Below are 50613 nucleotides of genomic sequence, written 5' to 3' on the forward strand. Positions count from 1 at the left end.
CAGGCGTGTTCATTGGCGTGGGAACTGTGTGTGAGAGCTTGGATTAAAAGCTTGACTTGCTTGAATTCATAATGGATTTCATTCTGCAGCGCTTGCAGTGCATCCGATGGAACTTCCAGTGACATTAAGGTTCTCCATGAGAGACGATTATCTTCACGCCCTATTTTCTCCCCAAGCTATCGCCGTTGTCGGATCATTCGACAGCGCAGGAGCCTCGGCCCGTGTCGTGCTTTCCAATCTTGAAGGCTGGGGGTATCAGGGGAGGATTGTTCCCGTCAATTGGACCTCCAGGCAGGCTCCCGGCAATCTTGAAGACCTCAAGGGGATCGACCTTGCGGTGGTCTGCCTTGTCCCTGAGCTTGTGCCCGACGCCCTGGAGCGGATCGCGGACATGGGCATCAAGGCGGTCATCATCACCTCCGCCGGATTTCGGGAGATCGGAGGGCAGGGCTACTACCTCGAAGAATCCATCATCCAGCTGGCTGAGCGCCGAAACCTGACCCTGCTTGGCCCCAACTGTCTGGGCGTGGCCTCCTGGGCCGACCATCTGAACGCATCGCTCATCTCCCGGCTGCCCAGCCAGGGCAACATCGCCTTTTTTTCGCCGTCCGGATCCATGTGCAACGCAATTCTGGATTGGGCCGCAAGCGAGGATATAGGCTTTTCCAAATTCGCAAGCCTCGGTAACCGCGCGGTCATCGATGAAGCGTCCATGCTCCAGTTTCTGGCCGAAGACCCCCAGACCAGCGTTATCATAGGTTACCTTGAGGGCATGAACAACGGCCGTCGTTTTGCGCGCATCAGCCAGACCATCACCCACGAAAAGCCGGTCATCATGCTGCAGGCCGGTATGACAGAACACGGGCAGAAGGCAATTTCTTCCCATGTGGGCGCTCTCACTGGATCGGAGCGGGCCTATCAGACGGCCCTGCGGCAGGCGGGCATCATCCAGGTGGACAATCTCTCCACTCTTTTCGACCTGGCGCGCATGTTCGGAACCCAGTCGCTGCCCAAGGGGCCGAATCTGGCCATCGTCACCAATTCCGGAGGAGCCGGGATTCTGGCCGCCGACGGAATGGCCGGGACCAGCCTCAACCTCCCGCGCCTTGGCCGCGATACGGCCGCCCGCCTGGCTGACGTTCTTCCCCGCCATGCGCAGACATCCAATCTTGTGGACATAGGCATGGAAGCCACTCCCGTGCAGTATGCCCAGGCCCTGGACACGGTGCTTCGCGACCGGCAGATTCAGATGGCCTTGCTGGTCATCGCTCCGGGACTTGGCGTGGACCTGCAGGCCATCGTGCGCGAACTGGTCGCCTTGCCCAGGCCGGATGGCAAGACCGTTGCGGTCTGCCTGATCGGCCAGGAAGGGGTGATGGAAGAGAAACGTTTTCTGCAGCGTCACGGCCTGCCCTGCTATTCCAACCCCAAGGCGGCGCTGGCCAGTTTCGAGGCCATGCTTCGCTATGCCGGGTGGAAGACCAAATCCTACCCTGTGGAGGTCTGTTACCGCCGGGACAAGGCCAAGGCCGAGCGTTTTCTGAAGGACTGTCTGGATGTCCGCAAGACCGAGCTGTTCGGCTTTGAAATGCAGCCCCTGCTCATGGCCTACGAGCTTGGCTTTCCTCGTACGGAGCTTGCCCGCACCAGCAAGAGCGCGGTCAAGATCGCCAAGCGTTTGGCCTGTTCCGTGGCACTGAAGATTGCATCCCCGCATATCGAGTACAAAAGCGATGTGGGCGGGGTCGAGGTCAACCTGCAGACTTCCGAAGAGGTTCGCCAGGCCTTTTTGCAAGTGACCTCGCGCGTGCAGCGCCTGCGCAGCGAAGCCTTTGTCTCGGGCTGTCTGGTCCAGGAGATGATTCTGGGCAAACCGGCGGAAGTCTGCATCCGGGTCCAGCGCGACCCGAAATTCGGTCCACTGATCCGTTTCGGGCTGTCGGGCAGTCAGGCGGACATTTTTCAGGAGTATTCGATGCGCCTTGCGCCGCTATCCCTGGAAGACGCCTCCGGAATGATGCGCGAGCTCAAGGTCTTCTCTCTGCTCAAGCGGGAGCGCGGGCGCGACGCGCTGGACTTGAGGGCTCTTGAGGATGTATTGCTTACAGTGTCGCAGATGACTCTGGATTTTCCTGAAATTTACACCCTGGAGTTCGATCCTGTTCTGGTCACGTCGAGGGGGGCCTGGGTGGCCGGAGCGCGAATGTCTCTTTTGCCTCAGTCTGAATAGTCGGGCCGTGATCGGAAAAATAATTTCGCAGTCCTGATCGGGAGGGAATATGGTAGGAATTTATGTAGGGGCGACATCCGGCTATTCCGGTAAAAACATGATTGCCATGGGGATCGGGCTCAAGCTGCAGAAAGAGGGCTACCGGGTCGGATACATGAAGCCGGTGGGGGCCTTGCCGCAGGAAAAGAACGGAGTGCTGGGCGATGCCGACGCGTTCTTCGTTCAGGACATTCTGGGTCTTTCCGACAACCCCACTCTGGTCACTCCCGTGGTCGTGGATCAGGATTTCAAGATGAAGGCCTTCACGGGCAAGTGCGAAGACCTGATGCCGCGCATCAAGGCCGCCTATGAAGAGCTCGGCAAGGACAAGGACGTCATGATCGTGGCCGGTTCCGGAAGCATGTACTCGGGCAAGTACTGCGGTGTGGACGGGATAAGCGTCGTCAAATCGTTGGGTATAAAATCCATCATCATTGACCGTTACGTCAAAGAGCTCAATTACGATTATCTCATCGCCATGAAAGAACTGCTCGGCGAGCAGCTGCTTGGCGTGCTCCTGAACGACATTCCTCCGGTCTTCAAGGAAGAGCTTGATTCGCTTCTGCATCCGTTCATGGAGAGCAAGGGCATAAAGGTTCTGGGCAAGATCCCGTCCGATCCGCTCATGGGCGCCATCAAGGTCGCGGATCTGGCCGACCGTCTGGGCGGCAAGGTCATCACCGCCCAGGACAAGTCCGAACGGGTGGTGGAGAATTTTCTGATCGGCACGATGCAGGTCGAAAATTTCATGACTCATTTCCGCAAGAGCAAGAAGTCCGCGATCATTGTCGGTGGAGACCGCTCCGACGTGCAGCTGGTGGCCCTTGAAGGGCAGTGTCAGTGTCTGGTGCTGACCGGCAATCTCTACCCCAACGACATCATCATGACCCGGGCCGAGGTCCTCGAAGTGCCCATTGTGGTTGTTCGTGACGATACCTTCACCGTGGCCAAGAAGATGGAAGCCATCCTGTCGCGGCACAAGTTGCGCGACGTGATCAAGATCCAGCACGGTTCACAGCTGGTCAGCTCCATCATCGATTTCCAGTACATGAAGGAAAGTCTTGGGATCTGAAACTTCGGACCTCAGGCCAAAAGGAAAAAGCCCCGTGAAATCGGGGCTTTTTTTTTTCGGGAGGCGCGATCCGGCGCGGGCCAGGCAAGGTCTGCCGGAACTCCCTCGCCGGCCTCGTAATGCTTCCCGGCCTTGAGCTTTGGGTTGAGGGCAGAGCACTGTCCGTCACGCGGCCGGGAAACAAACGATTCTTGGCTCCGTCAGACAGCCGACAGCCCTTGCCTGGCCCGCGCCGGATCGCTTGCGGTCGTGTGCAGAGTCTGGGAAAAAAAAGCAATGTGTGCAGGGGGTGAGCCCCCCTGCACGTCGGAGGCATTCTTTTCGGGTGGCTCGTTGCGCATCGGGTTGCTTTGCCGTCAAATCTCCCGGATGGCCTGGGTCAGTTTCTTCTGGTCGTCCTTGAAGAGCTTGTAATTGATGGAATCCTCCAGCGCCTGGCGGCTGGCCTCGATGATGTTGTAGGATACTCCCACCGTGGTCCATCGGCTCTTCTGGTCTCCTGATTCGATAAGCACCCGCACCACGGCTGCGGTTCCGCCATGCCCGTCTTCACGAACCGATCCGGTCAGGACGCGCACTTTGAAGTCCAGGAGGTGCATCTCGCCCAGGTTGGGGTAGAAGCGTTCAAGGCCTTTGCGCAGGGCGCAGTCCATGGCGTTGACCGGGCCCTTGCCAGTGGCCGCCGTGTGTTCGATCATTCCGCCCACGCGCAGCATGACCGTGGCCTCGGTGAAGGGCTCCATCCCTTCGGTGAAGACCGAGTCCATGATGCGGAAGCTGATCAGCCTGAAATAGTTGCGGGCTCGTCCCAGCACGCGGTTGACCAGCAGTTCGTAGGACGCTTCGGCAGCGGAATATTCGTAGCCCTGGTCCTCGCGGTTTTTGAGCTCGGTCAGAAGCTCAAGGACAAAGGGATCGCCCTTGTCCAGTTCGAATCCGTACTGCTTGGCCTTGAAGAGGATGTTGGACTGTCCGGCCAGGTCGGAGAGCAGGATGCGCTGCTTGTTTCCGACCAGTTCGGGTTCGATGTGTTCGTAGGTGCGGGGGTTGCGGCGCACCGCTGCGACATGCACCCCGCCCTTGTGCGTGAAGGCCGACTGACCTGTGTACGCCTGGCGTTTGAAGCAGCGCAGGTTGGCCACTTCGGCCACAAAGGCCGAGGTGTCGGTCAGGCGTTCAAGCTTCCCTTCGGGCAGGCAGGAATATCCCATCTTGAGTTCAAGGTTGCCGATGATGGAACAGAGGTTGGCGTTGCCGCAGCGTTCGCCATAGCCGTTCATGGTGCCCTGGACCTGAATGGCCCCGTGCCTTACGGCCGCCAGGGAATTGGCCACGGCTAGCTCGCAGTCGTTATGGACGTGGATGCCCAGGGGTGCTTCGGGCAGGCGTGTGCGTACCGCGTCCATGATGGCGGCGATTTCTTCCGGCAGGGTGCCGCCGTTGGTGTCGCAGAGCACCAGAAGATCCGAACCGGAGTCCAGCGCAGTGCGCAGGCAGGAGATGGCGTAGTCCGCGTTCTTTTTGTAGCCGTCGAAAAAATGCTCTGCATCGTAGAAGAGTTCTTTGGCGTGGGGGCGCAGGAAGGCGAGGGAGTCGCGGATGAGTTCGAGATTGCGTTCCAGGCTGATTTTCAGGGCATCGGTGACATGGATGTCCCAGGTCTTGCCGAAGATGGTCATTACCGGAGCGCCGGATTCGATGAGCGCGAGCAGATTGGCGTCGTTCTCCGCCGAGACCTTGGCGGCATGAGTAGATCCGAATGCCGCCAGCTTGGCCGTGCTGAGCTGGTACTGCTGCATCTCCGCGAAAAAGCGTTTGTCCTTGGGATTGGAGCCGGGCCATCCTCCTTCGATGTAGGCCACCCCGAGCTGGTCCAGTTTGGTGGCGATGCGTAGCTTGTCCTCTGTCGAGAGATTGAGCTCCTCGGACTGGGTGCCGTCGCGCAAGGTGGTGTCGTAGATTTGAATGGTATTCATGGAGCTCCTGGCGGTGTCCGCCGGCCGTGCGGCCTGATGTTCATGGTTGCATGCCCGACGGGCCTGATTTTGTCATTTTTCGCATGAAAAAAAGCCCCCGGACCTTGCGGTCGGGGGCTTTGTCATTTTGTGCAAATCCGCTTGTGCAGACGCGTCACTCCCCCGACCGTGATCCTGGAATCACGGAAATGAGAATAATAATGGAAATGGGGGTGACGATGTTTTTCATGTTTGTTTCCTGATCGGTTAGATGAACAATGGAGAATCGATTGTCAAGCCTGATCTTTGAATTCCCGGGACTGTGACGCATGCGTCGTCTCCAGGGGTGCATGATTTTAAGGCCGAAGCATGGTGTCCAGGACGATTTTCGCCGCGCGCTCCGTTGCCCCGCCGTTGCCGAGCAGTGATGGCAGGGTGCCAAGTTGATCGAGGACGCGAGCTCTGGAGGGCGTCTCCTCGATCCATTGCGCCACGGCGGCGGCCATGGCAGCAGGGTTGGCGTCGTGCTGCAGGAATTCGGGGAAGACAGGCTCGCCCAGGATGAGGTTCGGCAGGGAGATGAAAGGCACCTTCACAAGCATGCGCCCCACAAGATAGGTCAGGTTCGAAAATTTGTAGGCCACGGCGGTGGGCACTTCAAGCAGGGCCGTTTCCAGCGTAGCGGTGCCCGAAGCGGCCATGATGGCCCGGCAGGAGCGCATGAGTTCGTAACGGGCGGAGCTTTCGACCAAGGTGACCGGAGTGTTCGAGACCCAGCAACTGCGGATCAGCTTCCGGTCCATGCCCGGAGCCACGGGCAATACGAATTCAAGATCCGGATAACGGGCGGCCAGCAGGGCGGCTGCGCGGGAGAAGATGGGCAGCAGGGACGTGATTTCGCGTTTGCGGCTGCCTGGAAGGATGCCGATCCGGTTGTCGTGGCGGCGGACGTTCATGATCCGGGGCGTTCTGATGGAATCAAGCAGGGGATGACCGACATAATCGATGGACAAGCCGTGCCGGGCGTAGAATTCGACTTCAAAAGGAAGGATGGAGACGAGACGGTCGATGTGGCCGCGCAGGAACGCAACCCGGCCCTCCCGCCAGGCCCACAGCTTGGGACTGATGTAATACACGACGGGGATGCCCAGGCTCTGCGCTATTCGGGCTACACGGAAGTGAAAATCCGGAGCGTCGATGACTACTACAACGTCCGGGCGTGACGTTTCCAGCTGACTCTTCAGGGTGCGCAAAAGGCCCATGATTTTGGGCAGCTGGGCCAATACCTCGGTAAAACCCATGACCGAAAGGGCCTCTGTGCGGAGCCGGGGTTCAACCCCTTCTTCCCGCATGGCAGGACCGGCCATGCCCATGAACGATGCTTCGGGGCAGTGCTTACGCAGAGCCTGAACCAGAAGCTGACCGTGCAGGTCGCCGGAGGTTTCACCGGCGTTAATCCAGATGGTGGGCGCGTTTGTCATGGCGTGGCAGTAATTCTTTGGCGCCAAAATAACAAGAAGCCCGATCCCTTGCCCCGCACTAACCTTTGGCATAGGGGAGGCCATGCGTGAAAACACGGTCATCTTCCTGCACAAGTTTTTCTGGGCGGCCTACGTGCTCGTCCTCATCGTGGGTTCTCTGATTCCGGTGGATATGTCCGGCGCTCCGGAGCAGAGCGACAAGGCTGTTCATTTCCTTGCCTATGGCCTGATGGCGTTTTGCTGGCCTGCGACCTGGAGGCGAACCTTTCTGACTGCGTTCTGCCTTGCTGCCGGCCTTGGGCTGCTGCTTGAATTCGGACAGGGCGTCCTGCCTACGGGACGATTTTTTGATCTGTGGGACGCCCTGGCCAACGCCGTGGGTGCCGCGGTCGGCGTGTGTGTGGCCTATGTGTGCTCCCGATCAGGGAACCGGGTTTTGTTTGACGGAGTGAGGCGCAAGACATGAGCGTGGCTGAATTTTGGGCGCAGATTCTGTGGCCTTTGTGCAAACTGATCGGCCTTGTTTCCGTGGGGCTTTTTGTGGGGAACCTGATCGAGGCCATGCACTGGACGCGTTTCATGGCGCGTCTGGCGAATCCTTTGACCCGCATCGGAAGGATGTGCGAAATTTCCGCAGCCAGTTTTTCCGTGGCTTTTGTTTCAGGGGTCACGGCCAACACCATGCTGGCCGAGGCCTACGATCAGGGACGGTTGTCCCGCAGGGAACTGATTCTTACTAATCTTTTCAATAGCTTGCCGACCTATTTTTTGCATCTGCCGAGCATGATCTTCATCACCGTGCCCATCCTCAAATCCGCGGCAGTGGTCTATCTTGGCCTTACGGTGGGGGCGGCGCTGCTGCGCACAATTCTGATTCTTTTCGTGGGCCGGATTCTGTTGACCGGGCTGGACCGCTGTCATGCCATGGAAATGCCCGCCGAAGATAAGCTTGTGGCGCGGCAGGTGCTGCAGAAGACCTGGAATCGCTTCAGGCGACGCATCAAAAAAATCGTCATGATCACCGCACCCATTTATGTCGGGGTTCATTTCATGAACAAGTTCGGCATGTTTTCGGCTATCGAACATTTTCTGGCCGAACACATGAGCGCCATGTCATGGCTGCACCCCAAAGCCATGGGTATCATTGTCTTTCAGCTGGCCGCCGAGTTTTCGGCAGGCATGGCCGCTGCCGGAGCCCTGCTCGACTCCGGGTCCATGTCCGTGCGCGACGTGGTCATGGCGCTCATTGTCGGGAACGTCCTGTCCTCACCGATGCGGGCCTTCCGGCATCAATTTCCCTACTACGCAGGCATCTTCAAGCCGAAACTGGCGCTGGAACTCATCATTTGCAGTCAGGGATTCCGCGTGGCCAGTTTGATCTTTTGCGGAGCCGTTTATTATTGGATGAGTTGATTCGCATTGCGTGAAACGTAATGCGTGAGACGTAAAACGTAAAAGAAAATGCCTTTAAACGAAACTCGGCCCGCTGTCGGCATGGACTTGAGACCCGCCGGAACTCCCTCTCCGGCCTCGTAGAGTTGAATCGTTGCGTGCAGGGCGGAAAATGCAGGCAGCACATCCGGCAACGATTCAACAAACGATGCCTGGCTCGGTCAGACAGCCGACGAGCCTCAAGCCCATGCCGCCAGCGGGCCTTGAGGTTTGCGGGAGCTTTCTTGACGTCCACATGGAACGGGATTGTTGTGCGCCGGGTGGAAAATTCGAGAGATATATCCGGCAACGATCCCGCAGATGATGCAAAGTCGGCAAAAAAAGGACCAAAAAAAACCCGGAATTTCCGGGTTTTTTTGATTTGAATTAACGTCGACGCGGTCCGCCGCGATCGCCGCCTCTGTCTCCGCCTCGTGGCCTGTCGTTGCGTGGGCGGTCGGAGCGGGGCTGAACCGGCTCGGGTTCTTCACCCAGCTCTTCGAGGATGATGGCCTTGCGGCTGAGCTTGATGCGTCCGGAAGGCTCGATGTCGATGACCCTGACGCGGATGGCGTCGCCTTCCTGGACCACATCCGTCACCACGTTGACCCGGTCACGGGCCAGCTGGGAGATGTGGCACAGGCCTTCAAGGCCGGGCAGGATTTCGATGAACGCGCCAAAGTCCATGATTTTCTTGACGATGCCGTCGTAATCCTTGTTCAGTTCGGCCTTCTGGTCGTAGTAGAGGACCATTTCCCGGGCTTTGGCCAGGGAGACGGAATCCGGAGCGAAGATGGAGATCTTGCCCGAATCGTCGATGTCGATGTCGGCGCTCGTGGCTTCGCAGATGGCCTTGATGTTCTTTCCGCCGGGTCCGATGACTTCGCGGATCTTGTCCTGGGAGATGTGCACGATGTCCATCTGCGGAGCAAACTTGGACAGCTCGCCTCTGGGCGCAGCGATGAGTGCTTCCATCTGGTCGAGGATGTTCACGCGTGCGTCCTTGGCCTGATGCAGGGCTTTCTGCATGACTTCGGCCGGGATGCCCGCGATCTTGATGTCCATCTGGATGGAGGTCACGCCGTCGCGGGAACCCGCGACCTTGAAGTCCATGTCGCCGAGGTGGTCTTCGTCACCGAGGATGTCGGTCAGGACCAGGTATTCGTCGCCTTCCTTGATGAGTCCCATGGCGATGCCCGCGATGGGAGTCTTGATGGGCACGCCCGCGTCCATAAGTGCCAGGGTGCCGCCGCAGACGGAAGCCATGGAGGATGATCCGTTGGATTCCATGATGTCGGAGACGACGCGGATGGTGAACGGGAATGCGTCCGGAGCCGGCAGGACGGGATTGAGGGCCCGCTCGGACAGGGCGCCATGGCCGATTTCGCGGCGGCCGGGAGCACGCAGCATGCGCGCTTCACCCACGCTGTAGGGCGGGAAATTGTAGTGCATCAGGAAGCGTCTGGAGGTGTCGCCGGCCAGGGTCTCGATGCGCTGCTCGTCGCGGGTGCTGCCGAGGGTGCAGGTGCACAGGGCCTTGGTTTCGCCGCGAGTGAAGATGGCCGAGCCGTGGGTGCGGGGCAGGAAACCCACTTCCATGATCAGGGGACGGACCGTGGTCAGGTCGCGGCCGTCGATGCGGATCTTGTCGGTCATGATGCGCTGGCGAACGATCTTCTTTTCCAGTTTCTCCATGATCTCGCCCACACCCCTTACGCGTTCGGGGGTCTCGGCAAATCTGGCCATCAGGGCTTCCATCAGGTTCTGCTTGACCTTCTTCTTGGCATCGCGGCGATCCATCTTGCCGGGCACTGCCAGGGCTTCGGTCAGGGGCGCGGTGGCGAGTTCGGCCACGGCTTCAATCAGCCCGGTGTCTTCGGCCGGGGGAATGACAGTGAATTTCTCTCTGCCAAGCTCCTTGCGCAGTTCTTCCTGGACATCGAGCAGAGGCCCAAGCTGGGCATGTCCCCAGGCAACGGCTTCGGTCATGATGTCTTCGGACAGGAACTGGGCCCCGCCTTCGACCATGACCACCGCGTCGCGCGAACCGGCCAGGATCATGTTCAGCTGGCTCGTGGCAAGCTCGGAGGCCGTGGGGTTCAGGAGGAACTGCCCGTCGCGGTAGCCGACGCGGATGGCCGCGATGGGTCCGGCGAAGGGAATCTCGGAGATGTGCAGGGCCGTGGATGCGCCGAGCATGGCCAGGATGTCAGCGGAGCGCTCCTTGTCCGAGGAAATGACCGTGGCGATGACCTGGATCTCGTTGGTGCAGCCCTTGGGGAAGAGCGGACGGATGGGACGGTCCATGAGCCGGGAGGTCAGGGTCTCGTGTTCGCTGGGGCGGCCCACTTCGCGGCGGAAGTAGTTGCCCGGAACACGGCCTGCGGAGTAGAGCATTTCCTGATAGTTGCAGGTCAGGGGAAGAAAATCCACGACCCGGTCCAGGGCCTGATGAGTGGCCGTGACCAGAACGACGGTGTCGCCCCACTGCACGGTCACGGCGCCGCTGGCCTGTAGCGCGAGCTTGCCGTGTTCGATGATGATTTCACTGTCGCCCATGGGGATGGTGCGCCGGGTGGTCTGAAAAGCTGCCATGATTTGCCTCGTGATGGTTTGGGCACTCCCTGTCGAGGGCAGCGGGCGGCGGGTTTGGTGTTTAGTGCATGGCTCAACGCCGGGTTGAACCATGCACTAAACACAAAACCGCAGGCATATGATGCTGCCGGGAGCGCGGTTCAAATAAAGGGCAGGCGGGACCATAGGTCCCGCCTTGAAGATGTCTACTTGCGCAGACCGAGTCTCGCGATCAGATCGCGATAGCGCTGAATGTCTTTGTTCTTCAGGTACTTCAGAAGCTGTCTGCGTTTGCCGACGAGCTTCAGGAGACCTGTGCGGGAATGGAAGTCCTTCTTGTGACCTTTGAAATGGTCAGTGAGGTACGTAATCCGTTCGGTCAACAGGGCTACCTGTACTTCAGGAGACCCGGTATCGGTTTCGGTTTTGCCATATTCCTTTACAACTTCAGCCTTGCGTTCAGGGGTTAAGACCACAGCCATATCCTCCGGTTATCATGTTTCTTCCACCTGACCATATCCAATTGCGAACCAGAGCCTTCAGGCTTGCCAGAGCCCGCGCAGGATGACCCACGACAGTACTCCCGTGCGCATGCTTGCCTCCATCAGGGCCAAGGGGGCCCTGTCGGCGGAGAGCATGAGTGCCCGGTCCCCTTCCTGGGCCGGATAATCGGGAAAAAGGCTCGTCGGCAGCCATGCTCCGTTCTGCACCAGCGCGGCCTGTTCATGACTGAGCACGAGCTTGGGCCAGTGGGGCAGGGCTTGGGTCATGGGCAGGACCAGTTCGTTGAGCTGATCCTTGCTTTCCAGCACTTTTTCCAGATCATGAGCCTGGGCGAGGGTGAACGGGTGGCTTGCCTCCCGCTCCAGTTCGCTGAGCACCGCTCCGCACCCAAGTCGCATCCCCAGGCTGTGGGCCAGGGAGCGGATGTAGGTTCCCGCGGAACAGGTGACTCGAAAATCAAGACTCGGCAGCTCCATGGACATTAGCTGCGAATCGAAAATTGTTACATCCTTGACCTTGACCGGCACTTCCATGCCGGCCCTGTGCAGGGCGTACAGGGGCTTGCCCTGATGCTTGGCCGCCGAAACCGGAGGCACTTCCTGGCTTATGGTCCCCTTCCAGCCAAGTACTTCGGCCCGCACGGTCTCCTGGTCCAGGTGTTCCCAGGGCGCTTCGGCGAGAATCTTGCCCTCGGTGTCGTAGCTGTCCGTGGTCTGTCCCAGGATCAGACGGCCCCGGTAGGTCTTGCGGCCGTCGACCAGATAGCTGGCCAGTTTGGTGCCTTGCCCGAGCAGGACCACCAGTACGCCCGTAGCCATGGGGTCGAGGGTGCCGGCGTGGCCGATTTTTTTCTGCCCCAGGCGGCGCTTGATCTGGTTCAGGCAATCCGCGGACGTGGGACCTCCCGGTTTATGCAAAACCAGGACCCCGTCAAGTTGTTTCAGTGACGGTGCGCTCATGAGTTGGCCAACTCCTCGGTCACGGCCTGGAGCATCGTCGCCTTGGCTTGCTCCATGTCCATGAGCAGAGTCCCGCCGGCGGCGTTGCGATGGCCGCCCCCGCCGAAGCGGAAGGCTACGGCCTGCACGTTGACGCTGCTCTTGGAGCGCAGCGAAAATTTGATGCCATGCTCTTCCTCGCGCAGGCTGATGGCCACCAGCACCCCGTTCACATAAAGGACGGTGTTGACCAGCCCTTCGGTGTCCTCGGGGCCGGTGCCCGTCTGTTCGAAGAGTTCGCGAGTGAAGCAGATGAGGCTGATCTGTCCGTCCGCATGCAGACGGGCCCGTTGCAGAACGGTGCCGCGCATCTGCAGCTGGTTGAGCGTCCCGGTGGACTGCTTCTGTTCATGAAACGGGCCGGGCAAAAGCCCGAGGCGCAGGATTTCTGCCGCCATCTCCAGGGTTTCGGGGCGGGTGTTGTTGAAACAGAAGTCCCCGGTGTCGGAAATGAGCGCCAGATAGATATATTCTCCCAGCAGGCCCACCAGCGGGACACCGAGCTTTCGGGCCAGCATGCCGACCATCTCGCCCACCGATGACGCGCGCTGCTCGACCCAGTTCATGGTGCCGAACAGGGGGTTGCCCAGGTGGTGGTCGATGTTGAACACCTTCTTGGTCTTGAGCCACGGGGCGATGAGCTCTCCGGCCCGCTCGGCGCTGCCGCAGTCCAGGACGATGAGGTTGTCCGGCTCGTCCTCTGGCAACTGGGGCAGAATCTCGCGCTTGGGCGCGAGCCATTCGAAACGGCTGGGTATGCCGGATTCGTTGAACAGGACGACCTTCTTGCCAAGGGCATCAAGAAGTTCTCCCATGGCCAGCATGGAACCCAGGGCGTCGCCGTCTGGAGAAACGTGGGCGAGGACCAGAAAGTTGTCCGCGTCCCGCAGTTGTTCAGTTATCTGTTTCAGGAGGGGCATCGTACACCATGTCTTCGAGAAAGGTATCCCACTTGAAACGCAGGTCCGGGATTCCGCGCAGGTTGAGCTCCTTGCTCAGCCGGGAGCGCAGGAAACCCTTGGCGTGGTAGAGCGCCTTGGTGATCTCTGGCTCTGCCGTGCGTCCGCGTATGTGGGTGTAGAGGACCTCGGCGATGCTGAAATCCCGGTTCAAACGCACCCCGGTGATGGTGACAAGGGCCAGGTTCGGGTCCTCGGCTTCCTGAATCAGGAGAGAGGCCAGGACCTGCATGATCTGATCGCCCATCTGAATGGCGCGTCTCGAATTGCTTCTTTGCATAAAAAATCAGGCTCCAAATACGTCCATGTCGGCATGAACAAGCTCGTCGGCGGTGGAAGCTTCCACCATGGCCAGGACTTTGGACAGACGGCTGTGCACGTGCGCCGTGTCGTTGGAAACCGTGACCACACTGAGAACCAGGGCCTGATGTGAGTCCTGGGCTTCGGTTTCGGCCACAGCCACATTGAAGGTGTTGCGCAGCTTCTGCTTCAAGCTGTTGGCGCTTTTTCGTTTTTCCTTCAAGGAAAAAACGCCGTGCAGCCGGAATTCCAGGCGCAGGGTGCCGATGATCATGGTCGTGTACCGGTCGTGAATCCAACGTGCTGAAAAAATGAAAAGCATGGATTCCCGCCTGCGCGGGGATGACGCACAGGCCGTTCGCGTCACTTCCGTGTCATTCCCGCGCAGGCGGGAATCCATGCCTTTGTTCTCAGGTCGTGAGGATCACAGTTGATCCTCACGGCCGCCCGGGCCTAGATGGTCCGGGCTTCCTCGACCAGCTCAAAGGCTTCGATGATATCGCCGGATTTGATATCATTGAAGTTCTCAAGACCGGCGCCGCAATCGTAACCTTTGGTCACTTCCTTGGCGTCATCCTTGAATCTCTTCAGGGAGCTGAGCTTGCCGGTGTAAATGACCACGCCGTCGCGCAGCAGACGCACGTTGGCGTTGCGCTTGAGCTTGCCGTCACTGACCATGCAGCCGGCGATGTTGCCGATCTTGGGCACGCTGAACACCTGCTGCACATCGGCCTGGCCGAGGTACACTTCCTTGATGTCGGGGGAGAGCATGCCGGACATGGCCGCCTTGATGTCATCTACCAGCTTGTAGATGATGTCGTAGAAGCGGATGTCGACCTTTTCCTGCTCGGCAACTTCCTTGATCTTGGCTGTGGGCCGGATGTTGAACCCGATGATGATGGCATTGGAGGCCGATGCCAGCAGAATGTCGGATTCGGTGATGGCTCCGGCGCCGCCGTGGATGAGGGCAATCTTGATCTCGTCCGTGGACAGCTTGCGCAAGGCCTCGGAGATTGCTTCAAGGGAGCCCTGCACGTCGGCCTTCAAAAGCAGGTTCAGGTTCTGGGCTTCTTCGCCTGCCTTGGTCGCCAGGAAGCTTTCGAGGGTGACCTTGGATTCCTTGGCCAGTTCCTTGTCGCGATGCTTGACGCGGCGTTCCTCGGCGATCTTGCGGGCAACCTTCTCGTCCTTGACGATGACGAACTCGTCGCCAGCCTCGGGGATACCTTCAAAACCCTGGATCTCCGTCGGGATGGCCGGTCCGGCGGTCTTGATCTGCCGGCCCTGGTCATCGAACATGGCGCGGACCTTGCCGCTGATCAGGCCGCACACGAAGGCGTCGCCCTGAGTGATCTGGCCTTCCTGGATGAGAACCGTGCCCACGGGGCCGCGGCCCTTGTCCAGCTTGGCTTCGACCACGTGACCGCGGCCGGGCTTGTCCGGATTGGCCTTGAGGTCGAGCACTTCGGCCTGCAGCAGGATAAGCTCGAGCAATTCGTCCAGGCCTTCACGCTTCTTGGCGGATACGTGGGCGAAGATGGTGTCTCCACCCCAATCCTCGGGCATGAGTCCCAGATCGGACAGCTCGCGTTTGACGCGGTCGGGGTCGGCCCCTTCCTTGTCCATCTTGTTCACTGCCACGACGATGGGCACGCCCGCCGCCTTGGAGTGGCTGACGGCTTCCTTGGTCTGTTCCATGACGCCGTCGTCGGCGGCAACGACCAGGACGACGATGTCCGTGACCTTGGCGCCGCGGGCGCGCATGGTGGTGAAAGCCTCGTGGCCGGGGGTGTCCAGGAAGACGATCTCACCGCGTGACGTGGCCACGTGGTAGGCGCCGATGTGCTGGGTAATGCCGCCGGCTTCGCCCGAAGCCACGCTCGTGGAGCGGATGGCGTCAAGGAGCGAGGTCTTGCCGTGGTCGACATGGCCCATGATGGTCACGACGGGGGGACGGGGCTTCAGATCCTCGGCCTTGTCAGCTTCCTTGGGCAGCAGGAAGTCGTCTTCGGAGAATCCGGCCCTTTCTACTTCATACTTGAACTCGGCAGCCAGAAGCAGAGCCGTGTCGAAATCCAGGGACTGGTTGATGGTGGCCATCACGCCCATGGAAAAGAGCTTCTTGATCAGGTCCTGGGCCTTGATGCCCATCTGATGGGCCAGATCCGTCAGCCGGATAGTGTCATCTATGCGAATCTTGCGCTTGGATGCCTTGAGCGGCTGCGTGTTCTGCGCCTGGGCCCGGGCTCCGCCGGCTCTGCGCGCCTCGGCGCGCTGGGCCTTCTTGCCCTTGCCCATGGAGAATTCTTCCTTGCGGTACAGATCGGCAGCCTCAACGGTGCGGCGACCCTTCTTTTTCTTGCCGCGGCTGTCCTTTGCGCCTTCGGTTTCAGGGGCGGGACGTGGCGGAGCGCCGAGACCTGCCGGGCCGGAAGGGCGCGGGGCGCTCGGGCGTTGGCCGCCGGGACCGCCGGGACCACCAGGTCCTGAGGGGCGTCCGCCCGGTCCGGAGGGCCGTGGAGTATAGCCTGCAGGCCCCATGGGGCGCGCTGCCGGACCCATGGGCCGAACCGGCTGGCCGTCCACGCGGGTATCGGGAAATTCAACGATGGTGGGCCTGGAGATGATCTTGACCTGGACGGAAGGAGGCGCGGGCTTGGCTTTCTTGGTCTTTTTGCGGGCGCGCTTGGCTTCCTCGGACTCGCCTTCGATTTCCTGGGGCGTCTCTTCGCCGGTTTCGGCGGGAGTCACGGCGGATGCCTGGGCGGTTTCTTCGACGGTGGCGTCGCCGGCAGCGGCTAATTCGGCGGCAACAGGCTCTGCAGGTGTCGCTTCAACGGAAACGGGAGCTGCTGCGACCGGGGTCTCGGCTGCGGGCGCTTCTTGCTCTGCAGGTTTTTCAGCCACGGCCTTGTCGCTCTGGACTTCCTCGATGATGCGCGCCGGAGTGACGATGACCGCCTGCGAAGGCTTGCGTGCCTTGGGCTTTTCGGCCGTTTCCGTCACAGTCTCGGCTGCTTCCTCTGCCGGAGTTTCGGCGGGAGTTTCGTCCTTGGGCTGTGCGTCGTCGTCCGCATCCTGGGACTCTGCGGCCGTGACCTTGTGCCGCTTGCGCACGATGACTCCCGAGGTAGCGCGCGTGTCCACGACCTGGGGCGCCGCGGCCCGGTTCTGGTGGTGATTGCGGACCTGCCCAACCTCTTCGTCGGTCAGACTGCTCATATGGCTCTTGGCCGGGATTTTGAGTTCCCGCAATAACGTCATCAAATCCTTGCTGGAGATATCAAGCTCCGTGGCAAGGTCTCTCACCCGCAATCTAGTGGACATGCCCAACCCCCTTACATTTCTTCTGCCAGCCCTTGAATCGCTCGAATCTGTTCCGGCACGCCGCATCGCGGCAAAGATAAAAACCCCGTCCCGGTGTTTTTCCGGTGCTGTCAGCGGTCAGAGTGAGCTCTCCGTGAACAGGGCAGGTAAATCTATATAGTTCGTCTTTGGAAAAGCGCTGCCTGCAAATCACGCACATGCGTATCGGTCCTTGCGTGCAGGCAGTCTTGTCATCCGCTGGAATCATCTATGCTTCGTCTCCGTCCGCGTAATCCGCATCTTCCCCTTCGACCGCGCCTTTTGTTTCCGTTTCCACGGATTCTTCCGGGGTTTCTTCCCGGTTCTGGCTGATGAGAAGGTTCAATGCTCCGCGCAGGGCGCCGATGTTTTCTTCACTGATGCCCTGGATGTCGAGCAGCTGCTCGTTGGTGCAGGCGGCCATGGACTCAAGAGAATCGAAGCCGGCTTCGGCGAAGTCCGCAATGGATACCTGGGCCGCGCTGGCCAACTGTTCCAGCAGGTGGCGATCCTTGTGCACCTTGTTGAAACGGCTGTTGGTGAAAATGTCGATCTTCCAGCCCAGGAGCTTGGCCGCAAGTTTTACGTTCTGGCCCTTCTTGCCGATGGCCGGAGTCAGCTGATCCTCGGGTACCACGACTTCCAGGGATTTTTCCTCGTCGTCGATGGCGATCTTGGAGATGCGCGCCGGAGACAGGGCATTGGCCGCGTAGGTGGCGATGTCCGGGCTCCAGAGCACGATGTCGATGCGTTCGCCGCGCAGTTCCTGCACGATGCTGTGAATGCGCGAGCCGCGGATACCGACACAGGCGCCGACCGGGTCGACGTTGGAATCCTGGGACAGGACGGTGACCTTGGCGCGCAGGCCGGGGTCACGGGCCACGCCCATGATATTCACGGTGCCGTCGGCCACTTCGGGAACTTCACGGCGGAAGAGGGCGGTCATGTACTCGGGGTCGGAGCGGGTGATGATGATCTGCGGCCCGCGTCCTTCCTTGCGCACGTCGATGATGAGTCCCTCGACCCGGTCGCCCTGACGGAAGCGTTCGCGCGGAATCTGCTTGTCCTTGGGCAAAAGGGCCTCGGTGCGTCCGAGGTTGATGATCCAGCCCGAGCGGTCACGGCGCTGGATGATGCCGCTGACGATCTCGTTCTTGCGGTTCTTGTATTCCTCGAAGATGATTTCCTGTTCGGCGTCGCGCATGCGCTGGATGATGACCTGCTTGGCGCTCTGGGCGGCGATGCGCCCGAGGTCCTCGACCTGCAGGCGAAATCCGATGGCGTCGTCGAGCTCGACGTTGGGGTCGTGCTTGACGGCTTCGACCATGAGAATCTCCGTATCGGGATCCTCGACCTCTTCGACCACGATTTTGAACTGGTAGACTTCGATTTCGCCGGTTTCCTCGTTGAAGGTAACCTCGATATCCATTTTGTCACCGTATTTTTTGGTCACGGAGGCCCGGATGGCTTCTTCCAGTGTGTCGATCAGCATCTCGCGGTCGATGCCCTTGTCCTTGCTGATCTGGTCGATGGCTTTTTTGAGTTCCAAATTCATGAACGTCCTCCGTTCTCAGTGCGGAAACAACCCGCCGTATTCCGAAATTTATCGTTTCTTGCCCTGATCAAAGGGCTCGTAGACGAGGTTGGCCTTGCCCACATCGTCCCAGTTCAATTCAAATGTATTGCTGTCGTCGGTCAGCGTAAACAGGGGCGGTTCCACAGCGAGCAGGCGCCCCTTGAAATTTTTTCTGCCTTCGAGCGGGTTTTCCAGGCGGATGCGCACCGTCTGTCCGACATAGGGCTGCATCTGCTCCAGGGAGAAAAAGGGCCGCTCAAGCCCGGGTGAGGACACTTCCAGGGTGAATGCTCCGGGAATGATGTCTTCCACGTCCAGGGCCAGGCTCAGATGCCTGCTGACCTCCGAGCATTCGTCGATGCCGACCCCATGTTCGGAATCCAGATAGACCCGTACGATCTTGTGCCGCCCCCCGGCCGCAAAAAGCAGGTCGATGCCCCAGACGTCGAGGTCTCGGGCCTGACACAGGGGAGTCACCATTTCCATGAGCCGTGCGTGTATTTCGTTTTTGTCCATTTTAAGCCTTCAGGAAAAAAAAAGGTGGACCACGAAAAGGCCCACCCCCATCAGCTACCGAATATCAGTATGACCACATACAGGAGTGGAGCGGGTGACGAGGGTCGAACTCGCGACTCCAAGCTTGGGAAGCTTGTACTCTGCCATTGAGCTACACCCGCTCTGCAACCGTTTCCCTTGCATGAGGGGGGGGATGGCAGTCAAGTGTTTTTTTCCAGCGGCCCTTGTGAACCCTGCGATCATGCATCTCAAGTGGCCTGGTATTTGCTCAATGAGCGTTACCAAGGAGGACCCCCATGCAAGACAGCAGTTATAGCGCCGTATTCGGGGCTCTTACACAACAGCATCGACTGGATAGCATCGCCAATAATTTGGCGAACGTGAACACGACGGGATTCAAGAGCGAGAATCTGGCCTTCCGGGACACTTTTCGCCGTTATGCCCACGACATGATCGACCCCAACACCACCCTGAACGACAAGGTGCCCTGGCCGCAACCCAATCTTCTGGCGCAGCCCAGGATCTCCGAGGCGGTCATCGACATGTCCCAGGGCCCCATGAAGAGTACGGGCAATCCGTTGGACCTGGCCATAGCGGGGGACGGTTTTTTCCGGGTCCAGACTCCCGAGGGGGAATTTCTGACCCGTCAGGGCGTGTACCATCGTTCGGCTGAAGGTTTTGTCGTGGACGCCCACGGCAATCAGCTTCTGGGCCAGGGTGGCCCCCTGCAGATACCCGAGACGGGCTCCGTGCTGGTCGATGCCGACGGAGGGTTTACCGTTGACGGAGAACTCGTCGACACCATCGATCTGGTCCGGGTCGAGGACCCACGGGTACTTGAGAAGATGGGCAACTCCCTGCTTCGCATTCGCCCCGGTGCTGACGCGCAGACCCTTCCGGCCGAGGATTCCACTGTGGAGCAAGGATTTCTGGAGGCGGCCAACGTGAACGTGGTCTCGGAGATGGTCAACATGATCGAGGCCATGCGCGCTTTTGAAGCCTACCAGAAAATGATCAGCGGCTCGTTTGAGCAGGACAAGAAGGCCATCGCAGAGATCGGTGCGCCCAGATAATATCCCCAGGCCTGCTGCCGTCGGACTGATCGCGGGCGGCAGGAGGGGCGCGGGTGATCCCGCAAGGAGAAGACAACATGATTCGCGCTTTATGGACCAGCGCCTCGGGCATGATCGCCCAGCAGCTCAATCTCGATGTCACGGCCAACAACCTGGCCAACGTGAACACCACCGGATTCAAGAAGAACAGGGCCGAGTTCGAGGACCTCATGTACCAGAACATGAAGATCGCGGGTTCTTCCAACCAGGAAGGCAGTCGCCTGCCTACGGGCATGCAGGTCGGCATGGGCGTGCGGCCCGTGTCCGTGCACAAGATCTTTTCGCAGGGAGACTTCCAGAATACGGGCAACCAGCTCGACCTGGTCATCGAGGGTGACGGTTTCTTCCGTGTCGATCGCAACGGCGAGGAGTCCTACACCAGAAGCGGGGCCTTCAAGCTCGACAGCGAGGGCCGCATCGTGACCGACAACGGCCATCCCCTGCAGCCGGAGTTCATCGTCCCTCCCGAGACCCAGAACATCGTCGTGACCGAGGACGGCCGTCTGACCTGCGTGGACAAGGCCGGAGGGGAGATCGCGGGCACGGACATTCCGGTCTACACCTTCGTCAATCCTGCCGGCCTGAAAGCCATGGGACGCAACCTCTACGTGCAGACCGACGGATCCGGCGAGGCGGTGGAGAGCGTGCCCGGCGAGAACAATGCCGGCACCCTGGCCCAGGGATTTCTCGAGATGTCGAATGTGGAGATCGTTGAGGAGATGGTCAACATGATCGTGGGCCAGCGCGCCTACGAGGCCAACTCCAAGTCCATCACCACGGCCGACGGGATGCTGCAGATCGCAAATCAGCTGAAGAGGTAGCTCATGCGTTTTTTTATGGCTCTGCTCATCCTTCTGCTCTGTCCCTGCATGGCCGTGGCCCAGGGCAGGCTGATCGTGGCCGGGGCCGTGTGCGTGGAAGGGCCGGCCATCACCCTGAACGACCTGGCCCGCGCCGAGGGCGAGGACGCGAGGGCCCTGCTGGCCGGCATCGGCGCGGTGCCTCTCCTGGCCTCTCCCAAATTCGACGGCGCGAGGGCGAGCCTCAACGGGGCCAGGTTGCGCGAGCTGATCGTGCAGCGTTTCGGGACGGCCCTGCCGCCCATGGACGTTCCCGATCAGGTTCAGGTCCAGCGCGGCGGGCAGGTGCTCAGCACCCTGTCCATGCGACCGGCCATCGACAAAATTTTGACGAACGCCCTGGCTCATTATGAGGGCGAAGTGGAAATCCGCGAGCATCGCATGGCGGATTATCTCTTCATCTCCGAAAAGGGGCCGGTTCAGATCCGGGTCACTCCCGTGGGCGCTCCCGCTCCGGGACGGATCAGTCTGCGGCTTGAGGCCGTGACCGAGGATGGCCGTCCGGTACAGAGCTTCACGGGCACGGTCTTCGCCGATGTCTGGAAGACCGTGCCCTGCGCCGCCCGCGTCCTGAACAGGGGTGACATCCTGGAGCCGGGTCTGGTGGGCTTTGCGCGCAAGAATCTGGCTTACATGGCGCGGGCGCCTTGGGACGGCGGCAACCTGCCCCTGCGCATGACCGCGGCGGTGGGCGAGGGGCAGGTCATCAGCGCTGACGCGGTGGAATTCATTCCCGTGGTTGCCAAGGGACAGATTTTGACCCTGGTTTACGCGGGGCAGACACTCAAATTGACCGTGCCGGTCGAAAGTCTCGAGGACGGCGGCATCGGCAACACCATCCGGGTCCGGAACATGCAAAGCCGCAGAGTGGTGGCCGCGCAGGTTGTTGACGCCGAAACGGTGCGTGTGCCGTAGGCCGGGAGGAAATATGCAGAAAAGATTTGTGATGTTCACGTTGGCCGTACTGGCCCTGACCGGATGCCGGACCACGGGCCGCCCGCCCATGCCTGCGGCCGTGGTCACGCCTCCTCCCCAGGAGCGGGTGTCCGAGGCCCAGAATCCCGGGTCGCTCTTTGATCCGGACGGGGCGACCATGCTCTTTGCCGACGCCAGAGCCAAAAGGGTCGGCGATATCCTGCTCGTCAAGGTGATGGAGACCACGCTGTCAAAGAGCAAGGCTTCGACCACTGCGGACAGGGCAAGCTCCATGGATCTGGGAGTGAGCGCGTATCTTGGCAAGGACAAGTTGCCGCTGATTCCCGGCGCGACCGTGGGCCCGGACTCCCTGGTCAGCGCGTCATCCACCAGCGGGTTCGAGGGTGACGGCGAAACCAAGCGTGAAAGCACCCTCACCACCACCGTGGCGGCCCGGGTGACCCGGGTTCTTGGCGGCGGACTCATGGAGGTTGTCGGGGCCCGCGAGACGCGGGTCAACGGCGAGACTCAGATCGTGCTGGTGCAGGGTGTGGCCAGGGATCGGGACATCGATGCCGACAACACCATCATGTCCACCAGCCTGGCCGAAGCGCGCATCGAACTTTACGGCGAGGGGGTCCTGGCCGACAAACAACGCCCCGGGTGGCTTGCGAGGATACTTGACAATGTGTGGCCATTCTAAAACCAGACGCCTGGCTTTTCTGCTCCTTGCCCTCGGTCTTTCCATGGGCCTGGCCATGCCGGCCGGGGCTGTGCGCCTCAAGGATATCGCCAGCTTCGGCGGGGTCCGTTCCAATGATCTCGTCGGCTACGGACTGGTGGTCGGCCTGCCGGGAACCGGGGACAAGAGCAGCTCGCAGTTCACGATCCAGTCCATGGCCAACATGCTTGAAAACATGGGAGTCAAGGTTGATCGGGCGGCGCTCAAGCCCAAAAACGTCGCCGCGGTCATGGTCACGGTCAAGATGCCGGCCTCGGCCAGACCCGGGTCCCGGCTCGACGCGACAGTCTCCTCCGTGGGGGACGCGTCCTCGCTGCTGGGCGGCGTGCTGCTCATGACTCCGCTCAAGGGCATTGACGGCAGCATTTACGCCCTGTGCCAGGGGTCCCTGGCCGTGGGCGGTTTTTCGGCGGGAGGAGACGCGGCTTCGGCGACCAAGAACATCACCACCGTGGGCCGCATCCCCGGCGGCGCGGTGATCGAGCGCAGCGTGCCTTTCAGCTTCAACGAACAACAGGACATCACCATCCAGCTCGGCGTGGAGGATTTTTCCACGGCCAAACAGGTTGCGGACACACTGAACAAGGCCATCGGCGGCCAGTACGCCCATGCCCAGGACGCCTCTTCCATAAGGCTCGGGATTCCTCCCCGGTATCAGGGCGACATCGTCACGCTCATGGCCTCTCTTGAGAATCTGGAAGTCACACCCGACAGCCGGGCCAAGGTGGTTGTCGATGAAAAGACCGGCACCGTGGTGCTGGGGGCCAACGTCACCCTGGCCAAGGTGGCCGTTTCCCACGGCAACCTGAACGTGGTCGTTTCCGAGCAGCCCCAGGTTTCCCAGCCCGGAGCGTTCTCCCCGGGTCAGACGGTCGTCACCCCGGCCACCGAGCTCGGCGTGCGGGAAGAACAGCGAAGGCTCGTCCTCATGGCCGGGGCTTCCATCCAGGAGCTGGTCGATGGCCTGAACGCCATCGGCGCCACGCCTCGGGACCTCATTTCCATTCTGCGGACCATGAAATCGGCGGGCGCCCTGCATGCCGATCTTGAGGTCATCTAGCCAGCGGAGGCAGCATGAACGAGATTATCACCAAGGGCCTGCCCGAACCTGATCCGACGCAAAGCCTGCAGGAGCGCCTGCACGATCTGCGCGCCCGGGTGCAGCCCGAAAAGGGCCTGGACGAGGTCAAGCTCAAGAAAGCCTGCCAGGATTTCGAAGCCGTTTTCATCGGCCAGATCTGGAAGCAGATGCGCGCTTCCGTGCCCAAGGAAGGGTTGCTCAAGTCCAAGGAAGAAGAGAGCTACCTGTCCATGTTCGACCAGGAGCTGTCGCTCAAGATGTCGCGAAGCGGGGGTATCGGTTTGTCCGACGTGCTGTATGCCAATCTCTCCGAACGACTGGTCAATGCCAGCCGCGACACGACCTCTACGGCTCCACTGCATCCCCTGGACGGCTCGGCCTCCGACAAGACTCCGCTCCTGAACCAGGCCGCAGCAGTGCAGCCGCGCACGCTGGCTGCAATCACGGCCCAGCACGAGGCCGAAATGCTGGCCCGCAGGATCGAGCAGCGGTCTCAGTCCGGAGCCGGGCAGGCGGCGGTCATGCCTACGGATCTGGAGGATGCCCTGCGCGTTGTGCGCATGGACGGCGAGGACGGCCCCTAGTGCGCTTGTCCACGAGGGAAATTCTTGCCGGGCGGCCGGGGCTATCGAGCCCGTGTTCGGCACGGGAAAGGGCCTCTGGCGCAGCCTTTTGATGGCCCGCTGCGCGCTGGTCGGCATTTTGCAGTGATCAGGGAAATGAAGGGTGCGCCAAGCAGGGATTTCCTGCCTCTGGCTTAATTTTCACTGCCGTTCACGAGTAAGGAAAACCATATGCAACAGATCATTCTTGGCAGTCTCATCCGCCAGGCCAAGGGCACGGAGCTTCTCTGCCAGCTCCTGCGCGAGGAGTACTCCTTGCTGCGGGCCGGCGCACCGGATCAGGTGACGGGACTTGAGATGTGCATCCAGGACCTGATCAGGCAGCTCGTGCGTGAGCGCGAAGCTCTGACCCATCGCCTGCAATCGGCGGGCATGACCAATCTGGCGGTCTTTCTGGAGACGCTGTCCGCGGCGGACAGACGAATCCTCGAGACGTGGCGGGCAAGGATCATCACCCATGAGCAGGACAGTGGACAACTGGCCTCGATCAATGCCGATCTGGCCATGGCTCTGTGGAAGCAGAGCGGCGTGCTGCTCACTCATTTTCAGAATCAGGTCGCGCCGAGGGAACGCAATACCTACTCGTCCAAGGGGACGTGGCAGGATCGCACGGCCACGGCGACTCTGGTGCGCGGGAGGCTCTGATGCCCGGCATCGCGTCACTGCTCAATATCGGGAAGCAGTCCCTTTTTGCCAATCAGGCGGCCATCGAGGTCGTGGGCAACAACATCTCGAACGCCAATACCGAAGGTTACAGCCGTCAGGCGGTGCGCTTCGAGGATGGCTATTACATCAATTACACTCCGGGCCAGCTCGGGACGGGAGTCAACGCGGCCGAAGTCGTCCGATATTTCGATGAATTCACCGAGCTTCTCTACAATACCAAGAGTTCGGAGCAGCAGCGCTGGCAGAAGCTTTACGAGAATCTGCAGAACGTCGAGATGATCTTCAATGAGTCCAACTCACAAGGGGTCAACTCGGCCCTGTCGGCGTTCTGGGCCGATTGGCAGACCCTGTCCACCAATCCCGAGGACACGAGCGTGCGCGCGGCCCTGCTCGGGCATGCCTCCAACCTGGAGCAGGCCATCGGGGTCGTGCAGGCGGACCTGCAGCGGTTGCAGGGGCAGACGGACGACACCATCGACGCGGAAGTCAAGGAGATAAACACACTCCTGACGAGTATCGCCGAGTTGAACAGTCAGATCACCGTGACCGAAGAGACGGGCAAGAACAACGCCAACGGCCTGCGGGATCAGCGTGCGACACTGGTTCGCGATCTGGCCGAGAAGATCGACATCAATTACATAGATAACGGCCTGGGCAATGTGATCATCACCACCAGGGCCGGGCATACGCTGGTCGATGGCAGCAATTCTTTCAGGCTGGCCTTCGAGTCGGCCCCGTTTTCAGCATCCCTGGACAGCGCCTCGACGTATGAGGGGAGCGTTTCGTTCAATGGCAAGAGCTCCAGCGAGTACACGCTTGAAATCGTGAACCCCGGGCTGGTGTCGGGCGGTGCCGTGACCTTCAAGGTTTCCGTGGACGGAGGCAAGACCTGGCTTACGGATGAAAACGGGCTGGGTGTTTTCACTGTCACGGATGAGGGCGTGCTGCTCCCCGACGGCAAGGGTTCCGTGCTTTTTTCTCCCGAGACCGGTGACACCCTCACCGCCGGGGACCGTTTCAAGATTCTGCCCAACAAATCGGTTTTCTGGTACGAAACGTCCGCCTCCAAGATCAACATCACTCCCCAGGTTCTGAGCAACGGGGAGGACAATGAACGCCGTCTGACCGGCGGCAGCCTGGCCGGGTATTTCCAGTTCCGGGATTCGAGCATCGGCGGCTATCTTGAAAAGCTCGACGCCTTCGCCAAGAGCCTGGCCTGGGAGGTCAACCGGATTCATTCCCAGGGCACGGGCCTTGACCGTTTCGAGGAAGTTGTCGGTACCTACGGGCTGGTGGACAAGGATGCCGATCTTGGCGTCGACGCGGGGCTGATCTTTGGCGACAAGCTGGAGAGCGGCAACCTCATGATCGGGGTTTACGACAAGGCCACCGGAGCGATGGTGCAGTTTCAGGCTCTGGATTTTGACTCAGGAACGGCCGGAGTCCAGAACTTCGATCCGACAGAACACAGCCTGCAGGACGTCGTCGACGCAATCAACAACACTTTCGGCGGAACCCTCACCGCTTCCGTGCTGGATAATCACCTGCAGATCACTTCCGACGCCGGTCATGATTTCGCCTTTGGCTCCGATACGACCGGATTGTTGGCCGCACTCGGCATCAACACATTTTTCGAAGGCTCCGACGCCAGAACCCTGTCGATCAATAACAGCGTGCGCAGCGATTCTGCCCGTATCAATACCGGCCACGTCAATGGTGCCGGGGAAATGAACGAGGGCGACAACACTACGGCCGCCGCCATCGCGGCCTTGCAGTCCAAGGCAGTGGCCACGCGCACCGTGGGCGAGGGCACGACGCGCCAGACACTGGGGGAATATTATTCCACCTTGGTCGCCAAGGCGGGGTCGGACACGCAGTCCGCCAAGTTCAACGCGGAATATCAGGAGGCTCTGGCCAACGATTTGCGGTCGCGGCAGGAATCCGTCTCGGGCGTGAACCTGGACGAGGAAATGACCAACCTGATCAAGTTTCAGCACGCCTACACGGCAGCTGCCAAGCTGATCACAACGGCCGAGTCCATGCTGGAAGTGCTTTTGGGACTCAAGAACTAATGGAGGCGGGCCATGCGCGTATCCCTTCGTAACCAGTACAGCAATTTTCTGTACAATCTGCAGGACACCCAGTCCCGGCTCATGGATCTGAACATGCAGGCTTCCAGCCAGAAGCGCATCAACAGGCCCTCCGATGACCCGGTAGGTACTGCCCGCGTGCTCAATTACCGCACCTCCCTGGCCTCCATCGACCAGTATCGCACCAACATCGACACGGCCAAGGGCTGGCTCGGTCTGGCCGATGAATCCATGATCCAGGCCAGCACCATTTTGACGAAACTCAAGGGCCTGGCCGAGCAGGGCGCTTCCGGGACAATGACCGCCTCCGATCGTGAGGCGACCTCCTACGAAGTCCGCCAGCTTTTCAGCCAGCTGGTCAATCTGGCCAACTCACGTTTCGAGGGGAATGCGATTTTCGGCGGCCAGAAATTTGACGAGAGCGCCTTCGAGGAGGCGCTCATGGTGTACGACCAGGACGGCAACAGCCTCGGATTGGCCACGGGCCAGGCGAGTCGCAGTTTTGTGGTCCAGTTCGTGGGCGCGGAGGGGGCCCCCGTAAATGCCGCCAACCAGACGTGCCGCTACAGCAAGGACGGCGGCACCACGTGGACGACGACGACCGTGGGTGCGGACGGCCGGCTTGACTTGGGCGGGATCAGTCTTGATCTCGGGACGGACTACACGGTCAGCCTTTCGCCGGAGACGAACCTGTCGACCACGAAAGGTTCCTGGCTGACCATCGCGCCTACGGCGGTGTACAAGGGCGACCACGAGTCCCAGTCCGCGGTGCTTTATTCCGATGGCAACGCATCCATCACGGCTCTGCCCCTGGGCGGGTTCGAGAAGGATGTGTACGTCGAGGTTGTGGATGCTGGCGTGACCGCCGGCAACAACACGGCGTTTGAAGCCCGCTATTCTCTGGACGGTACGAACTGGACCACGGTCAGCGTCGACAACTCGACCAGCACTCCCGTCATCCAGACTCCCTACGGAGGGATTCAGCTCTCCGGTCCCGACAATTTCGATGACCTGGCATTCATGGTCAAATCCGGATCCACCGGCGTCCTCCAGATGGGGGCGACCGTCAACGCCGAAGGTCGCGGGCTTTTCACCAGCGACGTCATGGTCCGTATCGACAATGACCCTTCGGAGGATATCGGCACCGGGAATCCCCTCGAATATTCCTACAGCACCGACGGAGGCGTGAACTGGGTTACGGGACGTACGGCCGCCAACACCGGTACCGCGGCGGAGCTGCTGGTGCCCGGGGGCAAGCTGGTGCTCACGGAACGGGACGGCGCGGGCGTGCTCGTCAAGAACGCCCAGTTCGTCATTCATCCCCAGACGGCGGCGCACAATGTCGAGATTTCAGCAGGTCAATACCTGCAGCTCAACAACGTCGGAGCGGATATTTTCGGTGGTTACTATGAAAACGGCACGCAGCCGGTGTTCGCGGATTCCGACGTCGGAAAGAACATCCTGGTCACCGTGGGCAAGCTGGTGGCTGCCCTTGAAAACAACAGCCAGCAGGGCTGTGCGGAAGCCCTGGACGGGCTGAAGACGAGCCATCAGTATTTCACGACCCAGCTGGCCTCCGTGGGCGCGCGGGAAAACCGGCTCGACGTGGCCGATACCGTTCTCTCCGGCCTCAAACTCAACGAAACCGAGCGCATGAGCAATGTGGAGGACGCGGATCTGGCCACGCTTCTGACGGAGCTGGCCAACCAGCAGCTGTCCTATGAGGCGGTCCTGAAATCCTCGTCCATGATCATGAAGATGAGCCTGGTCAATTATCTGTAGGAAGGGGTTATGCTCATACTCTCTCGTCGCCCCGGAGAAAGCGTGCATGTGGGTGATGACATAAAGATCACAATTTTGAGCATCAAGGGGCAGCAGATCAAGCTGGGCCTCGAAGTGCCGGAACATATGACGGTCTACCGGGAAGAAATCTACCTCAGGGTGCAGACCCAGAACGCCTCGGCCCTGGAACTCGACAACAACGATCTGATGATGGCGGCAGCATTATGGACAAGCAAAGACAAACAATAAATTCACGCATCGGGCAGTTGGTCATTTCCCCGGACAAGACCATCCGTTTTCCTCGCGGCATCATCGGCTTCGAGTCCCTGCGGGAATTCGCCCTGGTGGAGTTCAAGCCCGGAACACCTTTTCATTTCCTGCAAAGCTTGGAAATGCCGAGTATGGGCATGATGCTCGCCGATCCTTTCCCCTTTTTGCCGAAATACGAAATTCGGCTGGCCGCTGCGGAAGAGCGGATTCTGAGGGTGCGCAGCATTCGCGATCTGATCATCCTGGTCAGCGTGACCGTGCCCAAGGGCGACCCACAGGGCAGCACCCTCAACCTGACCGGACCCATTTGCGTCAATGTTCAGCAGCGCCTGGGGCTGCAGTCCCCGCAAGTGGAGCTTGGATTGCCGTCCCAGGTCCTGTTGCGGGACCTGGGAAACGAGGACAGGCGTCTGGTCAATTCATGAAAAAAAGCCTGGCCGGGGCACCGGTCAGGCTTTCTCTGTTTTGGAGTAAAAAAGCGGATCAGCCCCAGATATCAAGCTCCTGTCTGAGCAGGCTGGCCGCGATATCCTTGCCGCTGGCGGCGTACTCTCCCGCCTCAATCCTTGCCTTCACGTCGGCGACCTTGTCGGCGCGTACTCCGTCATTCTCCTGGGCAGACTTGAGCATGCTCATCTTGAGCCGCGCTTCATCGGAGATGGAGATGCGGTCGCTGCCGCTGTCCTGATTGGCGACAGTCTTCTGGTGCTCCTGGCGCTGCTGCTCCAGCTGTTCCAATCGATGCGACTCGTAGCCGCCGAAAGACTTGATGTTGTTGATCGTCATTTCCCGCTCCTGCCGGGGTTTCCGGCCGCACTGGCTTTTCCTTCATGTGGGAGGCGTGCGCTCCCGCGAGTAAAGCCTAGAGCATTGTTTCGTTGACCCGGGTCAAGGCGATTTCCCACAAACGGCGCATGAAAGCATCCTTTTCGCCGTTGGTCAATTCCGCCACGCCCTGGTCTGTCTTTTTCAGTATCTGAAGGCCGCTTCCGTCGGATGGATACCTGAAGAGCACTTCCTGTCCGAATTCCCTGGCCATCTGTGTCTTGATTTCACGAACGACCGGGTTTGCGGTGTCCGAGCCGATGAGGTTGTCCACGATCTCGCCAGCTACTTTTTCGACCAACTGGCGTCTTTTGGCTTCCTTGGAAATGGAAACAGAATCCCCCTGTCCGGCGTGGTCCATGTATTTCTTGAACCTGGCGATGCGCCGGCCGGCTTCTTGGTGCTGATCGTACGTACGCAGCACGGTTTTGACGAGAAAGGGATTCACTGTCACAGGGCATACCTCTTACTTCACCCTATCGGTCACTTGTCCGCGAACTTTAGCTTTATTTACAAATAAGTTTGCCCCTTCCCGTGACCCGGCCCCGGCGAACTTTGTCCCTCTCCTTGAATACGCGGGACCTTTTGCTTACACTCCCGCAAATGGGAAAAATCATCAGCAAAATAGTCATTGTCCATAACGTCGAGAACGACCTGGCTGCCAATATGGCCCGGCAAATTCGGCGCTGGCTCGTGGGCGAGGGACGCACGGCGCGGGTTGTTTCATCCTCCAAGGAAGAGGCCCACTGCGTCTCGACCTGGGCTGATGCGGACATGATCCTGACCCTGGGTGGCGACGGAACCCTGCTCGCCGTGGCCAGAGCAGTGCAGGACCTGGGCGTTCCGATTCTGGGCCTGAATCTCGGCAAGGTCGGTTTTCTGACGGAGCTTTCGCCGACGGACTGGCGCGAATCCCTGACGCTCATTCTGCGCGGGGAGTATGATATGTCCCAGCGGCTGGTCATCAGTTTTCATGTGCTCCGGCGCGGCCAGGAATATTACCGGGGCTATGCCATAAACGATCTTGTCATCAGTTGCGGGAGCCTTGCACGCATGATCCGGCTGGACATGTGGTACGGCAACGACCATCTGGGCACGGTACGGGCCGATGGCATGATCGTGGCCACGCCCACCGGTTCCTCGGGCTATTCCATATCAGCAGGCGGGCCACTCATCTATCCGGAGCTCAATGTTTTCGCCCTGACTCCCATCTGCCCGTTCCTGCACGCTTTCAGACCCATGGTCCTGCCGTTTGAGAACGACCTGCGCATCCTGGTCCTCGACGCAGCCCCGGACGTCTATCTGACCCAGGACGGCCAGACCGGCGTGGTCCTGGCCGCCGGGGACAACATCTTCGCCTCCAGGGCCGAGAACAGGCTCAACCTGATCCGCCCCCTGCACTCCCAATACGCCCACAAACTCAAGTCCAAGGGGTTCGTGCGGGAGAGTTGACGGGTTTGCCCTGGACTTTTGCCCCCATTTCCGGTCGGCTGGCGCGCATCGCTGGCTAAGCTGGCCGTCGTGTTTAAAATATCCTGCAACTATCTCTTCCAAGGACAATCCATGCGTGAACAAGCCCGTCCCGGCTCCAGGCATTTGCCTCCGGGGCTTCACATTCTTCATGAGGACCGCGACATCATCGTTGTGGACAAGCCTGCCGGGATGCTGACCATGGCCACGGAGACCGAGAAGACCCGCACCGCCTATTACGCCCTGACCGACTACGTGCGCAAGGGCAACGCCAAGTCCCGCTACAGGATTTTCATTGTTCATCGCCTGGACCGGGAGACTTCCGGGGTTTTGCTTTTCGCCAAGACCGAGGCGGCCAAGCGCGCCCTGCAGGACCAGTGGGAAGAGACCACCAAGATCTACGCTGCGGTGGTGCATGGGCAGATGGGCAAGGAGTCGGGTACGGTCATCTCCCATCTGGTGGAGAGCGGTGTGCACAAGGTCTATTCCACTCGCGACGCGAAACTCGGCAAGCTGGCGCAGACCGCCTGGACCGTGGTCAGGGAGAAGGGGGCGTATTCGCTTTTGAGGATCGAACTGCTGACGGGCCGCAAGCATCAGATCCGGGTGCAGATGGCGGATCTGGGGCATCCGGTGGCCGGTGACAGGAAATACGGCGGCAAGGGGGACAATTTTTCCCGTCTGGCGCTGCATGCCGCCTCGATCACCTTCGCGCATCCGTTCTCAGGTCAACGCATGACCCTTGAAGCCCCGGTGCCGACCATCTTTGCGCAATTGGTGGGCCGGGTTCAGTTGTCCTGACCCTGCATTTCCCGGCAGGTGCCGACTATCTTGCCCAGAAAGTCCCGCAGGCGGGGATTTTTTGGAGCGTTGAAGAATTCCTGTGGGCTGTTCACTTCCTGAATCACCCCTTCGTCGATAAAGATGACCCGGTCCGCCACCTCGCGGGCAAAGCCCATCTCGTGCGTGACCACGATCATGGTCATGCCTTCGGCCGCCAGCTTTTTCATGACTTCAAGCACCTCTCCGACAAGTTCCGGGTCCAGGGCCGAGGTCGGCTCGTCAAACAGGATCACCTTGGGCTGCAGGGCCAGAGCGCGGGCGATGGCCACGCGCTGCTTCTGCCCGCCCGAGAGCTGCTCCGGGTAGGCCTGGGCCTTGGAACCGAGGCCCACCTTGGCCAAAAGGTCATAGCCCAGGTGTTCGGCTTCGGCGCGGGGCATCTTGCGGACCTTGACCGGGCCCAGGATCACGTTGTCGAGCACGGTCATGTGCGGGAAAAGATTGAACTGCTGAAAGACCATGCCGGCTTCGGTGCGCACGTAGTTGATGTCCGTGCGCGGGTTCATGATGTCGTGACCGTCGACGATGACAGTGCCCGAGGTCGGTGTCTCCAGCCGGTTGATGCAGCGCAGCACGGTCGACTTGCCCGATCCCGACGGTCCGATGATGCAGACCACCTCGCCTGAGGCCACGTTCAGGTTGACCCCTTTCAATACTTCCAGATCACCGAACTTCTTGTGCAGGTTCTTTATTTCAATCATGCGCGCTTTCCGCTGGTCTTGTTGATCAGTCTGGTTTCAAGAATTTTAAGGGCCTTGGCGATGCTCATGGTCATGACCAGATAGACCATGGCCACGGCCATGTAGACCTCGAAAGCCCGGAAATTGACGGCCACGATTTCCTGGCCGGTGCGCAGCAGCTCGCCTACGCCGATGACCATCAGCAGCGAGGTGTCTTTGAGGCTGATGATGAACTGGTTGCCCAGCGGCGGAATCATGCGTTTGAAGGCCTGCGGCCAGATGATGTAGCGCATGGTCTGGGCCCGGGTCAGGCCGATGGAGCGGCCGGCCTCGGTCTGACCGACGTTGATGGACTGGATGGCCCCGCGCACGATCTCGGCAATGTAGGCTCCGGAGTTGATGGCGATGACGATGACTCCCGCGATGAGCGGCGGGATGCGCAGACCCACGGCCATGGGCACGCCGTAATAGAGGAACATGGCCTGCACCAGCATGGGCGTGCCGCGGATGAGTTCCACATAGAGATCGGCGAGCTTGCGGACGAAAAAGGGGCGGGCCAGTTTCATGAGGCCCGTGGCCACTCCGAGCAGAAAGCCGAAGAACAGGCCGCCCACGGTCAGGTAGATGGTGTACCAGACTCCGCGCATGAGCATGGGCAGGGTGTCGATAACGACGCTAGGTTCGAATTGAAAGGCCATGGGTGTCTCGAAATGGAGGCAGGAAGGTCCTGCCTCCATGGATGATTTAAGCGGGATTACTTGGGCTCGGTGCCGAACCACTTGACGTACAGTTCACGGTAGGCGCCGCTGTCTTTGAGCTTCTGAAGCGCGGCGTTGGTCTTGGCAACCAGTTCGCTGCCCTTGGGGAAGCCGATGCCGTAGGACTGGCCCATGTACAGGGGACCGACGATCTTGGTCTGTTCCTTGCCCACGGTACGCACGAATTCGGAGATTACCGGGGAATCGAAGATGACCGCATCGGCTCCGCCGGCCATGAGTTCCATGAACATGGCGTCATTGTTTGGGAAAAGCTTTACTTCCTTGGCTCCGGCTTCCTTCTTGGCAAAGTCTTCGCTGGTGGTGCCGAGCTTGGTGGCCACGATTTTGCCGGCCAGGGATTTTACGTCGGTGATGTCTTGGTTGTCGGCCTTGACCAGGATCAGAAGGCCTGCGTTGTAGTAGGGGGCGGAGAAGTCGACGACTTCGGCGCGTTCGGGCTTGATGGTGATGCCGGCGATGCCGACGTCAACCTGGCCGGACTGCAGGCCGGGGATGATGCCGTTGAAGTCCATGGGCTGCAGGTCGTACTCGGCGCCGATTTCTTTGGCGATGGCGTCCCAAAGCTCCACGTCGAAGCCGGTGTGTTTTCCGGTTTCGGGGTCCTTGAATTCAAACGGCGGAAAATTGGTATCCGTGGCCACGACCAGCTTTTTGGCTGAAGCGGCGGTCGCGCACAGAGCCAGGGCTAAAACGGCGAAAAGCAGGATGCGTTTCATGGAGCCTCCTTGTTGATGGATGAGAAAAAACGGGTTTGGCCACTATGGCGGAAAATCGTTTTTGGCATGGGACAAAATCGCGGAAAATGCAATACGGTAGCCGAAAATCGGACGGCTCGTTCCGCTGTGCGGATCGTGACGTCCGGTAGGAGGAGCGCGTGGGGGGTGGTCACGGGCCGATGGAAATAAGAATGGGCAAAAGTTGCGGGCCCGTGTACATGCGAAGTAAAAAGGAGGTTTCCATGGGTACTTGCGATCTGAAGGAATCCGCGGCTTTCATTACATCCAAGGACACTCTCGACGGTGTCTATCCGGGGCTGATTCTGGGCATCAATGCCTGCCGCATCGGTATGAGTGCCAGCATTTTCTACACGTTCATGGGTATCAACGTGATCCGCAAGGGCTGGGCGGATAAGATCAAGTTCCATCCTCCGGGATTCATGGGCGCGTTGCCCGGCATGTCCAACGTGGCTACGTGGATGATGAAGCAGAAGATGGACAAGGCCAACGTGCCGTCCGTGACGGACTTGCAGGACGTGGCTGCCATCGAGGGGGTCCGTTTCGTGGCTTGTCGAATGACCGTGGACATGATGGGTATCAAGGAGGACGAGTTCATCGACGGCGTGAGCATCATGACGGCCGAGGAGTTCCTGCGTTTCGCCAAGGACTGCAAGGTGCTCCTTTACACCTGACGTATCGGATTGCGGGGGCGGGCGGCGTCGTTGACGGGTTGCCGGTCCTCATGCATCCGAAAGGCCGAAAGAATACGCTCCGGAGTTTGCCGGGGCGTTTCTTTTTTTTCGTGTCCATGAAGGGACATTGAGTAGGTGTGGAAGGCGGGAGTCGCGTGTCGGCGCGGTCCGGACGAGGTCTGCCGGAACTCCTTCGCTGGCCTCGTAATGTTTTCCGGCCTTGGGGTTCGATACGATTATGCGTTTTGAACGGTGATCGGCCGGAAAACAAACGATGCCCGGCTCAGTCAGACAGCCGACAGCCCCCGCCCGAATCACGCCGAAACGCTTGAGGTGATGCGGGGGGAGGAAGAATGTGAAGAATAATATGAATGGGGTGCAGGGGATGCGTCCCCTGCCCGCCGGAGGTATTCTTATAGAGTGGCGGGAGTCGCGTGTCGGCGCCGTCCGGTCGAGGTCTGCCGGAACTCCTTCGCTGGCCTCGTAATGTTTTCCGGCCTTGGGGTTCGATACGTTTATGCGTTTTGAACGGTGAGCGGCCGGAAAACAAACGATGCCCGGCTCAGCCAGACAGCCGACAGCCCTCGCCCGGACCACGCCGCCACGCTTGAGGTGATGCGGGGGGAGGAAGAATTTGAAGAATAGTATGAATGGGGTGCAGGGGACGCGTCCCCTGCCCGCCGGAGGCATTTCATTTAAGCTGTTTCCTGCTCTGTGCGTCGGATGATTTCTTCCTGGTGGTCGAGGTCCAGGTCTACGAAGTAGTCGCTGTATCCGGCTACGCGGACCAGCAGGTTACGGTGTTCGTCGGGGTTGGCCTGGGCCTGGCGCAGGGTGGCGGTGTCGACCACGTTGAACTGGATGTGATGTCCGCCGAGGCGGAAATAGGTGCGTACCAGTTGGGCGAGTTTGTCCAGATCCTGGTCGGTTTTGAGGACGTCCGGCAGGAAGCGCTGGTTGAGGAGTGTGCCGCCGGATTTGATCTGGTCCATTTTCGAGAGCGATTTGACCACGGCCGTGGGGCCGTTTCTGTCCGCACCGTGGGAGGGCGAGGTGCCGTCGGATTCGGGAAGTCCGGCCAGGCGGCCGTTGGCCGAGGCTCCGAGCATCTTGCCGAAGTAGACGTGGCAGGTGGTGGAGAGCATGTTCAGGTGGTAGGAAGTGCCCTTGGTGTTGGGGCGCCCGTCGATGGCGGTGAAGAGGGAGTCGTAGACGCGGCGCATTATGTCGTCGGCGCGGTCGTCGTCGTTGCCGAAGAAGGGCGTCTTGTTCCAGAGTTTCAGGCGCAGGGCTTCGGAATTTTCGAAATTGGACTGCAGCGCCTGGGTGAGTTTGGGCATGGAGACGGTCCCGGCGTCAAAGACGTGGGTCTTGATGGCGGAAAGGCTGTCCGTGACCGTGCCGATGCCGCAGCACTGGATGTAGTTGGTATTGTAGCGCGGGCCGCCGTCGTAGTAGTCCCGGCCTTTTTCGATGCAGTCGTGAATGACCGTGGACAGGAAGGGCGCGGGGGAGTGGGTGGCGTACATGCGCTCGATGTAGTTGTTGACGCGAACCTTGAGGCCCACCACCCAGTCGAGCTGGCGAGTGAAGGCGTTGTAGAGGTCTTCGAAGTTCGAAAAGCGCTTTGCGTCGCCGGTTTGTGGGCCGATCTGCCGGCCGGTCAGCTGGTCGCGGCCGTCGCTTAGGGCCAGTTCCAGCACTTTGGGCACGTTCAGATAGCCGGTCAGGATATAGGCTTCCTTGCCGAAGGCCCCGGTCTCGATGCATCCGGAGCAGCCGCCTTCGCGGGCGTCCTCCACGGTTTTGCCGACGCGCATCTGTTCCATGACCACGGCGTCGGTGTTGAAGATCGACGGGTAGCCGTAACCGTTCCTTATGACTCGCGCGGCGGCTTTCAGAAATCGGTCCGGGGTCTTCTGGCTGATGTGCACGCTGGTCTGGGGCTGCAGGAGTTTCAATTCGTCGACCACTTCCAGGATGAGGTAGGACAGTTCGCTGACCCCGTCGGAGCCGTCGCGCCTGAGGCCTCCGAGGTTGATGTGGGTGAAATCGTTGTAGGTGCCGCTCTCCTTGGCGGTGACGCCGACCTTGGGCGGGGCCGGGTGGTTGTTGACCTTGATCCACAGGCAGCAGAGCAGTTCCTTGGCCGCCTCGCGGGTCAGGGTGCCGTCGGCCAGCCCTTTTTCATAGAAGGGGGTCAGGTGCTGGTCGAGGTGCCCGGGGGTCATGGCATCCCAACCGTTGAGTTCCGTGATGGTGCCCAGGTGCACGAACCAGTACATCTGCAGCGCCTCCCGGAAATCGCGGGGAGCTTCGGCCGGAACGCGGCGGCAGACTTCGGCGATGCGGGTCAGTTCGGCCTTACGTGTCTGGTCCGGCTCGGTCTTGGCCTTTTCCCAGGCCAGGTCCGCATGGCGCCGGGCAAAGATGACGGCCGCATCGCAGGCGATGTCCATGGCCTTGAGCTGTTCGGCGCGGTCCGAAGCCAGGGGATCATTCAGATAGTCAAGGCGACTCATGCGTTCGGCGATGCGCGCCTTGAAATCCTGCATGCCCATCTCGTAGATCGTTCCGTCAAGGGCGGTATGCCCGGGGGCGCGCTGCTCCATGAATTCAGTGAAGAGTCCTGCCTCGTAGGCAGCCCGCCATTCGTCCGGGACCTGGGAGAAGACGCGCTCGCGCATGGAGCGGCCAGCCCAGTAGGGGATGACCTCGCGTTCGTAGGTTGCGATATCCTCGTCGCTGACATGGTAACGGGTCATGGGACGGGTTGCGAGCACGCGCAGGTCCGAGGCCGAGTGGCAGGTCAGTTCTGGAAAGGTCGGCACGCATTTGGGGGCGGGGCCGCGTTCGCCGACGATGAGTTCTCCGTCGCCGAGATAGATGGTTTTCTTTTCGCACAGGTCCTTGAAGACCAGGGCGCGGAGCACAGGCAGGGAGTGTTTGCCAAAATTCTCGCGGTAGAAAGCTGTTTCGAGCAGGGCTCGCTCGATGGAAATGGACGGTTCGGCAGCGAAGCTTTCTTCGCGCAGCCGGTCTATTCTCTGGTTCATCTATCCTCCGATGCGGACGGTGAGTCCGTAATCCTGCAAGATGTTCACGGCCCTCTCCACGCCTTCGGACTCAGAGGAAGGTATGCCGTCGCCGGGATAAGTCATGCCGAGCTTGGCGTATTTGCTTCTGGCCGAGGCGTGGTAGGGGAGTACGTCGATGGATCGGATGCCTGGCAGGGACGCGGCGAAAAGTCCCGTTGCGCGGATGTTTTCCGGGTTGTCGTTGATTCCCGGGATGAGCGGGAGCCTGAGGTTGATCCGTGCTCCGCTGTCTGCCAGCAGACGCAGGTTGGAGAGGATCAGGGCGTTGTCCACCCCGGTGGCGCGGCGATGGGCAGCCGGGTCCATGTGTTTTATGTCGTAAAGGAAAAGGTCCGTATGCCGGGCTATGCGCGTGATCGTGCCGGAGGTGGCGAATCCGCTGGTGTCCACGGCGCGGTGAAGGTCCAGGTCTCCGCAGGCCCGCAGCAGGGCTTCCAGAAAATCGGGCTGGGCCAAAGGCTCGCCGCCGGAGAAGGTCACCCCGCCGTTGCCTTCGGCAAAAAAGGGGATTTCCTTTTGGATCTCGGTCATCACTTCTTCAACCGAGCTTTTCACGCCCATGCATTCGTGGGCCAGGGCCGGGCAGGCTTCAGCGCAAAGCCCGCAGGCGATGCAGGCTTCCTGATCGCGGACCATGCCGCCGCTGCCGGGGAAGAGTGCGCCTTGCGGGCAGGCCGTGACGCATTCTCCGCAGCCGACGCATTTTCCCGGTACGGTCAGCATGAACGGTGAGGAGTGCAGGCTTTCGGGGTTGTGGCACCAACTGCAGGACAGGGGGCAGCCTTGGAGAAAAACCGTCACGCGCAGATCGGGTCCGTCATGCAGGGCGTAGCGCTTGATAGCGAAAGTGATACCTGAAGTTGCTGTGCTTATTGGCATCGATAATCAATAATAAATATTCGTGAATTTATCAATATCAAAACCGGATGACCTGCAGCAAATGCCGCAATCTGGTTTGTTTGGAAAGCAGCAAAGCAGGTCTGATTTTGTAAGGAGACTATTAAATAAACTCTTGCCTCTTTTTTTTAAAGTACGTATTTTCCATAGCCATGTATCAACCATTCCGGCTGGTACGAGGTACGAGGAGACGGGAAGGGTTTTGGCCCAAAGGCGCGACAGATCCGATGGGAGACTCAACCTGGATTTTTCAGTTTTTTTACAGGAGACAAGTGCATCATGTCGAAGAACATTTATGTCGGAAACCTGCCCTGGAGTGCCACCGAGCAGGATGTGGAAACGCTGTTCGCAACGTACGGCCAGGTTGCTAACGTTAAACTCATTTCCGACCGTGAGACAGGCAGAGCCCGTGGATTTGGTTTTGTGGAAATGGAGAGCGGCGCTGAAGAAGCCATCGCCGCCTTGGACGGCGCCGATTACGGCGGACGTTCCCTGAAGGTCAACGAAGCCCGTCCCCGTCCCGAGCGTGAACGCCGGCCCAGATGGTAGTCGCGTCGATCTGAGCCTCTAAACCCTGCTTTGCAGGGTTTTTTTTTGCGGTGCGGATGGGTGAATGACGCGTCCCTGGCAGCACATCCCCGCGCTGCTATCCCGCGATTGAAGAATGTGTCATTCGCCCCGCAGTCCGAAGGCGCTTCCGGAGCCGACGCGGCAGTTCATGAAAAAAACGCGATGGGACGAACATTATTTTTGGACGCGTTACACCCCACCCGGTTTTTCCTCGTCTTTTGTAACCTCATGTTCTTTAGCCTCTTCTCCCGGAAGAGGTCCGCGCGCGCCTCAGGGACGGTGTCCCATGCGACGCTCGCCGCTGGCCACGCCGTCCATCCAGAACCAGCCCAGCGCCCCGGCAGCGGCGGCCAGCAGGAGCAGCACTCCAAGTTCCATTTGTTCTCCTTATTTGATCCAAGAGCGGCCGAAACGTTTGATGTCTTCAAGCACCATGTACAGGGAGGGCACGATCCCAAGGGTGATGAAGGTCGCGAATACGATGCCAAAGCCCAGCGACAGGGCCATGGGGATGAGAAAGCGCGCCTGGCGCGAGGTTTCCCAGATCATGGGCGCGAGCCCTCCGAATGTGGTCACCGTGGTCAGCAGGATGGGCCGGAAGCGCTGCACGCTGGCCTGATGAATGGAGGCCAGGGCTGATTGTCCGAGCCGACGCTTGCCGTTGGCGCAGTCGATGAGCACCAGGGATGCATTGACCACCACCCCGGACAGGGCCACGATGCCGAAAAGCGAAACCAGGCTCAGGCTGTAGCCCATGACCAGATGTCCGAACACTGCGCCGACGATGCCGAAGGGGATGCTGGTCATGATGATCAGAGGCTGTACATAGCTGCGCAGGGGAACTGCCAGCAGGGCGAAAATGCACAGGCAGGCCATGCCAAGTCCGAGCAGGAGCGCCCCGACGCCTTCCTTGATGTCGGCCTGCTTGCCTTCGAAGCTGAACTCAAGGCCCTGATAACGCTCCTGCAGCTTTGGCAGGTAGCCGGCCTTGACGGAATTTATGATCGCGGCGGCCTCCGAGGGCGGGGTCACGTCGGCGGTCACGGATATTATGCGGCGGCCGTTGCGTCGTTCGATGCTGGTGTAGGAGTGCCCCTTGGTGACATCGGCCACCTCGCGCAGCAGCACGCTTGTCCCGGCCGGGGTGCGCACCAGAAAGTCCTCGATGTTTTGCAGGGAGACGCGTTCGCTTTCCGGCAGGCGGACCATGACCTTTATTTCGTTGCGGCCGCGTTGCTGACGCAGGGCCTCGGCTCCGAAGAATGCCGCCCGGATCTGGCGGGCCACGTCCTCTGAGGTCAGCCCCAGGCTGCGCCCTTCCGGCCGGATGCGAAAATCGAGCTGCGTCTTGCCGGCGGAAAATCCGTCATCGATGTCTGATACCTGAGCGTAGGAACCGAGCTCTCTGGCCAGTTCTTCTCCTGCTTTTTCCAGGATTTGGGTGGAGCGGTGCGATAGTTCGATGGTCAGGGCCGCGCCGGAGCCCGGTCCGCCGCGGTCAGATTCGAATTTGAGGTATTCGGCTCCGGCGATTTCGCCGACGCGTTCCCTCCAGATTCTGGTGAACTCCGCCGTGGGCAGGGTGCGTATTTCCGGCGGGGTCAGAAAGACCCGCACCGAGCCCTGGTGTCCGCCGGAGCTGGTGCCGACCTGGGAAAAGATTCCTTCGACCAGCTTATCCCCGCCGTTTTCACGTGCCAGATCGTCGGCGATGCTGACCATGCGGTTGATGGCCGCCTCGGTGCGGGCCACGGGCGAGCCGAAGGGCATGGCCAGCTCGACGTAGGCATAGTCCGACTCGACCTTGGGGAACATGACGATGCCCATGCGCCCGCTGGCCACGTATCCCACCGTGGCCACAAGCACCGCCACGGCCATGGCCAGGGTCAGGTAGCGCAGCCGTATGGTCAGCATGAGCAGGGGCGAGATGATGGTGTTCACCATGCGCATGAACCACGCGCTGAACTTGGCCTGTCCTTTGTGCAGGAAGCAGAACCAGGACTTGCCGCCGGATTTGAGGTGCCCAAGGTGAGAGGGGAGGACGAAGAGGCTTTCGATCAGCGAGATGAGAAAGACGCTGACGACCACCGCCGGGAGCACGCCGAAAACGCGTCCCAGGACGCCGGGCACGAAGAGCATGGGTACAAACGCGACGACATTGGTCAGGACCGAGAAGGTCACGGGCATGACCACTTCCCTTGTGCCGCTGGTGGCGGCCTTGAGGGAAGAGAGCCCCTGTTCCTTGTATTGATAGACGTTTTCTCCGACCACGATGGCGTCGTCGACCACGATACCGAGCGTGATGATGAAGGCAAACATGGAGATCATGTTGATGCTTACGCCAATCCACGGGAGAATCAGGAAGGATCCCAGGATGGAGATGGGGATGCCCATGCTGACCCAGAACGCCAGCCGAATTTCAAGAAACAGGGCTAGCAGGATGAAGACAAGGCAGAGTCCCATCAGGCCGTTGCGGGTCAGCAGGTCCATGCGCTGGCGAAAGATGTCCGAGCTGTCATTGCGTTTGGCGAGATGAACGCCCGGCGGCAGGATCTGATTCAGCCGCTCCATGTGCCGCTGGACGGCGTCGGATACGGAGATGGGCGTCTGGTCCCCCACGCGGTAGATGTCCAGGAGGATGGCGGGTTGGTTATTATAGAGGGCGAAGAGGTCGGTATCCTCGAATCCATCCGTGATGCGGCCTAGATCCTCCAGACGGACCACCGAGCCATCGGGGGAGCTGATGATGGGCAGATTGGCGAATTCCTTGCCCAGTTCGCGACGGTCCTTGACCCGGACCAGGATTTCACCCTGGCTTGTCTTCACGCTGCCGCCCGGCAGTTCCAGGGCGGAATTGCCGATGATCTCCGCCACCTGTCGGAGGGTCAGACCATGGGCGCGCAGGGTGTCCTGGGAAATTTCTACGCTGATTTCCAGGTCACGCGCACCGTTCAGTTCAATCTGGGTGATCTCCGGGTCCTGCAGCAGGTCGTCGCGAACTGTTTCGGCCATCTCGCGCAGGACCCGTTCCTCCATGTTTCCGTAAACGGCTATGGACATGGTCCGGCGGCGGTTTGAAGCGATGACCACCCTGGGAGTCTCGGCGTCTTCAGGAAAAGAGGAGATCCTGTCGACCTCGCCTTTCACGTCCTGGGCCAGACGCTCCATGTCGGTCCCTTCCAGCGCCTCTACCGTGACCGTTCCGGCGCCTTCCATCGAGGAGGAGGTGACCTTCTTGATTCCGTCCAGCCCAGTTACTCGCTCCTCTATCGCAAGGACGATGCCCTTTTCCACTTCCTCCGGGCTTGCTCCGGGGTAGGCCACGGTCACGGTCACGATTTCGGACTCGAACTCGGGAAAGACTTCCTGCTTGATCCGGGTGAGCATGAGCAGTCCGCCGACAAGGCAGAGCAGCATGATCAGGTTCGCGGCTACCGGGTTGGAGGCCATCCAGGCGATGGCTCCGTGTTGGATTCTGTCGCGCATGGCTCTACCTTGCCTGACCGAGGCTGACGGGCATGCCTTCGATGGGGCTCGCCAGTTCGCTGATCACGACGGTGTCGCCGGATTCCAGGCCGTCCGAAATCAGGACCGTGTCCGTGTCGCGCCAGGCGACGGTGGCGGGCCGGATGGACAGGGTCGCGTTGTGCACGGTCCAGACCGTGTCGTTTTCGCGCAGCGCGGCCCTGGGCAGGCGGATCACGTTTTTAAGGCGCTTTCCCTCGATTTCAAGACGCACGTACTCACCCAGCAGAATTGGCGCAGGGGTGGCCTCAAGGGGCGCGGGCAGCGAGATCTGCACCCGGGCCAGGCGTCCCTGTGCTTCCAGATCTCCGCGCAGGCGCAGGATGCGGCCCGTGCGCTCGGCCCCGCTGGCCTGGGAACGGATGCGAACCGCCGAGCCGGGGCTGTTTTTTCCGGGCAGGGTGATCCAGGGCAGGCGGTCCACCGGTATGGCGGCCTCGACCCAGAATTCACGGGTGTCGACAAGGGTGGCCAGGGTGTCGGTGATGGAGACCCGGGATCCGATCTCCACGTTCTTTTCCAGCACGAGGGCCGTGAACGGCGCGGTCACCGTGGTCCGCTTCAGATCGAGCCGGGCCTGACCGAGGGCCGCTTCGGCCTGACGCATCCTGGCCCGGGCCTGGGCAAGCTGCGGCTTGCGCAGGGCCAGGTCCGAACTTTCTCCGGCGTTGCCCGTGATTCCAAGAAGCTCCCACTCGTGTTTGGCCACCTGCTGGTATCCAAGTTCAAGTTCCAGCGCGGCCTTGGCGTTTTCAAGCTCCGCCTCCTTGCTGGTCACGGCCAGACGAAAGTCTTCATCCACCAGGCGCAGCAGCGGGCTTGCCCCGGCCACTGTCCCGCCGGGCAGAAATGCGGGGGAGATTTCGCGGACAACTCCGGCCACTTCGGCCCGGATCAGGGTCTGGCGTGCGGGCACGACGGTGCCCAGAGCCTGGACTATCACCGTTTCCGGGCCTGCCGTGACGGTGGCTGTCTCGACCAGGGGCGCTATGACCACCAGCGGCCGTTGAGGAGGCGTGGGTCGGGTTTTGATGAAGCGGACCGCGACAAAAATTCCACCCCCCACAAAGAGCAGGGACAGAAGGACGACAAGAAGCTTGATTTTCGATGGCAAGGGCTTGGTGCTGTCGCATTCGGGTATGATCATGGCTTTTTCGCTTTGTTTCTTTTCAGGATGCATCGGGGAAAGAGGATCGCCAGCCTTTGCCCAGGGCCCGGCAAAGTCCTGTCTGCAGGGTCAGGAGGGAGGCCTTTTCCCTGATATTTGTGCGTTCGAGCTGTTGCAGCTTGAGGAGCAGGGAGAGGACAGTGTCGTATTCGAGCACGCCGTTGCGATAGCGGATCTGGGCGCTGGTCAGCGCGGCCTGGGCCGCATCGCGCTGGGTTCCCAGGGCACGCACCAGCTCGATCTGCTTGAGCACGGCGTTTATGCCCGTGTCCACCTCGGACAGCGCCGTGAAGACGGTCTTCTCATAGGAGGCCAGGCGTTCCCGGCGTACGGCCTCCTGCCGATTCACTTCGGCCCGGCGGCTGCCGCCGTCGATGATCGGGGCGGTCAGGGATGCCGCCAGATTGGCCAGCCAGTTGTCGAAGATGCGGCTTGCGTCTGCGCCATTGTGCTCGAAATTTCCGGTCAGGCGCAGGGCCGGCATGCGGTCCGCCCGGGCGGCGGCCAGATCCCAGCCCGACTCGAGCAGTCGCTGCCAGGCCGCGCGGATGTCTGGCCGTTCAAGCAGGAGTTCCGCCGGAAGGCCGGCCTTGGGCATGGGCATGGGCTGCGGCAGATTCGCCGATTCGGTGAGATCCGTTGAGCCCGGGGCCCTGCCGAGAAGCAGGTTGATCCGGTTTTCAAGGCGTACGACTTCGGATTTCAGGGGGAAAATTACGGTCTCGGTCTGGGCGATGGCCTCACGCTGTTGCAGCACGTCCAGGGCTGAAGCCAGCGAGTTGGCGAACCGCAGTTCAAGGGAGGAGAGGATGGCCGCGTTGGTGCGCTGCTGGCTTTCGAGCACGGAGAGCTGCTGCCGGGTAGAGCACAGGGATATCCAGGCTCCCACGACCTCGCCGCTCAAGGTCAGGGCCGCCGTGCGCAGATCGTCGCGGCTGGCCATGACCTCCAGCGTGTCGGCCTGGCGGAGGGCCCTGACCCGGCCCCAGAGGTCGAGTTCGTAGCTGGCCGCGAGTCCCAGGCCATAGGCGTCGCTTTCGACTTGGTTTCGGGTGTCGAGCCTGGTCCAGGTCCGCGTTGCCTCGGCGCTTGTGCCAAGGGTCGGCCACAGGGCGCTGCCGGTTTTTTTCGCAGCGGCCTGGGCCTGGTCGAGTCTGGCCAGAGCCGTGCGCATATCCGGAGCGGAGCGCAGAGCCTCGTCCATCAGGCTGTTCAACTCCTCGCTTTGCAGGTCCTGCCACCACTGGTCGGCAAGTTCGTGATCCCCTGCTTCAAGCCGGTAGGCCTGGGGTAGTTCGGGCACGGCCGGAGGGACAGGGGCGAAGGCGTGACATCCCGTCAGCAGAAAAAGAAAAACAAGTAGCCTCATGCAAAGTGCTCCGGATGGAGTCGATGGCGGAAAAGTTCTGCTGGGCTCGAACATTGGCGCAATCTGAACATGAAAAAAGTGGGAACCCGCGCTTCGCTGTTGAAATGGGATGCGCGGGCGGGTGTCAGGCCGGTAGAGATGTCGAGAATTTCTTGTCGACAACAAGGATGTGGTTGGTCAGCCATCCGCGCAGGAAATGGAACATGTCCCACGCCAGCCCTTCGGACGCCAGGATGACGTCCAGATCGAAGAGCAGGATCTGATCGACAAAGGCCAGATGCTCATCCCGGTGTTCCGCCAGATCCGCGTAGCCCGCATCCTCCATGAGCGTTTCCTCGGCCCGGAAATGATAGTTGGCGTATTCCTTGAGTTGGGTCAGGATGTTGTGCAGATCGTCCATGGAAGCGTGGCCGATGCCGTCTGCAAGGGAGTTTATGATTTCGACCAAGCGCTGATGCTGCGTGTCGATTTCGGTAATTCCGGTCTCAAAAGACTGATCCCAAATGATTTTTTTATTCATTCCCTGCGGCTCCTGGGGCTTGAGATGGAAACATTTATTTCTCCTTACCTCAGAGCGTTGTCCGGGAAAAGGGGCAATTCCCGCCAAATTACGAAAGAATCGGAAGCGCTGGATTTTCAGTCTGGATTTTGTCCGGCAATGGTCAAGGCTCCGGGAGGGTAGGAAAGTGTCTCGCCCATGCCTTTCAGGGCGCGCAAGGTGGCTTCGGCCAGGGCGGACATTTCGTCCTCTCCCGGATGGATTTTGACCGGCGCCAGAAATTCCACCTGTTCGGTGATGAGCCCGGCCAGTTCCTGATCATGCATGAGCCCTCCGGTGAGTATAACGGCGTCGACTCGGCCACGCAGCACCGCGCCCATGGCCCCGATCTCCTTGGCCACCTGATAGGCCATGGCCTGACGGACCTCCCGGGCGACCGTGTCTCCTTTGCGGATGCGCTGTTCGATCTCCATGCCGCTGGCCGTGCCCAGATAGGCCAGCAGTCCCCCTGCGCCGGTGATTCTGCGACGGATGTCCTCTTCACGGGCGTCCGGGGCAAAGCACCAGGTCACGACCGCGCCGCTGGGCAGGCCGCCGCTGCGCTCGGGAGAGAAGGGCCCGTCTCCGTCCAGGGCATTGTTGACATCGATCACCCGGCCCAGTTCGTGCGCACCCACGGACACTCCCCCGCCCAGATGGGCGACGATGAGCCGCAACTCCTCGTAGCTTCGCCCCAGCTCCTGCGCCACACGCCTGGCAACGGCCTTGTGGTTCAGGGCGTGGAAGATGCTGCGCCTCTGTATGGAGGGATGGCCGGAATAGCGGGCCAGGGGCCCAAGCTCGTCCACGACCACGGGGTCGGCGATAAGGGCCTTGGTCCCGGCGCTTGCGGCCAGATCGTGAGCCAGGATTGCGCCGAGGTTGGAGGCGTGGGTCCCGAAGCGGCAGGAACGCAGGTCGGACAGCATTTCCGGACCGACTGCGTACACGCCGCCGGGCATGGGCCTGAGCAGTCCGCCCCTGCCGATGACGGCGGTCATGTCCGTGACTGCAAGACCATGCCGCGCAAGGGCCGCCATGATCGTTTCCTTTCGGAAACCCTCCTGGTCCATGACGTGGGCGAAGCGTTCCAGATCGGCCGTTTCGTGGCGGATGGTCTCCACGAAGAGCGATTGATGGTCTTCAAAGACGGCGATCTTGGTGGAGGTCGATCCAGGGTTAAGGACCAGGATTTTCATGTGCCGGCTCCGCTTGCGGCCATGAGAATCCCGAGGGCCACTGCGTTGATCTTTGTCTGGTGGGAATCGGCCCGCGAGTTGAGCAGCACCGGGGCCCTGGTTCCCATGACCACCCCGGCCGAGCGGGCGTGGGCGAAGTACATGAGGCTCTTGTAAAAGATGTTGCCTGCCGCCAGATCCGGGGCCAGCAGGATGTCGGCCTTGCCCGCCAGCGGGTCCTGCATGCCCTTGTGCCGTGCGGCCTGCTCGCTGATGGCGTTGTCCAGGGCGTAGGGCCCGCCTACGCGGCAGCCCGGCAGTTCCCCTCTGGCGTTCATCTCCACCAGGGCTGCGGCGTCCATGGTGGCGGGCATTTTCGGGTTGACCTTTTCGGATTCGCACAGAACGCCGACCACGGGATCCGGGTTGCCGAGGGCGTGGGCCACCTTGACCGCGTTGAGCACAATCTGGCGCTTGGTCGCGAGGTCGGGTTTTATGATCATGGCCGCATCGGTCAACAGATAGAGCTTGTCGAATCCGGGTACGTCCATGACCACGGTGTGGCTGACCATGGCCCCGTTGCGCAGTCCGGCGTTGCGGTCGAGCACGGCCTTGAAGAGGACCGATGAGTCGACGAATCCTTTCAGCAGGATTTGCGCCCGTCCCGAGGCTACGGCCTGCACTGTGGCGGCGGCCCCGCAGGCTTCGCCCCGGGCGTCGAGGAGTTCAAACGCCGTCAGGTCGAGTTCGATCTTCTCGGCGATGGCCTTCATTTTTTCTGTGTTGCCGACCAGTATGAAATCGGCCAGCCCCATGGCATGCGCCTCGGCCACGGCCGTGAGCGCCTCCTCGTCCTGGGCGCAGGCCACGGCCACGGTCTGTCTGGGCAGGGTCAGGGCCTTTTCGATGATGGACTTCATGGATGTAAGCATCGGGTCTCCTTGCGAGTTCTGCCGATAGATCATCGATTGGGTGAAAACAAGTGGCGCGCAACCGTTTTTGTCAATTTTTGCATCCTTGGTTGCAGGGGTTGCTCCCAGGCCTGGCTGGGACTAATCAGGTCCGATCTTCGGAGGAAGCATGCGCAATCAAACAGCCGCCCTGGCCGCCGCGTCCGTGGCCAGTTTTCTGGTTCCTTTCATGATGTCCGCCGTGGCCATCACCCTGCCCGTCATGCAGGTCGAGCTTGGGGCCTCTGCCGTGGAGCTGAGCTGGATCGCCGGGAGCTACATTCTCGCCCTGGCCGCCATTCTCCTTCCTATCGGCCGGCTGGCGGACATCTTTGGCCGCAGGCGCGCCTTCGTCTGGGGCACCGGCGCTTTCGTCGTTTTTTCCCTGTGCGCCTCCCTGGCCTGGTCTGTAGTCAGCCTCGTGGTCCTGCGCGTCGTGCAGGGGGTGGGCGCGGCCATGATCCTGGCCACGGGCGTGGCCATCGTGACGGAGCTCTACCCTCGCAAGGAGCGGGGCCGGGTCATGGGCATCCTGGTCGCCTGCGTCTATCTGGGCCTGTCCGTGGGCCCTCTGGTGGGCGGGATGATGACTTCCCTTTTCGGCTGGCGCTCGGTGTTCTTTTTGTGTCTGCCCCCTGGCCTGCTGGCCTGGGTCATGGCCCGGGGGATCAGGGACGAGTGGCGTCCGGCGCGCGGCGAGGGCTTCGATCTTGTCGGGAGTCTGCTCTATGCGGCTTTCGTGGTCTGTTGCGTCAACGGGCTGACCGGGTTGGCCCGGCCCGAGCGGGGCTTGCCGCTGCTCGGGGCTGCCCTGATCATGGGCGTGCTGTTCGTGCTGCGTTCACGCAGCGTCCAGCATCCGCTCATCGATCTGACGCTGTTCACGGCCAACCGCGTCTTTCTGCTTTCAAGTCTTGCGACCCTCATCAATTATGCGGGGACCTTCGCTGTGGGCTTTCTGCTCAGTCTGTACCTGCAGGTGGTCAAGGGCTTCTCGCCCATGCATGCCGGGTTCATCCTGATCGTGCAGCCGGTCGTGCAGAGCCTCCTGTCTCCCTTGGCCGGGGTCCTGTCCGACCGCTTCAACGCGGCCTGGCTGGCCAGCCTGGGCATGGCTTTCTGCGCTCTTGGCCTGTGGGGGATGTGCGGGGTTGGCGTGCAGACCGGACTATGGGAAATAGGTGCGATCCTGGCCCTGCTGGGTCTGGGGTTCGCGCTTTTTGCCTCGCCGAACATGAGCGTGGTCATGGGCAGCGTCGAACCCAGGGACTACAGCATCGCCTCGAGCCTGGTAGCGACCATGCGCACCTTCGGCATGACTCTGTCCATGGGCATCTCCGCCGTGGTGTTCGGTTTTTTGCTGCAAGATCGCCAGATTGCCCCGGACACGATTCCGGAGTTTCTGGCCAGCATGAAGATCATTTTTGCCGTTTGCGCCGGGCTCTGCTTGGCGGGCGTATTCTGTTCGCTGGGTCGGGTCGGGCGGCGTTGAATTTGCGCGAAGGTCAGGATTTCCTTTTCTTCGAGGCCGCATTGAAATAATGCTCGCCATGGTGTCTTGCAGTTTGTCGCAATAGGAGGAGTTGTCATGAAAATGATCAAAGTCATGGTCATGGGCGCGCTGATTCTGTGCCTTGGTTCTGTGTTCGCCTTTGCGGGTGATGGCCAGGCGCTGGTGGAGCAGACCTGCACCAAGTGCCATGATCTGGGCCGGGTCCGCGCCGGATTCGGGGTCAAGGATCAGGCGGCCTGGTCTGCCACGGTGGCCAGGATGCTGGGCAAGAGCAATGCTCCGGCAGTCACCCACGAGGAGCATGGGCTCATCGTCGATTGGCTATCGGCGCAGAAGAAATAATTCCGGCGCGACTTTTTACGCCTGGTGAATCCAGTATTTGGCACTGCCGGGCGCCTGACCACACGCACTTGCAGTGCACAAAGAATAGGTCCTATAGGTCCCATGAGACCCATAGGACCTATTCTTTTAAGGAGAATTTTATGACCAGCACCCCTGTTCAGCACCTTTACGCCGAAGACTTGAGCCATTGCTACGGTTGCGGAAAAAACAACGCCCAGGGCCTGCATATCCAGACCCACTTTGATGGAGAGCAGGGCGTGGGGCGTTTTACGCCCCGGCCGGAACATATTGCGCTGCCCGGGTTCGTTTATGGCGGCATGCTCGCTTCGCTGGTGGATT

At 60.5% G+C, this 50613-nt stretch carries 48 protein-coding genes and 1 tRNA gene (1 of these 49 cut by a window edge); 22 read left to right on the forward strand and 27 right to left on the reverse strand.

The window, feature by feature from the left end:
• On the reverse strand, positions 1 to 125 hold the beginning of the coding sequence (rnc, locus tag CVU60_12795; GenBank protein ID PKN41078.1) for a ribonuclease III. Its footprint begins 604 nt before the window's first position; 125 of the gene's 729 nt are visible here — the first part of the coding sequence; the start codon lies at positions 123 to 125; the stop codon falls past the left edge of the window.
• Here rnc and CVU60_12800 point away from each other — a divergent pair.
• Together CVU60_12800 and CVU60_12805 are read left to right on the forward strand one after the other, a co-directional pair.
• Entirely contained in the window at positions 107 to 2230 is a 2124-nt protein-coding gene (locus CVU60_12800) for an acyl-CoA synthetase (GenBank protein ID PKN41079.1), read from the forward strand. The two genes, rnc and CVU60_12800, sit on opposite strands and share 19 nt — an antisense overlap.
• A gap of 49 nt (positions 2231 to 2279) precedes the next feature.
• Complete coding sequence (locus tag CVU60_12805) at positions 2280 to 3341, forward strand: hypothetical protein (GenBank protein PKN41080.1); 1062 nt, start codon at positions 2280 to 2282, stop codon at positions 3339 to 3341.
• A gap of 356 nt (positions 3342 to 3697) precedes the next feature.
• Here the strand turns inward: CVU60_12805 and CVU60_12810 are convergent, their stop codons facing one another.
• Both CVU60_12810 and CVU60_12815 read right to left on the reverse strand, forming a co-directional pair.
• On the reverse strand, positions 3698 to 5317 hold the full coding sequence (locus CVU60_12810; GenBank protein ID PKN41081.1) for a citramalate synthase: 1620 nt from the start codon (positions 5315 to 5317) through the stop codon (positions 3698 to 3700).
• Between the two features lie 335 nt (positions 5318 to 5652).
• Positions 5653 to 6777 carry a lipid-A-disaccharide synthase gene (locus tag CVU60_12815; protein ID PKN41082.1) on the reverse strand — a complete coding sequence of 375 codons (1125 nt, stop codon included), beginning with the start codon at positions 6775 to 6777 and terminating at the stop codon, positions 5653 to 5655.
• A gap of 82 nt (positions 6778 to 6859) precedes the next feature.
• Here CVU60_12815 and CVU60_12820 point away from each other — a divergent pair, with 82 nt between their 5' ends.
• Complete coding sequence (locus CVU60_12820) at positions 6860 to 7243, forward strand: hypothetical protein (GenBank protein ID PKN41083.1); 384 nt, start codon at positions 6860 to 6862, stop codon at positions 7241 to 7243.
• Positions 7240 to 8190: a hypothetical protein gene (locus CVU60_12825; GenBank protein ID PKN41084.1), complete on the forward strand. Its 951-nt coding sequence runs from the start codon at positions 7240 to 7242 to the stop codon at positions 8188 to 8190. The genes CVU60_12820 and CVU60_12825 overlap by 4 nt, the downstream gene beginning before the upstream one ends.
• A gap of 405 nt (positions 8191 to 8595) precedes the next feature.
• On the opposite strand, the gene pnp is transcribed toward CVU60_12825, so the two are convergent.
• The 11 genes from pnp to CVU60_12880 all read right to left on the reverse strand — a co-directional run bounded on the left by pnp (position 8596) and on the right by CVU60_12880 (position 19141).
• The gene (pnp, locus tag CVU60_12830; GenBank protein PKN41085.1) at positions 8596 to 10803 is read right to left on the reverse strand and encodes a polyribonucleotide nucleotidyltransferase; all 2208 of its coding nucleotides are present in this window, start codon (positions 10801 to 10803) and stop codon (positions 8596 to 8598) included.
• Positions 10804 to 10988: 185 nt separating this feature from the next.
• On the reverse strand, positions 10989 to 11258 hold the full coding sequence (locus tag CVU60_12835; GenBank protein ID PKN41126.1) for a 30S ribosomal protein S15: 270 nt from the start codon (positions 11256 to 11258) through the stop codon (positions 10989 to 10991).
• Positions 11259 to 11321: 63 nt separating this feature from the next.
• Positions 11322 to 12245: a tRNA pseudouridine(55) synthase TruB gene (gene truB / locus CVU60_12840; GenBank protein PKN41086.1), complete on the reverse strand. Its 924-nt coding sequence runs from the start codon at positions 12243 to 12245 to the stop codon at positions 11322 to 11324.
• Positions 12242 to 13204, reverse strand: coding sequence for a bifunctional oligoribonuclease/PAP phosphatase NrnA (locus CVU60_12845; GenBank protein ID PKN41087.1), 963 nt, complete (start codon positions 13202 to 13204; stop codon positions 12242 to 12244). Before CVU60_12845 ends, truB begins: the two co-directional genes overlap by 4 nt.
• Positions 13179 to 13523: a ribosome-binding factor A gene (gene rbfA / locus CVU60_12850; GenBank protein ID PKN41088.1), complete on the reverse strand. Its 345-nt coding sequence runs from the start codon at positions 13521 to 13523 to the stop codon at positions 13179 to 13181. Before rbfA ends, CVU60_12845 begins: the two co-directional genes overlap by 26 nt.
• 6 nt (positions 13524 to 13529) lie before the next feature.
• The gene (locus tag CVU60_12855; GenBank protein ID PKN41127.1) at positions 13530 to 13817 is read right to left on the reverse strand and encodes a DUF503 domain-containing protein; all 288 of its coding nucleotides are present in this window, start codon (positions 13815 to 13817) and stop codon (positions 13530 to 13532) included.
• A gap of 179 nt (positions 13818 to 13996) precedes the next feature.
• On the reverse strand, positions 13997 to 16870 hold the full coding sequence (locus CVU60_12860; GenBank protein ID PKN41089.1) for a translation initiation factor IF-2: 2874 nt from the start codon (positions 16868 to 16870) through the stop codon (positions 13997 to 13999).
• Positions 16860 to 17069: a DUF448 domain-containing protein gene (locus tag CVU60_12865; protein PKN41128.1), complete on the reverse strand. Its 210-nt coding sequence runs from the start codon at positions 17067 to 17069 to the stop codon at positions 16860 to 16862. Before CVU60_12865 ends, CVU60_12860 begins: the two co-directional genes overlap by 11 nt.
• Before the next feature lie 48 nt (positions 17070 to 17117).
• Complete coding sequence (locus tag CVU60_12870) at positions 17118 to 18443, reverse strand: transcription termination/antitermination protein NusA (GenBank protein PKN41090.1); 1326 nt, start codon at positions 18441 to 18443, stop codon at positions 17118 to 17120.
• Between the two features lie 48 nt (positions 18444 to 18491).
• The gene (locus CVU60_12875) at positions 18492 to 18980 is read right to left on the reverse strand and encodes a ribosome maturation factor RimP (GenBank protein PKN41091.1); all 489 of its coding nucleotides are present in this window, start codon (positions 18978 to 18980) and stop codon (positions 18492 to 18494) included.
• 86 nt (positions 18981 to 19066) lie between these two features.
• Positions 19067 to 19141, reverse strand: a tRNA-Gly gene (locus tag CVU60_12880).
• 135 nt (positions 19142 to 19276) lie between these two features.
• On the opposite strand from CVU60_12880, the gene flgF reads away from it, so the two are divergent.
• The 11 genes from flgF (at position 19277) to CVU60_12935 (ending at position 29546) form a co-directional block, all read left to right on the forward strand.
• On the forward strand, positions 19277 to 20053 hold the full coding sequence (flgF, locus tag CVU60_12885) for a flagellar basal-body rod protein FlgF (protein PKN41092.1): 777 nt from the start codon (positions 19277 to 19279) through the stop codon (positions 20051 to 20053).
• Positions 20054 to 20130: 77 nt separating this feature from the next.
• On the forward strand, positions 20131 to 20913 hold the full coding sequence (flgG, locus tag CVU60_12890; GenBank protein ID PKN41093.1) for a flagellar basal-body rod protein FlgG: 783 nt from the start codon (positions 20131 to 20133) through the stop codon (positions 20911 to 20913).
• 3 nt (positions 20914 to 20916) lie between these two features.
• Complete coding sequence (gene flgA, locus CVU60_12895; protein PKN41094.1) at positions 20917 to 21867, forward strand: flagella basal body P-ring formation protein FlgA; 951 nt, start codon at positions 20917 to 20919, stop codon at positions 21865 to 21867.
• Between the two features lie 13 nt (positions 21868 to 21880).
• Positions 21881 to 22570 carry a flagellar basal body L-ring protein gene (flgH, locus tag CVU60_12900; GenBank protein PKN41095.1) on the forward strand — a complete coding sequence of 230 codons (690 nt, stop codon included), beginning with the start codon at positions 21881 to 21883 and terminating at the stop codon, positions 22568 to 22570.
• Positions 22554 to 23669, forward strand: coding sequence for a flagellar biosynthesis protein FlgA (gene flgI / locus CVU60_12905; GenBank protein ID PKN41096.1), 1116 nt, complete (start codon positions 22554 to 22556; stop codon positions 23667 to 23669). The genes flgH and flgI overlap by 17 nt, the downstream gene beginning before the upstream one ends.
• 14 nt (positions 23670 to 23683) lie before the next feature.
• Entirely contained in the window at positions 23684 to 24274 is a 591-nt protein-coding gene (locus CVU60_12910) for a hypothetical protein (protein PKN41097.1), read from the forward strand.
• A gap of 210 nt (positions 24275 to 24484) precedes the next feature.
• Complete coding sequence (locus CVU60_12915) at positions 24485 to 24958, forward strand: flagellar biosynthesis protein FlgN (protein ID PKN41098.1); 474 nt, start codon at positions 24485 to 24487, stop codon at positions 24956 to 24958.
• Complete coding sequence (gene flgK, locus CVU60_12920) at positions 24958 to 27051, forward strand: flagellar hook-associated protein FlgK (protein PKN41099.1); 2094 nt, start codon at positions 24958 to 24960, stop codon at positions 27049 to 27051. Before CVU60_12915 ends, flgK begins: the two co-directional genes overlap by 1 nt.
• A gap of 12 nt (positions 27052 to 27063) precedes the next feature.
• On the forward strand, positions 27064 to 28851 hold the full coding sequence (flgL, locus tag CVU60_12925) for a flagellar hook-associated protein 3 (protein ID PKN41100.1): 1788 nt from the start codon (positions 27064 to 27066) through the stop codon (positions 28849 to 28851).
• A 9-nt stretch (positions 28852 to 28860) separates the two neighbouring features.
• The gene (csrA, locus tag CVU60_12930) at positions 28861 to 29100 is read left to right on the forward strand and encodes a carbon storage regulator (protein ID PKN41101.1); all 240 of its coding nucleotides are present in this window, start codon (positions 28861 to 28863) and stop codon (positions 29098 to 29100) included.
• Positions 29076 to 29546, forward strand: a complete 471-nt coding sequence (locus CVU60_12935) for a flagellar assembly protein FliW (protein PKN41102.1) — start codon at positions 29076 to 29078, stop codon at positions 29544 to 29546. The genes csrA and CVU60_12935 overlap by 25 nt, the downstream gene beginning before the upstream one ends.
• A gap of 58 nt (positions 29547 to 29604) precedes the next feature.
• Here CVU60_12935 and flgM read toward each other — a convergent pair whose 3' ends face one another.
• On the reverse strand, positions 29605 to 29907 hold the full coding sequence (flgM, locus tag CVU60_12940) for a flagellar biosynthesis anti-sigma factor FlgM (GenBank protein ID PKN41103.1): 303 nt from the start codon (positions 29905 to 29907) through the stop codon (positions 29605 to 29607).
• Between the two features lie 76 nt (positions 29908 to 29983).
• Positions 29984 to 30400 carry a hypothetical protein gene (locus CVU60_12945; protein PKN41104.1) on the reverse strand — a complete coding sequence of 139 codons (417 nt, stop codon included), beginning with the start codon at positions 30398 to 30400 and terminating at the stop codon, positions 29984 to 29986.
• 149 nt (positions 30401 to 30549) lie between these two features.
• On the opposite strand from CVU60_12945, the gene CVU60_12950 reads away from it, so the two are divergent.
• Together CVU60_12950 and CVU60_12955 are read left to right on the forward strand one after the other, a co-directional pair.
• A complete protein-coding gene (locus CVU60_12950) occupies positions 30550 to 31398 on the forward strand; it encodes an NAD(+) kinase (GenBank protein ID PKN41105.1) in 849 nt (282 codons plus the stop codon).
• A gap of 111 nt (positions 31399 to 31509) precedes the next feature.
• The gene (locus tag CVU60_12955) at positions 31510 to 32217 is read left to right on the forward strand and encodes an RNA pseudouridine synthase (protein PKN41106.1); all 708 of its coding nucleotides are present in this window, start codon (positions 31510 to 31512) and stop codon (positions 32215 to 32217) included.
• Here CVU60_12955 and glnQ read toward each other — a convergent pair.
• From glnQ to CVU60_12970, 3 genes are read right to left on the reverse strand one after another with little or no spacing between them, the layout of a single operon-like run.
• On the reverse strand, positions 32205 to 32960 hold the full coding sequence (gene glnQ / locus CVU60_12960; protein ID PKN41107.1) for a glutamine ABC transporter ATP-binding protein: 756 nt from the start codon (positions 32958 to 32960) through the stop codon (positions 32205 to 32207). The genes CVU60_12955 and glnQ overlap by 13 nt on opposite strands.
• Positions 32957 to 33637 carry a nickel transporter gene (locus CVU60_12965; protein ID PKN41108.1) on the reverse strand — a complete coding sequence of 227 codons (681 nt, stop codon included), beginning with the start codon at positions 33635 to 33637 and terminating at the stop codon, positions 32957 to 32959. Before CVU60_12965 ends, glnQ begins: the two co-directional genes overlap by 4 nt.
• Positions 33638 to 33693: 56 nt before the next feature.
• The gene (locus CVU60_12970) at positions 33694 to 34434 is read right to left on the reverse strand and encodes a glutamine ABC transporter substrate-binding protein GlnH (GenBank protein PKN41109.1); all 741 of its coding nucleotides are present in this window, start codon (positions 34432 to 34434) and stop codon (positions 33694 to 33696) included.
• 242 nt (positions 34435 to 34676) lie between these two features.
• On the opposite strand from CVU60_12970, the gene CVU60_12975 reads away from it, so the two are divergent.
• Positions 34677 to 35126 carry a hypothetical protein gene (locus CVU60_12975; protein ID PKN41110.1) on the forward strand — a complete coding sequence of 150 codons (450 nt, stop codon included), beginning with the start codon at positions 34677 to 34679 and terminating at the stop codon, positions 35124 to 35126.
• A 695-nt stretch (positions 35127 to 35821) separates the two neighbouring features.
• On the opposite strand, the gene CVU60_12980 is transcribed toward CVU60_12975, so the two are convergent.
• Positions 35822 to 38182 carry a formate C-acetyltransferase/glycerol dehydratase family glycyl radical enzyme gene (locus tag CVU60_12980; GenBank protein PKN41111.1) on the reverse strand — a complete coding sequence of 787 codons (2361 nt, stop codon included), beginning with the start codon at positions 38180 to 38182 and terminating at the stop codon, positions 35822 to 35824.
• Entirely contained in the window at positions 38183 to 39103 is a 921-nt protein-coding gene (locus tag CVU60_12985; protein ID PKN41112.1) for a glycyl-radical enzyme activating protein, read from the reverse strand.
• A 297-nt stretch (positions 39104 to 39400) separates the two neighbouring features.
• Between CVU60_12985 and CVU60_12990 the strand changes: the two genes are divergently transcribed.
• Positions 39401 to 39670, forward strand: a complete 270-nt coding sequence (locus CVU60_12990; GenBank protein PKN41113.1) for an RNA-binding protein — start codon at positions 39401 to 39403, stop codon at positions 39668 to 39670.
• 408 nt (positions 39671 to 40078) lie between these two features.
• Here CVU60_12990 and CVU60_12995 read toward each other — a convergent pair whose 3' ends face one another.
• The 6 genes from CVU60_12995 to CVU60_13020 all read right to left on the reverse strand — a co-directional run bounded on the left by CVU60_12995 (position 40079) and on the right by CVU60_13020 (position 48401).
• On the reverse strand, positions 40079 to 43177 hold the full coding sequence (locus CVU60_12995) for an AcrB/AcrD/AcrF family protein (GenBank protein PKN41114.1): 3099 nt from the start codon (positions 43175 to 43177) through the stop codon (positions 40079 to 40081).
• A gap of 4 nt (positions 43178 to 43181) precedes the next feature.
• A complete protein-coding gene (locus tag CVU60_13000) occupies positions 43182 to 44396 on the reverse strand; it encodes an efflux RND transporter periplasmic adaptor subunit (protein ID PKN41115.1) in 1215 nt (404 codons plus the stop codon).
• Positions 44386 to 45807: an RND transporter gene (locus CVU60_13005; GenBank protein ID PKN41116.1), complete on the reverse strand. Its 1422-nt coding sequence runs from the start codon at positions 45805 to 45807 to the stop codon at positions 44386 to 44388. Before CVU60_13005 ends, CVU60_13000 begins: the two co-directional genes overlap by 11 nt.
• Positions 45808 to 45877: 70 nt before the next feature.
• Positions 45878 to 46273, reverse strand: coding sequence for a hemerythrin (locus CVU60_13010; protein PKN41117.1), 396 nt, complete (start codon positions 46271 to 46273; stop codon positions 45878 to 45880).
• A gap of 116 nt (positions 46274 to 46389) precedes the next feature.
• Positions 46390 to 47490: a butyrate kinase gene (gene buk, locus CVU60_13015; protein ID PKN41118.1), complete on the reverse strand. Its 1101-nt coding sequence runs from the start codon at positions 47488 to 47490 to the stop codon at positions 46390 to 46392.
• Complete coding sequence (locus CVU60_13020) at positions 47487 to 48401, reverse strand: phosphate butyryltransferase (GenBank protein ID PKN41119.1); 915 nt, start codon at positions 48399 to 48401, stop codon at positions 47487 to 47489. Before CVU60_13020 ends, buk begins: the two co-directional genes overlap by 4 nt.
• 148 nt (positions 48402 to 48549) lie before the next feature.
• On the opposite strand from CVU60_13020, the gene CVU60_13025 reads away from it, so the two are divergent.
• The 3 genes from CVU60_13025 to CVU60_13035 all read left to right on the forward strand — a co-directional run.
• Complete coding sequence (locus tag CVU60_13025) at positions 48550 to 49911, forward strand: MFS transporter (protein ID PKN41120.1); 1362 nt, start codon at positions 48550 to 48552, stop codon at positions 49909 to 49911.
• A 96-nt stretch (positions 49912 to 50007) separates the two neighbouring features.
• Entirely contained in the window at positions 50008 to 50274 is a 267-nt protein-coding gene (locus tag CVU60_13030; protein ID PKN41121.1) for a hypothetical protein, read from the forward strand.
• A 140-nt stretch (positions 50275 to 50414) separates the two neighbouring features.
• A partial coding sequence (locus CVU60_13035) for a thioesterase (protein ID PKN41122.1) occupies positions 50415 to 50613 on the forward strand: 199 nt, incomplete at its 3' end.

It is taken from the genome of Deltaproteobacteria bacterium HGW-Deltaproteobacteria-18 (assembly GCA_002841885.1).
GTDB lineage: Bacteria > Desulfobacterota > Desulfovibrionia > Desulfovibrionales > Desulfomicrobiaceae > Desulfomicrobium.

Excerpts from the sequence above, each read along its gene's own strand:
- flgL (PKN41100.1), top strand. The coding sequence starts at position 27,064 with ATGCGCGTATCCCTTCGTAACCAGTACAGCAATTTTCTGTACAATCTG.
- flgH (PKN41095.1), top strand. The coding sequence starts at position 21,881 with ATGCAGAAAAGATTTGTGATGTTCACGTTGGCCGTACTGGCCCTGACC.
- CVU60_13020 (PKN41119.1), bottom strand. The coding sequence starts at position 48,401 with ATGCTTACATCCATGAAGTCCATCATCGAAAAGGCCCTGACCCTGCCC.
- CVU60_12915 (PKN41098.1), top strand. The coding sequence starts at position 24,485 with ATGCAACAGATCATTCTTGGCAGTCTCATCCGCCAGGCCAAGGGCACG.
- csrA (PKN41101.1), top strand. The coding sequence starts at position 28,861 with ATGCTCATACTCTCTCGTCGCCCCGGAGAAAGCGTGCATGTGGGTGAT.
- CVU60_12980 (PKN41111.1), bottom strand. The coding sequence starts at position 38,182 with ATGAACCAGAGAATAGACCGGCTGCGCGAAGAAAGCTTCGCTGCCGAA.
- CVU60_12845 (PKN41087.1), bottom strand. The coding sequence starts at position 13,204 with ATGCCCCTCCTGAAACAGATAACTGAACAACTGCGGGACGCGGACAAC.
- CVU60_12995 (PKN41114.1), bottom strand. The coding sequence starts at position 43,177 with ATGCGCGACAGAATCCAACACGGAGCCATCGCCTGGATGGCCTCCAAC.
- truB (PKN41086.1), bottom strand. The coding sequence starts at position 12,245 with ATGAGCGCACCGTCACTGAAACAACTTGACGGGGTCCTGGTTTTGCAT.
- CVU60_12965 (PKN41108.1), bottom strand. The coding sequence starts at position 33,637 with ATGGCCTTTCAATTCGAACCTAGCGTCGTTATCGACACCCTGCCCATG.
- CVU60_12950 (PKN41105.1), top strand. The coding sequence starts at position 30,550 with ATGGGAAAAATCATCAGCAAAATAGTCATTGTCCATAACGTCGAGAAC.
- CVU60_12975 (PKN41110.1), top strand. The coding sequence starts at position 34,677 with ATGGGTACTTGCGATCTGAAGGAATCCGCGGCTTTCATTACATCCAAG.
- CVU60_12955 (PKN41106.1), top strand. The coding sequence starts at position 31,510 with ATGCGTGAACAAGCCCGTCCCGGCTCCAGGCATTTGCCTCCGGGGCTT.
- CVU60_13030 (PKN41121.1), top strand. The coding sequence starts at position 50,008 with ATGAAAATGATCAAAGTCATGGTCATGGGCGCGCTGATTCTGTGCCTT.
- flgF (PKN41092.1), top strand. The coding sequence starts at position 19,277 with ATGCAAGACAGCAGTTATAGCGCCGTATTCGGGGCTCTTACACAACAG.
- buk (PKN41118.1), bottom strand. The coding sequence starts at position 47,490 with ATGAAAATCCTGGTCCTTAACCCTGGATCGACCTCCACCAAGATCGCC.
- pnp (PKN41085.1), bottom strand. The coding sequence starts at position 10,803 with ATGGCAGCTTTTCAGACCACCCGGCGCACCATCCCCATGGGCGACAGT.
- CVU60_12970 (PKN41109.1), bottom strand. The coding sequence starts at position 34,434 with ATGAAACGCATCCTGCTTTTCGCCGTTTTAGCCCTGGCTCTGTGCGCG.
- CVU60_12935 (PKN41102.1), top strand. The coding sequence starts at position 29,076 with ATGGACAAGCAAAGACAAACAATAAATTCACGCATCGGGCAGTTGGTC.
- CVU60_12860 (PKN41089.1), bottom strand. The coding sequence starts at position 16,870 with ATGTCCACTAGATTGCGGGTGAGAGACCTTGCCACGGAGCTTGATATC.
- CVU60_12820 (PKN41083.1), top strand. The coding sequence starts at position 6,860 with ATGCGTGAAAACACGGTCATCTTCCTGCACAAGTTTTTCTGGGCGGCC.
- flgA (PKN41094.1), top strand. The coding sequence starts at position 20,917 with ATGCGTTTTTTTATGGCTCTGCTCATCCTTCTGCTCTGTCCCTGCATG.
- flgM (PKN41103.1), bottom strand. The coding sequence starts at position 29,907 with ATGACGATCAACAACATCAAGTCTTTCGGCGGCTACGAGTCGCATCGA.
- CVU60_13010 (PKN41117.1), bottom strand. The coding sequence starts at position 46,273 with ATGAATAAAAAAATCATTTGGGATCAGTCTTTTGAGACCGGAATTACC.
- CVU60_13005 (PKN41116.1), bottom strand. The coding sequence starts at position 45,807 with ATGTTCGAGCCCAGCAGAACTTTTCCGCCATCGACTCCATCCGGAGCA.
- flgG (PKN41093.1), top strand. The coding sequence starts at position 20,131 with ATGATTCGCGCTTTATGGACCAGCGCCTCGGGCATGATCGCCCAGCAG.
- CVU60_12875 (PKN41091.1), bottom strand. The coding sequence starts at position 18,980 with ATGGACAAAAACGAAATACACGCACGGCTCATGGAAATGGTGACTCCC.
- CVU60_12990 (PKN41113.1), top strand. The coding sequence starts at position 39,401 with ATGTCGAAGAACATTTATGTCGGAAACCTGCCCTGGAGTGCCACCGAG.
- CVU60_12800 (PKN41079.1), top strand. The coding sequence starts at position 107 with ATGGAACTTCCAGTGACATTAAGGTTCTCCATGAGAGACGATTATCTT.
- CVU60_12865 (PKN41128.1), bottom strand. The coding sequence starts at position 17,069 with ATGTGCGTGATTTGCAGGCAGCGCTTTTCCAAAGACGAACTATATAGA.
- flgI (PKN41096.1), top strand. The coding sequence starts at position 22,554 with ATGTGTGGCCATTCTAAAACCAGACGCCTGGCTTTTCTGCTCCTTGCC.
- CVU60_12805 (PKN41080.1), top strand. The coding sequence starts at position 2,280 with ATGGTAGGAATTTATGTAGGGGCGACATCCGGCTATTCCGGTAAAAAC.
- flgK (PKN41099.1), top strand. The coding sequence starts at position 24,958 with ATGCCCGGCATCGCGTCACTGCTCAATATCGGGAAGCAGTCCCTTTTT.
- CVU60_13025 (PKN41120.1), top strand. The coding sequence starts at position 48,550 with ATGCGCAATCAAACAGCCGCCCTGGCCGCCGCGTCCGTGGCCAGTTTT.
- CVU60_12825 (PKN41084.1), top strand. The coding sequence starts at position 7,240 with ATGAGCGTGGCTGAATTTTGGGCGCAGATTCTGTGGCCTTTGTGCAAA.
- CVU60_13000 (PKN41115.1), bottom strand. The coding sequence starts at position 44,396 with ATGCATCCTGAAAAGAAACAAAGCGAAAAAGCCATGATCATACCCGAA.
- CVU60_12870 (PKN41090.1), bottom strand. The coding sequence starts at position 18,443 with ATGAATTTGGAACTCAAAAAAGCCATCGACCAGATCAGCAAGGACAAG.
- CVU60_12985 (PKN41112.1), bottom strand. The coding sequence starts at position 39,103 with ATGCCAATAAGCACAGCAACTTCAGGTATCACTTTCGCTATCAAGCGC.
- CVU60_12815 (PKN41082.1), bottom strand. The coding sequence starts at position 6,777 with ATGACAAACGCGCCCACCATCTGGATTAACGCCGGTGAAACCTCCGGC.
- glnQ (PKN41107.1), bottom strand. The coding sequence starts at position 32,960 with ATGATTGAAATAAAGAACCTGCACAAGAAGTTCGGTGATCTGGAAGTA.
- CVU60_12810 (PKN41081.1), bottom strand. The coding sequence starts at position 5,317 with ATGAATACCATTCAAATCTACGACACCACCTTGCGCGACGGCACCCAG.
- CVU60_12855 (PKN41127.1), bottom strand. The coding sequence starts at position 13,817 with ATGATCATCGGCACCCTGCGCCTGGAATTCCGGCTGCACGGCGTTTTT.
- CVU60_12910 (PKN41097.1), top strand. The coding sequence starts at position 23,684 with ATGAACGAGATTATCACCAAGGGCCTGCCCGAACCTGATCCGACGCAA.
- rbfA (PKN41088.1), bottom strand. The coding sequence starts at position 13,523 with ATGCAAAGAAGCAATTCGAGACGCGCCATTCAGATGGGCGATCAGATC.